Source organism: Desulfovibrio sp. (genome assembly GCF_014803725.1).
Classification (GTDB): Bacteria; Desulfobacterota; Desulfovibrionia; order Desulfovibrionales; family Desulfovibrionaceae; genus Desulfovibrio.
In genome coordinates this window covers 229,782-281,417 of record NZ_JAAVBE010000019.1, presented here as the reverse complement: position 1 = coordinate 281,417, position 51,636 = coordinate 229,782, and the positions used below count along the sequence as shown (strand labels likewise).

The 51,636-nt window shown below is 62.0% G+C and carries 70 protein-coding genes and 1 tRNA gene (2 of these 71 running past the window's edge); 33 read left to right on the top strand and 38 right to left on the bottom strand.

The window, feature by feature from the left end; translation table 11 throughout:
- The 12 genes in view from HDR50_RS06870 to HDR50_RS06815 are tightly spaced (at most 15 nt apart) and all read right to left on the bottom strand, a layout consistent with a single transcriptional unit that may run on beyond the window.
- A protein-coding gene (locus HDR50_RS06870) for a hypothetical protein (RefSeq protein WP_291357183.1) crosses the window boundary here: on the bottom strand, positions 1–423 show its 5' portion. 330 nt of this gene lie to the left of the window's left edge; 423 of the gene's 753 nt are visible here — the first part of the coding sequence; its start codon is at positions 421–423; the stop codon falls past the left edge of the window.
- Positions 420–1,319: a hypothetical protein gene (locus HDR50_RS06865; protein ID WP_291357181.1), complete on the bottom strand. Its 900-nt coding sequence runs from the start codon at positions 1,317–1,319 to the stop codon at positions 420–422. The genes HDR50_RS06870 and HDR50_RS06865 overlap by 4 nt, the downstream gene beginning before the upstream one ends.
- On the bottom strand, positions 1,312–1,665 hold the full coding sequence (locus HDR50_RS06860; RefSeq protein WP_291357179.1) for a hypothetical protein: 354 nt from the start codon (positions 1,663–1,665) through the stop codon (positions 1,312–1,314). Before HDR50_RS06860 ends, HDR50_RS06865 begins: the two co-directional genes overlap by 8 nt.
- Positions 1,665–2,207: a phage baseplate protein gene (locus tag HDR50_RS06855; RefSeq protein ID WP_291357177.1), complete on the bottom strand. Its 543-nt coding sequence runs from the start codon at positions 2,205–2,207 to the stop codon at positions 1,665–1,667. The genes HDR50_RS06860 and HDR50_RS06855 overlap by 1 nt, the downstream gene beginning before the upstream one ends.
- Positions 2,204–3,748, bottom strand: coding sequence for a hypothetical protein (locus tag HDR50_RS06850; RefSeq protein ID WP_291357175.1), 1,545 nt, complete (start codon positions 3,746–3,748; stop codon positions 2,204–2,206). The genes HDR50_RS06855 and HDR50_RS06850 overlap by 4 nt, the downstream gene beginning before the upstream one ends.
- 3 nt (positions 3,749–3,751) lie before the next feature.
- Complete coding sequence (locus HDR50_RS06845) at positions 3,752–3,898, bottom strand: hypothetical protein (protein WP_291357173.1); 147 nt, start codon at positions 3,896–3,898, stop codon at positions 3,752–3,754.
- A complete protein-coding gene (locus HDR50_RS06840; RefSeq protein ID WP_291357171.1) occupies positions 3,898–4,413 on the bottom strand; it encodes a hypothetical protein in 516 nt (171 codons plus the stop codon). The genes HDR50_RS06845 and HDR50_RS06840 overlap by 1 nt, the downstream gene beginning before the upstream one ends.
- Positions 4,414–4,416: 3 nt before the next feature.
- On the bottom strand, positions 4,417–4,857 hold the full coding sequence (locus HDR50_RS06835; RefSeq protein WP_291357169.1) for a hypothetical protein: 441 nt from the start codon (positions 4,855–4,857) through the stop codon (positions 4,417–4,419).
- 15 nt (positions 4,858–4,872) lie between these two features.
- Positions 4,873–6,381, bottom strand: a complete 1,509-nt coding sequence (locus HDR50_RS06830) for a DUF3383 domain-containing protein (RefSeq protein ID WP_291357167.1) — start codon at positions 6,379–6,381, stop codon at positions 4,873–4,875.
- The gene (locus tag HDR50_RS06825) at positions 6,378–6,977 is read right to left on the bottom strand and encodes a hypothetical protein (protein ID WP_291357165.1); all 600 of its coding nucleotides are present in this window, start codon (positions 6,975–6,977) and stop codon (positions 6,378–6,380) included. Before HDR50_RS06825 ends, HDR50_RS06830 begins: the two co-directional genes overlap by 4 nt.
- Positions 6,961–7,419 carry a hypothetical protein gene (locus HDR50_RS06820; RefSeq protein ID WP_291357163.1) on the bottom strand — a complete coding sequence of 153 codons (459 nt, stop codon included), beginning with the start codon at positions 7,417–7,419 and terminating at the stop codon, positions 6,961–6,963. The genes HDR50_RS06825 and HDR50_RS06820 overlap by 17 nt, the downstream gene beginning before the upstream one ends.
- Positions 7,416–7,940: a hypothetical protein gene (locus HDR50_RS06815; protein ID WP_291357161.1), complete on the bottom strand. Its 525-nt coding sequence runs from the start codon at positions 7,938–7,940 to the stop codon at positions 7,416–7,418. Before HDR50_RS06815 ends, HDR50_RS06820 begins: the two co-directional genes overlap by 4 nt.
- Before the next feature lie 421 nt (positions 7,941–8,361).
- Between HDR50_RS06815 and HDR50_RS06810 the strand changes: the two genes are divergently transcribed.
- The 8 genes from HDR50_RS06810 to HDR50_RS06775 all read left to right on the top strand — a co-directional run bounded on the left by HDR50_RS06810 (position 8,362) and on the right by HDR50_RS06775 (position 14,523).
- Positions 8,362–8,583 carry a hypothetical protein gene (locus tag HDR50_RS06810; protein ID WP_291357159.1) on the top strand — a complete coding sequence of 74 codons (222 nt, stop codon included), beginning with the start codon at positions 8,362–8,364 and terminating at the stop codon, positions 8,581–8,583.
- Position 8,584: 1 nt separating this feature from the next.
- Entirely contained in the window at positions 8,585–9,148 is a 564-nt protein-coding gene (locus HDR50_RS06805) for a hypothetical protein (RefSeq protein WP_291357157.1), read from the top strand.
- 243 nt (positions 9,149–9,391) lie between these two features.
- Positions 9,392–10,486 carry a type I restriction endonuclease gene (locus HDR50_RS06800; RefSeq protein ID WP_291357155.1) on the top strand — a complete coding sequence of 365 codons (1,095 nt, stop codon included), beginning with the start codon at positions 9,392–9,394 and terminating at the stop codon, positions 10,484–10,486.
- The gene (locus HDR50_RS06795) at positions 10,486–11,145 is read left to right on the top strand and encodes a hypothetical protein (protein WP_291357153.1); all 660 of its coding nucleotides are present in this window, start codon (positions 10,486–10,488) and stop codon (positions 11,143–11,145) included. The genes HDR50_RS06800 and HDR50_RS06795 overlap by 1 nt, the downstream gene beginning before the upstream one ends.
- A 283-nt stretch (positions 11,146–11,428) precedes the next feature.
- Entirely contained in the window at positions 11,429–11,623 is a 195-nt protein-coding gene (locus HDR50_RS06790) for a hypothetical protein (RefSeq protein WP_291357151.1), read from the top strand.
- 133 nt (positions 11,624–11,756) lie between these two features.
- Entirely contained in the window at positions 11,757–12,011 is a 255-nt protein-coding gene (locus HDR50_RS06785) for an HU family DNA-binding protein (protein WP_291357149.1), read from the top strand.
- 336 nt (positions 12,012–12,347) lie between these two features.
- Complete coding sequence (locus tag HDR50_RS06780) at positions 12,348–13,337, top strand: BRO family protein (RefSeq protein WP_291357147.1); 990 nt, start codon at positions 12,348–12,350, stop codon at positions 13,335–13,337.
- A 661-nt stretch (positions 13,338–13,998) separates the two neighbouring features.
- A complete protein-coding gene (locus tag HDR50_RS06775; RefSeq protein WP_291357145.1) occupies positions 13,999–14,523 on the top strand; it encodes a thermonuclease family protein in 525 nt (174 codons plus the stop codon).
- A gap of 156 nt (positions 14,524–14,679) precedes the next feature.
- Here HDR50_RS06775 and HDR50_RS06770 read toward each other — a convergent pair whose 3' ends face one another.
- The 19 genes from HDR50_RS06770 to HDR50_RS06680 all read right to left on the bottom strand — a co-directional run bounded on the left by HDR50_RS06770 (position 14,680) and on the right by HDR50_RS06680 (position 28,768).
- On the bottom strand, positions 14,680–15,105 hold the full coding sequence (locus HDR50_RS06770; protein ID WP_291357143.1) for a DUF4054 domain-containing protein: 426 nt from the start codon (positions 15,103–15,105) through the stop codon (positions 14,680–14,682).
- Between the two features lie 2 nt (positions 15,106–15,107).
- Positions 15,108–15,602, bottom strand: a complete 495-nt coding sequence (locus tag HDR50_RS06765) for a hypothetical protein (protein WP_291357142.1) — start codon at positions 15,600–15,602, stop codon at positions 15,108–15,110.
- A gap of 73 nt (positions 15,603–15,675) precedes the next feature.
- Positions 15,676–16,698, bottom strand: a complete 1,023-nt coding sequence (locus tag HDR50_RS06760) for a major capsid family protein (protein ID WP_291357139.1) — start codon at positions 16,696–16,698, stop codon at positions 15,676–15,678.
- A 9-nt stretch (positions 16,699–16,707) separates the two neighbouring features.
- Positions 16,708–17,226, bottom strand: coding sequence for a hypothetical protein (locus tag HDR50_RS06755; protein ID WP_291357137.1), 519 nt, complete (start codon positions 17,224–17,226; stop codon positions 16,708–16,710).
- A 12-nt stretch (positions 17,227–17,238) separates the two neighbouring features.
- On the bottom strand, positions 17,239–19,713 hold the full coding sequence (locus tag HDR50_RS06750) for a DUF2213 domain-containing protein (RefSeq protein WP_291357135.1): 2,475 nt from the start codon (positions 19,711–19,713) through the stop codon (positions 17,239–17,241).
- On the bottom strand, positions 19,710–20,573 hold the full coding sequence (locus tag HDR50_RS06745) for a phage minor head protein (RefSeq protein ID WP_291357133.1): 864 nt from the start codon (positions 20,571–20,573) through the stop codon (positions 19,710–19,712). The genes HDR50_RS06750 and HDR50_RS06745 overlap by 4 nt, the downstream gene beginning before the upstream one ends.
- Positions 20,566–22,155: a DUF1073 domain-containing protein gene (locus tag HDR50_RS06740; protein WP_291357131.1), complete on the bottom strand. Its 1,590-nt coding sequence runs from the start codon at positions 22,153–22,155 to the stop codon at positions 20,566–20,568. Before HDR50_RS06740 ends, HDR50_RS06745 begins: the two co-directional genes overlap by 8 nt.
- The gene (gene terL / locus HDR50_RS06735; RefSeq protein ID WP_291357129.1) at positions 22,152–23,642 is read right to left on the bottom strand and encodes a phage terminase large subunit; all 1,491 of its coding nucleotides are present in this window, start codon (positions 23,640–23,642) and stop codon (positions 22,152–22,154) included. The genes HDR50_RS06740 and terL overlap by 4 nt, the downstream gene beginning before the upstream one ends.
- Positions 23,639–24,178, bottom strand: coding sequence for a hypothetical protein (locus tag HDR50_RS06730; RefSeq protein WP_291357127.1), 540 nt, complete (start codon positions 24,176–24,178; stop codon positions 23,639–23,641). Before HDR50_RS06730 ends, terL begins: the two co-directional genes overlap by 4 nt.
- 244 nt (positions 24,179–24,422) lie before the next feature.
- A complete protein-coding gene (locus HDR50_RS06725; protein ID WP_291357125.1) occupies positions 24,423–24,746 on the bottom strand; it encodes a hypothetical protein in 324 nt (107 codons plus the stop codon).
- 1 nt (position 24,747) lies between these two features.
- Positions 24,748–24,999, bottom strand: coding sequence for a hypothetical protein (locus HDR50_RS06720; RefSeq protein WP_291357123.1), 252 nt, complete (start codon positions 24,997–24,999; stop codon positions 24,748–24,750).
- Positions 24,999–25,658, bottom strand: coding sequence for a pesticin C-terminus-like muramidase (locus HDR50_RS06715; protein ID WP_291357121.1), 660 nt, complete (start codon positions 25,656–25,658; stop codon positions 24,999–25,001). Before HDR50_RS06715 ends, HDR50_RS06720 begins: the two co-directional genes overlap by 1 nt.
- A gap of 84 nt (positions 25,659–25,742) precedes the next feature.
- Positions 25,743–25,946 carry a hypothetical protein gene (locus tag HDR50_RS06710; RefSeq protein ID WP_291357119.1) on the bottom strand — a complete coding sequence of 68 codons (204 nt, stop codon included), beginning with the start codon at positions 25,944–25,946 and terminating at the stop codon, positions 25,743–25,745.
- A complete protein-coding gene (locus HDR50_RS06705) occupies positions 25,939–26,253 on the bottom strand; it encodes a hypothetical protein (RefSeq protein WP_291357117.1) in 315 nt (104 codons plus the stop codon). Before HDR50_RS06705 ends, HDR50_RS06710 begins: the two co-directional genes overlap by 8 nt.
- Positions 26,250–26,642: a VRR-NUC domain-containing protein gene (locus tag HDR50_RS06700; RefSeq protein ID WP_291357115.1), complete on the bottom strand. Its 393-nt coding sequence runs from the start codon at positions 26,640–26,642 to the stop codon at positions 26,250–26,252. Before HDR50_RS06700 ends, HDR50_RS06705 begins: the two co-directional genes overlap by 4 nt.
- Before the next feature lie 5 nt (positions 26,643–26,647).
- Positions 26,648–26,851, bottom strand: a complete 204-nt coding sequence (locus HDR50_RS06695; protein WP_291357113.1) for a hypothetical protein — start codon at positions 26,849–26,851, stop codon at positions 26,648–26,650.
- 85 nt (positions 26,852–26,936) lie between these two features.
- A complete protein-coding gene (locus HDR50_RS06690; RefSeq protein WP_291357111.1) occupies positions 26,937–27,485 on the bottom strand; it encodes a hypothetical protein in 549 nt (182 codons plus the stop codon).
- 5 nt (positions 27,486–27,490) lie between these two features.
- Complete coding sequence (locus HDR50_RS06685; RefSeq protein ID WP_291357110.1) at positions 27,491–28,429, bottom strand: hypothetical protein; 939 nt, start codon at positions 28,427–28,429, stop codon at positions 27,491–27,493.
- A gap of 129 nt (positions 28,430–28,558) precedes the next feature.
- Positions 28,559–28,768: a hypothetical protein gene (locus tag HDR50_RS06680; protein ID WP_291357108.1), complete on the bottom strand. Its 210-nt coding sequence runs from the start codon at positions 28,766–28,768 to the stop codon at positions 28,559–28,561.
- Here HDR50_RS06680 and HDR50_RS06675 point away from each other — a divergent pair.
- A complete protein-coding gene (locus HDR50_RS06675; protein ID WP_291357106.1) occupies positions 28,767–29,369 on the top strand; it encodes a DUF4145 domain-containing protein in 603 nt (200 codons plus the stop codon). The two genes, HDR50_RS06680 and HDR50_RS06675, sit on opposite strands and share 2 nt — an antisense overlap.
- Before the next feature lie 270 nt (positions 29,370–29,639).
- Positions 29,640–30,281 carry a BRO family protein gene (locus HDR50_RS06670; RefSeq protein WP_291357104.1) on the top strand — a complete coding sequence of 214 codons (642 nt, stop codon included), beginning with the start codon at positions 29,640–29,642 and terminating at the stop codon, positions 30,279–30,281.
- Between the two features lie 281 nt (positions 30,282–30,562).
- Here HDR50_RS06670 and HDR50_RS06665 read toward each other — a convergent pair whose 3' ends face one another.
- Positions 30,563–31,036 carry a phage regulatory CII family protein gene (locus tag HDR50_RS06665; RefSeq protein ID WP_291357102.1) on the bottom strand — a complete coding sequence of 158 codons (474 nt, stop codon included), beginning with the start codon at positions 31,034–31,036 and terminating at the stop codon, positions 30,563–30,565.
- A gap of 59 nt (positions 31,037–31,095) precedes the next feature.
- Between HDR50_RS06665 and HDR50_RS06660 the strand changes: the two genes are divergently transcribed.
- Positions 31,096–31,494, top strand: coding sequence for a hypothetical protein (locus tag HDR50_RS06660; RefSeq protein WP_291357100.1), 399 nt, complete (start codon positions 31,096–31,098; stop codon positions 31,492–31,494).
- Here the strand turns inward: HDR50_RS06660 and HDR50_RS12460 are convergent.
- Positions 31,412–31,672, bottom strand: a complete 261-nt coding sequence (locus HDR50_RS12460; RefSeq protein WP_365817051.1) for a helix-turn-helix transcriptional regulator — start codon at positions 31,670–31,672, stop codon at positions 31,412–31,414. The two genes, HDR50_RS06660 and HDR50_RS12460, sit on opposite strands and share 83 nt — an antisense overlap.
- Before the next feature lie 93 nt (positions 31,673–31,765).
- Here HDR50_RS12460 and HDR50_RS06655 point away from each other — a divergent pair, with 93 nt between their 5' ends.
- The 19 genes from HDR50_RS06655 to HDR50_RS06570 all read left to right on the top strand — a co-directional run bounded on the left by HDR50_RS06655 (position 31,766) and on the right by HDR50_RS06570 (position 43,469).
- Positions 31,766–32,401: a S24 family peptidase gene (locus HDR50_RS06655; protein ID WP_291357098.1), complete on the top strand. Its 636-nt coding sequence runs from the start codon at positions 31,766–31,768 to the stop codon at positions 32,399–32,401.
- An 11-nt stretch (positions 32,402–32,412) separates the two neighbouring features.
- Positions 32,413–32,793, top strand: a complete 381-nt coding sequence (locus tag HDR50_RS06650; protein ID WP_291357095.1) for a hypothetical protein — start codon at positions 32,413–32,415, stop codon at positions 32,791–32,793.
- A 1,158-nt stretch (positions 32,794–33,951) separates the two neighbouring features.
- Positions 33,952–34,254 (top strand): hypothetical protein, encoded by a 303-nt coding sequence (locus HDR50_RS06645; RefSeq protein ID WP_291357093.1) that lies wholly within the window; start codon positions 33,952–33,954, stop codon positions 34,252–34,254.
- A gap of 32 nt (positions 34,255–34,286) precedes the next feature.
- Positions 34,287–34,436 (top strand): hypothetical protein, encoded by a 150-nt coding sequence (locus HDR50_RS06640; protein WP_291357091.1) that lies wholly within the window; start codon positions 34,287–34,289, stop codon positions 34,434–34,436.
- A gap of 812 nt (positions 34,437–35,248) precedes the next feature.
- Positions 35,249–35,662: a hypothetical protein gene (locus HDR50_RS06635; RefSeq protein ID WP_291357089.1), complete on the top strand. Its 414-nt coding sequence runs from the start codon at positions 35,249–35,251 to the stop codon at positions 35,660–35,662.
- Between the two features lie 90 nt (positions 35,663–35,752).
- A complete protein-coding gene (locus tag HDR50_RS06630; RefSeq protein WP_291357087.1) occupies positions 35,753–36,130 on the top strand; it encodes a hypothetical protein in 378 nt (125 codons plus the stop codon).
- Entirely contained in the window at positions 36,127–36,984 is an 858-nt protein-coding gene (locus HDR50_RS06625; protein WP_291357085.1) for a lambda-exonuclease family protein, read from the top strand. The genes HDR50_RS06630 and HDR50_RS06625 overlap by 4 nt, the downstream gene beginning before the upstream one ends.
- On the top strand, positions 36,977–37,912 hold the full coding sequence (locus HDR50_RS06620; protein ID WP_291357083.1) for a hypothetical protein: 936 nt from the start codon (positions 36,977–36,979) through the stop codon (positions 37,910–37,912). The genes HDR50_RS06625 and HDR50_RS06620 overlap by 8 nt, the downstream gene beginning before the upstream one ends.
- Positions 37,912–38,343 carry a single-stranded DNA-binding protein gene (locus HDR50_RS06615; RefSeq protein ID WP_291357081.1) on the top strand — a complete coding sequence of 144 codons (432 nt, stop codon included), beginning with the start codon at positions 37,912–37,914 and terminating at the stop codon, positions 38,341–38,343. The genes HDR50_RS06620 and HDR50_RS06615 overlap by 1 nt, the downstream gene beginning before the upstream one ends.
- Positions 38,344–38,477: 134 nt before the next feature.
- Complete coding sequence (locus HDR50_RS06610; protein ID WP_291357079.1) at positions 38,478–38,864, top strand: hypothetical protein; 387 nt, start codon at positions 38,478–38,480, stop codon at positions 38,862–38,864.
- Between the two features lie 15 nt (positions 38,865–38,879).
- On the top strand, positions 38,880–39,605 hold the full coding sequence (locus HDR50_RS06605) for a hypothetical protein (RefSeq protein ID WP_291357078.1): 726 nt from the start codon (positions 38,880–38,882) through the stop codon (positions 39,603–39,605).
- Positions 39,606–39,650: 45 nt separating this feature from the next.
- Positions 39,651–39,920 (top strand): DUF5131 family protein, encoded by a 270-nt coding sequence (locus tag HDR50_RS12455; RefSeq protein WP_365817102.1) that lies wholly within the window; start codon positions 39,651–39,653, stop codon positions 39,918–39,920.
- 23 nt (positions 39,921–39,943) lie between these two features.
- Positions 39,944–40,192: a hypothetical protein gene (locus HDR50_RS06600; RefSeq protein ID WP_291357077.1), complete on the top strand. Its 249-nt coding sequence runs from the start codon at positions 39,944–39,946 to the stop codon at positions 40,190–40,192.
- 15 nt (positions 40,193–40,207) lie between these two features.
- Entirely contained in the window at positions 40,208–40,906 is a 699-nt protein-coding gene (locus HDR50_RS06595) for a hypothetical protein (protein ID WP_291357076.1), read from the top strand.
- Positions 40,893–41,267 carry a hypothetical protein gene (locus tag HDR50_RS06590; RefSeq protein WP_291357075.1) on the top strand — a complete coding sequence of 125 codons (375 nt, stop codon included), beginning with the start codon at positions 40,893–40,895 and terminating at the stop codon, positions 41,265–41,267. Before HDR50_RS06595 ends, HDR50_RS06590 begins: the two co-directional genes overlap by 14 nt.
- Entirely contained in the window at positions 41,257–41,604 is a 348-nt protein-coding gene (locus HDR50_RS06585; protein ID WP_291357074.1) for a helix-turn-helix domain-containing protein, read from the top strand. The genes HDR50_RS06590 and HDR50_RS06585 overlap by 11 nt, the downstream gene beginning before the upstream one ends.
- Positions 41,594–42,133, top strand: a complete 540-nt coding sequence (locus tag HDR50_RS06580; RefSeq protein WP_291357073.1) for a hypothetical protein — start codon at positions 41,594–41,596, stop codon at positions 42,131–42,133. The genes HDR50_RS06585 and HDR50_RS06580 overlap by 11 nt, the downstream gene beginning before the upstream one ends.
- Before the next feature lie 70 nt (positions 42,134–42,203).
- A complete protein-coding gene (locus HDR50_RS06575; RefSeq protein WP_291357071.1) occupies positions 42,204–42,401 on the top strand; it encodes a hypothetical protein in 198 nt (65 codons plus the stop codon).
- Positions 42,402–42,410: 9 nt separating this feature from the next.
- Positions 42,411–43,469: a tyrosine-type recombinase/integrase gene (locus tag HDR50_RS06570; RefSeq protein WP_291357069.1), complete on the top strand. Its 1,059-nt coding sequence runs from the start codon at positions 42,411–42,413 to the stop codon at positions 43,467–43,469.
- A gap of 55 nt (positions 43,470–43,524) precedes the next feature.
- Here the strand turns inward: HDR50_RS06570 and HDR50_RS06565 are convergent.
- Positions 43,525–43,611, bottom strand: a tRNA-Leu gene (locus HDR50_RS06565).
- 385 nt (positions 43,612–43,996) lie between these two features.
- Here HDR50_RS06565 and HDR50_RS06560 point away from each other — a divergent pair.
- The 3 genes from HDR50_RS06560 to HDR50_RS06550 all read left to right on the top strand — a co-directional run bounded on the left by HDR50_RS06560 (position 43,997) and on the right by HDR50_RS06550 (position 47,046).
- The gene (locus HDR50_RS06560; RefSeq protein WP_291357067.1) at positions 43,997–45,010 is read left to right on the top strand and encodes a TRAP transporter substrate-binding protein; all 1,014 of its coding nucleotides are present in this window, start codon (positions 43,997–43,999) and stop codon (positions 45,008–45,010) included.
- A gap of 160 nt (positions 45,011–45,170) precedes the next feature.
- Positions 45,171–45,749, top strand: a complete 579-nt coding sequence (locus tag HDR50_RS06555) for a TRAP transporter small permease (RefSeq protein WP_291357064.1) — start codon at positions 45,171–45,173, stop codon at positions 45,747–45,749.
- A gap of 10 nt (positions 45,750–45,759) precedes the next feature.
- The gene (locus HDR50_RS06550; RefSeq protein WP_291357062.1) at positions 45,760–47,046 is read left to right on the top strand and encodes a TRAP transporter large permease; all 1,287 of its coding nucleotides are present in this window, start codon (positions 45,760–45,762) and stop codon (positions 47,044–47,046) included.
- Between the two features lie 390 nt (positions 47,047–47,436).
- Here the strand turns inward: HDR50_RS06550 and HDR50_RS06545 are convergent, their stop codons facing one another.
- The 4 genes from HDR50_RS06545 to HDR50_RS06530 form a co-directional block, all read right to left on the bottom strand.
- Positions 47,437–49,182, bottom strand: a complete 1,746-nt coding sequence (locus tag HDR50_RS06545) for an FAD-binding protein (RefSeq protein ID WP_291357060.1) — start codon at positions 49,180–49,182, stop codon at positions 47,437–47,439.
- Positions 49,179–49,424: a ferredoxin family protein gene (locus HDR50_RS06540; RefSeq protein WP_291357058.1), complete on the bottom strand. Its 246-nt coding sequence runs from the start codon at positions 49,422–49,424 to the stop codon at positions 49,179–49,181. Before HDR50_RS06540 ends, HDR50_RS06545 begins: the two co-directional genes overlap by 4 nt.
- Before the next feature lie 73 nt (positions 49,425–49,497).
- Positions 49,498–51,087 carry an outer membrane homotrimeric porin gene (locus tag HDR50_RS06535; protein ID WP_291357056.1) on the bottom strand — a complete coding sequence of 530 codons (1,590 nt, stop codon included), beginning with the start codon at positions 51,085–51,087 and terminating at the stop codon, positions 49,498–49,500.
- A gap of 163 nt (positions 51,088–51,250) precedes the next feature.
- Positions 51,251–51,636: the 3' end of an FAD-dependent oxidoreductase gene (locus HDR50_RS06530; RefSeq protein ID WP_291357054.1), read on the bottom strand. The gene runs 1,315 nt beyond the window's last position; the window shows 386 of its 1,701 coding nt (coding positions 1,316–1,701); the start codon falls outside the window, past its right edge; its stop codon occupies positions 51,251–51,253.

Genomic DNA, 51,636 nt, shown 5'->3' with positions numbered 1-51,636 from the left:
GCTCGCCACCAGCATCCCGTCGGCCTGATCGAAGGAGCGGAAGCTGCCCGGCCGCTGCGGCTCCGTGGTGCCCGGCTTGACCGTGGACGAATCCGCCTTGCAGAAGGAGGCCACGCCGATGTCACCGGGCACCGGGTCCATGATAATGGCCGCGATGCCCGCCTGAATGCGGTAATGTGGAAGCGACGGCAAGGGGACCATGGGAAGGGCGTTGCCTTCCGCGTCCGTCTGCGCCACGAGCGGCGTGGCAGCAACCGTCCCAGCCGGGCCGTCAGGCCCTTGCGACGTGCAGCCGTCGATGCGCACGAGCGCGGACGTGTTGACCATCTCCGAGACGATACGCCGGACGATGAACTCCAGCTGGTTGTACGGCGTCGCCATGGTGTAGGGGTCGCGCAGGCCTTGGTTTTCCTTGTCGCTCATGCCTTCCCCCCTGCGACCTCGGGGTAGTAGGTCGTCATCTGGCTTTCCCACGGGCCGCCCATGGCATCAAAGGCTGCGAGCTCGTGGGTGAGCTTGATGATGCGCCACACGCCCGAGGCCTTGGGCACGATGCTTTCCACCTTGACAAGCCCCCCGAGGCGGAAGGCCGGGTTGTAGAGCGCCTTGAGCTGCACGCCCTCATTGGTGAGCACGGGATATCCCAAGAGCCCGCTTTCCTTGTTGAGCAGCACGGCATTGCCTCGGCCGCCGCCCGCCTTTTCCCCGGCGCCCCCGGCCGGGCTCAAAATCATGGCCCCGTCGTCGATGATGAGCTCCGCGCCGATCTGCCGCGCGGCCGCGCGCGCCTGCGCCACGGGCGAGCCGTTGAACACGGCGTTCTCAAGCTGCGCGGTCACGCCGTCATTCTGGAAAGTGAAGCCCGCCGCCTTGGCCTGCATGGCGATGAAGTCCGCCGCGGGCTGCGCGCCCTTGACGGCCGTGGGGCTTTGCGGGGTGATGGCCCCGTAGTAGCCCGTCATGGCCTCCATGCGGAACACCACGTCCGGCGCGGCGTTGAAGTCCGCCGCTGCCTGGGTGATGGAGCCGGAAAAGGCCAGCGAGAGCTCCTCATCCAGCTCATCCCCGGCAAATACCTGCACGGTGTTCTTTGCCGATGCCAGCGGCTTGAAGGCGAGGGTGGACATCTGCGCCATGTCCTCATAGCGCAGGCCCCGCGCCTCGATGACGGCCTTGCAGTAGTCCGGCGGTCCTGTCTTTTCGATGCGCACCTTGAGCGGCACCTCGGTGATGACCTTGGTGTTGCCGCCCTCGAATTGCCCGGCCTGAAGCGTGACGCGCACCTCGAGGAGCTTGCGGGTGAAGCTCGTGTCAGCCATTTAGCGCTGCCTTGAGGTTGGCCGCATTTATCTCTTTCACCTCTTCGGGAGAGAGCCAGTAGAGCTTCCAGCGCGTGCCGAGGCCCTGCCATTGCGGCGGCTGCTGCTCCATGGGCTGCGAGCGCTCGTCAAGGAGGTAGAGCTGCCCCGCAAAGGCCATCGTGGCCCGCTGGACAATGCCCATGCCCGGCTGGCAGATGGCCCCCCGGCAAATGATCGCGCCCCCCGCGTTGAGGTCCAGATACATGGAAGCGCCACGCTGGTAGAGCGCGATGGTGCAGTCCTGCTCGCCGAGGGTGACCAAAAATTCCTGGTTGACCATGGCCTCAAGGGGAAGTTCGAGCATCACTTGCCCACCTTGAAAATGCCCTTGCCCACATCTCGCACACCCGCCAGCAGGGTTTTCTTCTGCTGTCCCTGCACTTCCTTCGGTTGCACCTTGCCCCGGTTCTTGCGCTCGCCCAACTTTTCATTGGTGTATTGCGCCTTGACCTGCCTAACCTCCACGAGCTTGAGGTCGAGCCAGAGCACGCCCAGGCCGTCCTCGCGCTTGCGGCGGTAGCTCAGGCTTTTGAGGTTCAGGTTGTAGTATTCGGTCTCGGGCGTGACGAGGCTCACGATTTCCGTACTGGCGGCCAGTTCGTTGAGCTGGTCCAGCGCAATGTTGAGCGTGGTTTCGTCCCCCTCGATGCCGAGGGAGCAGTCGATTTCGAGCGGCGTGGCAACCTTGTTGTAGGAGGCGAAGCTGCCTTCCTCCACCGGGCTCGTGACGACGTTGTACTCGTCGCGCAGTTCCATACTGATGAAGGAAGTGAACTCCACCACCCGCTCGCCCGAGGCGTTGTTGATGGACCACTTGCCGAGTGATTGCTGCGGAAGAAGGCTCATGACAGGCGTACTCCTCCATCGGCGGCCATTGCTCCCAGCTGGGCATTCTGCTGCCGCATCTGGTTGTCAAAAGCTCCCGCCATTGCTTGCGGGTCCGCGCCCGGCGCATAGATATTGGTGGTGTAGCGGGCGTCGATTTGTTGGTTCTTGGTGTTGTTCACCGTGGCAGAAGGGGGAACAGCCGCCCGCGTGGCTTCTGTATTGGTGGGGACGACGCCGGACTGGGGCGCGGCTGCCTTGTCGGCATCGTCCCCGATACCAAAGAGCCCCTTGCCAAACTCCTTGGCCGCGTCCCACGCCTTGGATGCGCCCTTCTTGATGGAGTCCATGGAAGGAATCATGTCCAGAAGTTCAGCAATGGCGGCTTTTATGGTTTTGAAGATACCCATGAAGATGCCCTCGATGTAGTCAAGAGCGCTCTTGAACGCCTCGCGCAGGGCTTGCCCGGCCTCCTTGAAATTGCCGGAAAACAGAGACTTGATGACCTTGATGGTGTTCTCCACCATCCCCTTGAGGCCATCAATGGCCCCGGAAAAATTGCTGATGAAGGCCTGCCCGGCGCTGAGGAGGCCGTCGAACAGCGCCTGCCCGACGCTCTTGAGCCATTCCCATGCCTCCCCGAGCGCCCGCGAGATTTCCTCGGCCGTCCCGAACTGCGACCACAGCCCCGCAAGGGCAGAGTCGCCTCCCTGCACATAGCCGATGAAATCTTCAATGACAGCGGTGACAAGCAGAATGCCGGCGATGATCTTCGCCAGCGGGTTTGCCATCATGGCCTTGGTGAGGGCATAGACGGCCGGGATGAGCTTGACGGCGATGACCCCCGCCAGCACCGTGAAGAAGCGGATGATGTTCGGCTCATTCCTCCTCACCCAGTCCGCCAGCGAGTTGAGCAGGTCGATGCCGAAGCGGATGGCCGGGGAGAGCGCCCGCATGATGGTGGCGGAAAGCCCGGCCATGGCGTTGTTGAAGTCCAGCAGGGCCAGCTTGCCCTTGCGGTAGAGCTCGATGTCCTCCTTGTTGATGCGCGCGAGCAGGGCCTTTTTCTTGGCGGCGTCCTCCAGCTGCTTGGTGTAGCGCCCGGTCTGCTCGGCCATTTGCGCCACGTCTGAGAAGTAGCTCCCCATGATGGCCCCGGCCGAGAGCGCCCCGGCGAGCGGCGCGGCCACGGTGGTGATGATGCCCCGAAGGAAGCCGCCGATGCGGCGGCCCATGGCCCGCACTTCGCTGCCGGCCTGCCTGGCCTTGTTGGCCGCGTCCTGCGACTTCTTGCCGAGCCTGTCCACGCCGTCCGAAAAACGGTTCACCGCCTCCTCGAAGCGCTGCACCATCTCCCCGGAGGCGTCGCCCACGGCCTCGACGCCCGCGGCGCTCCCGGCGGCCGCTTCCTCGACGGCCTCCTTGAGGCCCGCCTGGATGCCCTCCACAAAGTCCGCGAGGGTGATTTCCCCCTGCTTGAGAGCCTGCTCGACCTGCGCAAGGCCCTCGCGCAGCTTGGCCGGGTCCAGCCCCAGGGAGATGACAAGGGAGTCGATTTCCATCACTCACGCCTTTTGCGCGGCCTTGGCCGTCACGTATTCGTTATGGCCCTTCACCTGGATGACCTCGGCCAGGTTCAGCGCATCCTCATAGCTGTAATACTCCTCGAGCTCACGCAGGCTCGCCAGCCGCTCGCCCAATATCAGCGCCATCAATGGACTGATATTTCGCGTTTGCGCGAGTACGGGGCCGGGTTCGCGGACTCCTGTGAGCCGGACTGCCCGGCGAGTGCGAAAAAACCGAGGTTCAGGACCAGCGCCTCCTTGCGCAGCGTGAACAGCGTGCGCACATCCTCGATGACCGCGTCGGCCGTCTCCTCGGAGAGCGGGGCCACGGAGCCTTCGAGGGTGCAGCAGCCGAGCAGGTCATTCAGCAGCGGCCGCGCCTTGTCGTAGTCGAGGGCTCCCAGCGCCCGGATGAGGCCCGCGCCCTTATCCTGCCCGAGCATCCGGCCGGCGGCCTCCATGACGTGGGCAACGTCCGGCGCTTCGGCTTCCTGGCCTTCGCCGTGCGCCCCGCCGAGCAGGCCGTCCGCAAGGCCCGATGCGGCCAGCAGCAGGCCCGCGCGCACGATGAAGGATTCCAGCTTCGTGGCGGGCATTTCCCGCACCGTGAAGGCCAGCTCCCGGCCGCGGTCATTGACGGTGATTTTCTTTTCCTTGCGCATGATTTACCCCTGCACTTCCAGTTTGCCGAAGTCGAATTTCCATGTGGTCGGGTCCAGCACCTTCTTGCCAGCGGGCACGGGCGTCCCGCTCTTGAGCACGCCCTGCGACCAGATGAAGGTCTTGCCGATGCTGGGCACCGCCGCCACCAGCCCGCAGCGGTAGAAGCCGCGCTTCTGCTCGCAGGCGCGGTAGAGCTGTGTGAGCGCGAAATAGCTGGGGCTCGACGCCTCAAGCATGATGGTCACGGGCTTGATGCTGGGAACCCACCCGGCCACGAGGTTGCCGTCCACGCCCATGCGGTCCTCGGCGATGGTGAGCTCGTCCATGCTGTAGCTCTGGTCCGTGGCGAACTGCTCAAGCTGGATGCCCGCGGGGAAGAGGAAGTCCACAGTCAGGACGAGCGTGGCGTTGGCGCTGGTGATGTCGCCTACAAGTTGGCTCATGGTTCAATCTCCTTTTTAAACGACCGCGGTGGAGGCGATGTCGAGGCGGTGAACGCTCCCGCCATAGGTGTAGTAAATCGAGCATTCCGGGCTCTCGCGCTTCTGGCGCACGGCCGGGGCCGGGTCGTTGACCTCGATCACATAGCCGTCGGTGAAGAGCTCGCCCGAGATGTCGCGCCCGGCCTCGCGCTGAAGCTCGGCCTTCTGCGATTCGGAGAGCGTCACCCCGGTGTCGATGATGCCGGAATACAGGGCGCGGTTGACCGGGTCCTGCAACCACGCGCGCACGAGCGCGTAGCCCGCGTCCGTGTAGGGCACGCGCGGCGTCTGCTCGAAGCCGGACATGCAGGCTACCTGAAGGGCGTTGTTGAGCCACACGGCGTTCAAGTAGGTGTCAATCCACGTCCAGCTGCCGAACATGGAGCCCGGATACAGGAAGATGAACTGGTCGTTTCGCGTGGCGTAGTCGCCCATGAAGTTCATGTTTTGGGCCTTGAGGTTGGTGGCGTCCGTGCCCGTGACCACGTTGGCGGCGAGCCCGTCCTGCGCCTTGAAGGCGAAGGTGATGGTGCCGTTGCGGCGCTCCCAGTCGATGGAGGCGGCCGTGCCCATGATCATGGCGGCGTAGTCGAGGCTGTTCCACACGCCGCAGGTGGCGCCCACATTGGCCTCCGTGAGGGCGGCCGCGATGGTCGCCGTGTTGTTGGGCTGGAGGAGCTTCGGATCATTGTCCCAATAGATGTAGAGGTAGGCCACGCCCTTGCCGGAGGCCCACAGCGCCAGCGCCAGCGCGTCGGCTTCGGTGGGCTGGTCCACCGTGGTGAAGCAGACGAAGTTCTCGGTGAGGTCGAGGATGGCTTCCATGTTGTCCGCGTGGCTCATGGCGTCCATGCCGGGCGAGAGCACGGCCCCGGCCTCTTCGGTGAGGGCCAGCAGCGTGGCGAAGTCCGCGCCCGTTTCCGGGGCGCTCGCAAAGCTCAGGGAGCTCGCCGCGCCGGTGGTGGGGCTCTGGATGGTCCACGCCTTGGTCAGGCTGGAAAAGGCCACGGTCACGCCCGCGCCGCCCTCGGCCGCATTGATGGCCGTTTGCAGCAGTTCGGCCACGTCGCTCGGGCTCGTGGCCGTGGCGAGGGACAGGTTTTCCACGGTGACGGCCTCGCCGTTGACCGTGAGCGAGAGCCCGCCAGTTCCCGCGCCCTTGAGCTCCGCCAGCGTGCCCGTCCACGCGGCCCCGCGCAGCCACGCGGCCCGCGCCTCGGCGACGCGGCTGGCCACATAGAGCGCCCGCGGCTTCTTGAAGGAATTGTTGTAGCCGAGGAAATAGACCACCGCCGCCTGGTATTCGGGCGAAGTGAGCCCGAAATACTCGCCCACGCTCTCCGCGTCCGGGAAGGGCAGTACGAGCTGCGAGGCCGGGATGAGCGGCGAGACGGAGAGGAGGAGGCCGTTGAACTCGAGGTCCGTGCCGCCCGCCGTGAGCAGGCGCGGGTTGACCTGGACGATTTGACTTGCCGGGATGCTCACGAGGCGATCTCCTTTTTCTGGTTGTCCGGCCCTGCGCTCGCGGGGTGATGCACGTCCACGTCCTCGAGCCGCAGGTCCACATCCGTAAAGGCCGCGCGGGCGATGTCCGCGCCGAGCCATGCCGAGAGGTGCAGGGTCACGGAATAGCGCACCTCCCACTGGTCCACATCGTTACTGAAAGGCAGCGAGCGCGGGTCATCCGCATACTGGCAGGAAAGCCCCAGCGCCCGGAAAAAGTCCACGGCCACGGCGTCGCGGCAAAGCATGACCAGCCGCGCGGCCTGCGCGCCCACCACGGCCTCGTCCTGCCCACACACATCCACCTGCACTTCGTAGCAGACGAGCATCCGCACGTTCTCGACGAGGCCGTCGGCTGCGGCGGGGTCATGCTCCCAGACGTGGACATTGGTGCCACGGCGCGGCGCGTTGATGAGCGTCAGCACCGCATAGGAGGACATGGGGGGCAGATCCGCGCGATTCTGCCAGCCGCGGATGATGGCCTCGGGCGCGATACCGATATGCGCCATGAGGAAGTCATGCACGGCGCCGAGCACGTCCAGAGGGGCGTTGGCCTGAGCGTCACGCCTTGGCAGCATCCGCAGCCTCCTCATCCTCCCCTTCCGGCTCCGAAGCGCTCAGGTCCGGGCCGTCCACCTGCTGCGTGATACCCACGCATACCCAGCCGGACGCCGTGAAATCCTCGATCATGGCCGTGACGAGCCACCAGGTGCCGTCAGCGCGCTGGATCATGTCGCCGGTGCGGCCCAGCGGCCGCACGATGCCTTGCGGCGGCAGGGCGGCATCCGGCGCGAACAGATAGGCCTTGCGGTCGATGCGCGTGTTGCTCGTTGCTTCCTTCTGCGCGAGGTCGTCCTGCTTGAGGCTCTGGATCTGCGCCTGTACCGCCTGCGCCGGGCCATAGACGGGCGTCACGCGCCCGCGCTCATTGCGCTGGCCGATGGATTGCCGCAGGGTCACGGTCTCGTCCGGGTGGAGGGCAGTGATGGCCTGGCGCACGAGCCCGTGGAGGTTGGTCACTTCACGACCTCGGAGGTGATTGCGCCGATGAGCGCGCCAGTATTCATAAGCGTCCCTGCACGCCCTGACTCCTGCGCGTTCTTAATCATCAGCGTAAGCGGCTTGTTCTTGGGCTTCATGTTGCTTTTGATTTGCGCTTGGATGTCAGCCGCCATGACGTTGCCAATCAAGTCCAGCACATCCTCGGGCGTCCGTCCGGCTTTGAGTGCCGCCGCGACCTTGTTGACCCACTCCTGGCGATGATTTCTCAATGTCCGGCGCATGAAGGGGCGCCCAGGAATGACTAGCTTCTGTTTTTTCAGGTTGATGCCGAAGCGATGCCGGAAAAATGCCTTCATCTTCGGGGTCACGCGCACCACGGCTCCGAACTCGTTATAGGCGGCATACTGCGCGATGAGCTTGCCATCCGTAGTCTTGGCGTCTTCCAGCACCCCGGCGCGGACCTTGATGACCTTGTCCTGCGCGAGCTTGCTGAGCGCCTTGCGCCACTTGTCGCCGCCCTTGATGGAAATGTTCGCCATGCCGGTCTCCGCACGTTTGCGGCCAATCCTACCAGATAACGCCTCGAAGAATTGCTTTTCCCATGTGGGTATTTTAGGACATTTGCGGGCAATTCAGGCCGCGCCGTTTGGGAACCACCATAGCACAGGCGCCCGCGCCCCGGCGCGATGGTGGAGTGAATATCTGCGGACATACGCGGGTATCTGTTGCCCGGCGGGGAAAATTGAAGCGTGGAAAGGGGAAAGGCGTAGGCACACTTGCAATCCTCATGTGGATATTTTAGGCTATTTCTGGCTTTTTAATTCCGCGCCATGGCCTGCCAGGGTGAACTCACGCCCCTGATGCCTGGCTGTGGACTCTCCCAGCATTGAATGTTTGCGTGTCAATCGGCGCACCATCCACAACCACCCCACCGCTCACAGGAGCAAGCAGGAGCCCAGTATGGCACCACTGCCCAACGGTCTTACACCGGAGTTGGAGGCAGAATACCAGGAGAGCTTGAGAAAGATTGACGCCCTATGCGCCAATAAGGAAGTCATGGAGACGATCAGCGGGCGCCTCCCCAATTCCGGGGAAGAGGACGATGAGGAAAGCTACATGCAAAATATCAAAGACACTCTCAACGCATGGGCACAGTACCCTCGGAAAACGTGGAGATTGTGACATGGCTTTGCAAGCGCCCAAGGAGGAGGGGCTGGACACGATTAAGGCCAGCCCCGCATACTTAAAACAGCTCAGGGCGTGCCGTAAGGCGTTACCTAAAGAAGCGCAACGTTGCGGCCGTGAGCTGGCAGAACGGCTGAGCAAGGTTTTTTACCAGATGAAGGGGGCCCTTTTTCAAGGGCATGGTATCGTCTTGAATGAGGCGACCTTGGTGAGGGCATCAATTTCATTCTGGGAAGACATCCTCAGGGTCAAAGCATATCATCCCATCGACAGGGCAGAGAAGCACAAAAAGGCGGCCTACATATTCAAATGGATTGCCAGAATGCGGCCCGTGAAGCCTCTTGTTGACAACCCAGATCGCCTGACAAGCGCTGAGATGAACGCGAATGCCATGTTCGCTTTTCTCTGTGCTTGTGGATATTTGAATTGCCGGAGAAACCTCGACGAAGAGGAGATTCGCCGCATACTCTACTCGGCGACCTACAGAGATGTGAGTGCGGATGAATGGGCCATTATTTTTGGCTATGTAGAACTCGTTCATCCTGATGATAATCCCGCATGACCGCTTTCAGCGTATGAGTCCTAAAGGACGACCTTCGCACGCGTGACCTAAGTCCTTGGGGCTCGTCCCCGGGGCCGCTACGCCGGGGAGATTGCACTCCCCGACAGCCCCCTGAGCCCCTCCCCACGGAGGGGCTTTTTTCTTGACTTCCCCCCGGTTTTCGGCCCTGATAGAGCATCCGATATACGCGGCCCCGGGGTGGGCTGCGGTCGCTCAGGGGAAATTTCAGGGTGGAGGGTACACATGGACTTTGAGGAAAAAATCTTCGAACTGGCAAAGCGCGTCCGGCTGCACAGGGACAGGCTGGAGAACGAGCAGATGACCAAGAACACGCTGGTCATGCCGTTCATCCAGGCGCTCGGGTACGATGTGTTCAACCCGGCGGAAGTTGTGGCGGAATTTTCCGCGCCCATCGGCGAATACAAGGACGCGCGCGTGGACTATGCCATCCTTGCCGATGGAAAGCCCATCCTCATCATCGAGTGCAAGACGCTTGGCACGCCGCTGGAGTTCAAACACTGCAACCAGTTGCAGATCTATTTCCACGGCACCGAGGCACCCATCGCCATCCTGACCGATGGCAACCGCTACCGCTTCTTCTCCGACCTCGAAGCGCCCAACCGCATGGACAGCAAGCCCTACATGGAGTTCACGCTGGACGACATGGAGGAGTCGCTCATCCCGGAGCTGCGCAAGCTCGCCAAGGGCCGCTTTGACCGGGACGCCTGCGTGGTGTCGGCCAATGAGCTCAAATACAACCGCGAGTTTAAGCAGGTCATGGCCAGGCAAATGGAGGAGCCGGACGAGGACTTCGTGCGCTTCTTCATCGGCAAGGTCTATGACGGCAAGATCACCCAGAACGTGCGCGAGCGCTTCACGCCCGTGCTCAAGACAGCCATGGCGCAGTTCCTCAACGACCGCATCAACGAGCGCCTGAAAAACGCCATGACCCAGCAGAAGCCGGAGCCCGAGCCGGCGGAAGACGCCGAAGCGCAGGAAGAGGCGAAGAGCGGCCCCAACATCGTGACCACGCCCGAGGAATTGCAGGCCTTCTACCTCGTCAAATCCCTGCTTATCGGCACGGTGGAGCCGGAGCGCGTGGCAATCAGGGACGCCGTGAACTTCTGCAATATCCTTCTGGACGACAAAATCACGAAGCCGCTTTTCCGGCTGCACTTCAACAAGCGCCCGTGGAAGGTCGGCCTCTTTGACGGCGATACCAAGGACGACCGGGTGGAAATCGAGAAACTGGACGACATCTTGCCGCTGGCAGACCGCATCCGCGCCACGGCGAAAAAATACGATACGGCCCAAAAGGCCAAGGAGGGGGGTGAATAATGGCGGCCTATCTCCAATTCATCGCTGGGGACTTCGGCAAGACGAAATACTATTACACGGGCAAGGATTCATTTTCAGGCAGCGGCCTGTTCGGCAAGTCGCTCTCCCTGTCAGATATTGCCTCCTGTGAAGTGCAAGGCGCCGGGGAGAACGTCAAGAAGGCCGGGGGAGCCGTAGGGGGCGCCATCATCGGCGGCGTCCTCACGGGCGGCGTGGGTGCCATCGTCGGCAGCGTGGCCGGCGGCAACCAGGTTGAAACCACGGTCGTCATCACCACACGCGATGGCAAGCAGGGGCTTGCGCGTGCCAATGGCCCCATGATGGACGCCATCCGGGGCCATTTGTTTGAATTGCAGCGCGCGCAGGCGCAAGGTGGCCTGCCCCCGGTAAAAAAGAAGCGGCCACTCTGGCAAAAGGTGGCGATTGCCATTCTGGTCATGGCGGCTATCGGGGCTGTGCTGCCAGATACCAAGAAGCAGGACGCTCAAAAAGAACCTGTGACCACGCAGCAACAGGCCGCGCCCGAAGCTGCGCCCCCGGCGCCCACATCGCAAAAGGCCAAAAAAGACCCCTGCGAGGGCATAACCCCCAAGACGTGGGACGAGGCAAGCGCCTTGTGGAAGACAAATCACCCGGAATGCAGGCCGAAAGGCAGATAGAACGAAAGGCCCCGCGCAAGCGGGGCCACTCCACAAGGGAGGTGACTGTGGCTACCGTGATAGTTGAAATCTTTTTTAAAGACGGTACCTGCACTGACCGTTTGTATGAATCTGAGGCGGAAAACCCGGAAACGGATGCCTTGGAACAGGCAAAAAAGGAATGGGGAGCGAGTGCGCGTGTCATAAGGGTCATATCAGTACAAGAGATGTGGTGCTCAAATTAAGGAATTGTTCCCCTCACCAAACTCAATACCACATGAATTAACTTCACAGGAGGGTGGAGATGAAAAAATATAGAGTGATGAATGGAGTTCGTCCACTAAATGGAGTACCGGATTTTGATAACTTTGAGGATGCCTGTGCCGCTGCGGCCAAAGCCCAAGCAGACGGCGCTACGCCAATAAGTATTTGGGGGTATGACGGGCAGGATTGGTATGATCTTGATGATAAGGGTGACATCTACGACCCCACAAGATAATATTCCCTTGACATCCCACAGATTTTATGGCGTCCTCACCTTACGGAGCCTCAGAACTCCCCAAACGACGGTCGCCATTCCGTTTGTCAATGGCTTTTTTCGTGTTCATAATTTGGCATACTGCCTTATTTGTATGAAGAATTATACATTGCTAGAAATAATCCAAGAAAAAACTGGATTATCTTTTCAGGAATCATCAGAGTTGTGGGATGCCCTCTGCGCTCAAATGTCAAATATTCTAGCTGATGCTCATGCCGTTAATATCCCCCATGTTGGAAGATTTTATATAAAACCGTCGAATGTCGAAGGCGAAGAAAATTTCAAATATCTTGGATTTACCCCGAGAAGAAAATTATTAAAACGCCTTAATGGGCTTCCGCTTGATTAAGTTCCATGTTGTAAGGTATCCCTGCTTCATCTTCGTCAACCCCTTTTAAAACTTCCTCTTGACTTTTTCAGAAATCTGTGTCTCTCTATCCCTACGGGCTTCACACCCCGTAGGCGGTATTGACGCCACCCGTAAGTTTGGCGCTTTTTTATGCCCTTTTTCCAAAGTCAAGATATATTTTGACAGTATTTAGGGCTATAATCATTGCACTAACGCCGGGTGTGCCAGATATGTCCAGGGCTTTGTCCTAAAGGCTGGCAGCGGTCCTACGCCGTGTGAACACCCGGCGCTTTCTTTTTTCAGAAAGCGCAATTCACAAACGTAGGAGTTGACATTATGGAAATGGCCCTGACCTTCAACGACGTCACCATTACTCCCATCCATTACCAAAATAGCCTGTGGATTCGTGCGGCCGAGCTTGCCCGAGCCCTCGGGTACGCCCGCGAGGACAAAGTTTCGCGCCTGTACCAGCGCAATGCGGACGAATTCACCCCGGACATGACACAAGTCATTGAAATCACCGCAGACCCCCAAAATGGGGTTCTGGCAAATGGGCGTTGCCGCATCTTCTCCCTGCGCGGCTGCCATCTTCTCGCCATGCTCGCCCGCACCGCTATTGCCAAGGCGTTCAGGAAGTGGGTTCTGGACATCCTTGACAAGCTCGCGGAGGAAGAGCGCGCGGCGCTTTGCGGGAATGTCAAGGAAATTCCCGACGGCCTCTCCACAGCCGCCAGCCGCGCCCCGCTGCGCAGTCTCGTCCATGCCTGGGCGCAGGTGTCCGGCATTTCGCATTCCGCGTTGTGGCCGCAGGTGCGGGCGCACTTCCAGCTTTCGCGCATCGACGACCTGCCGGAAAGCTGGTTGCCGGATGCGCTCGCCTTCGTGCAGGAGAAGATCGACCAGTGCGTGCAGGGGCTGCCGAATGCTGCGCCGGCTGCCGAGCTTCCCCCGGCCCCGGAGGAGCGCCCCCTCGTGTACCGGGACGGCAAGTATTATCCCATGCGCAGGAACCACAAGCACGTCGTGGGGCCGCGCGAGAAGGCCATGGTGGACTTCTGGTCTTACGAATACCCGCGCCGGGAAGCGGAAATCGAGGAGCGCTTCAAGAAGCTCATGGAGGGCATTGACACGGCCATGGGCGACACCATCCACCAGGCCGTGGCGGCAATCGGCCGGGACGCCGACACCATGTTCAGCATCTCGTGCATGTTGGAAGGCCTCTACTCCGCCGAGGACAGGGCGCGCGAATCCTTCAAGGAGGCCCTGCGCCTCGCGCGGCTGCACATGCGGATGGCGACCAGCATGGCGACGGCGCTGAACAGGTAAGGGGCGAGAAGGTAGAGGAAAAACGAGGGCCGGGAGAAATCTCGGCCCTTTTCCCGTGCCCCCCAATGGCCGCTTGACTTCCCCCGATTATGCCGTACCCTGTACAGCGGAAACGGCATCTTTATCAGAAAAAAAGAAATACCTCGTCACAAATAATATGCCGTTTCCCCTGTACTATTTGCACTATGCTGAATGCAATTTTTGTGAGCCGGCGATTCGCCTGCCACAAAAATGGACGGGAAGCCCGCTCGTCCTTCCGGATGGTCGGATGAGTCGGGCGCCGGGTGTGTCCGCACCCGGCGCCCTCGGCATGCCCTCTGGTTTTAAGGGTGAATCAGGCCTTTGCCCCAGTGCCGCCGGGAGCCTCCACTCCCGGCGGCGTCCTTATTGTTTTTTCCGCAAATAGCTGCAAATCAAGGCCACCACTACGCCCGAAACAATTTGAATGATCGCGCTCCAGAGGTAGTCCATCTGCGTGTCCTCCCTGAAGAAGGCTGCCGTATTCCCAAGTATCACGGGCGAAGCTAAACACAACCCAAAAGTCAAATGGCACGAAAAAATTTTTTGTGAGTACGGTGTCTCCCGCCCCTATGCTTTCACTTACGGAGAGCAAATCTTCTGTTCGGCTTGTGAACTTCCGTCGCATAGTATAGACTAGCCTATGCGGCATCTTCCTTTTCCCCTCATTTTCCTCTGCGCCGTGGGCTTCGCCCTCTTCACGGCGCGTATCGCCCACGCCTTCCCGGCGGAGGTGCTCTCCGTCCATGACGGGGACAGCATCACGGCCCGACGCGTGGGCCCGGTGCGGCACAAGTCGGACAAGGTGCGGGTGTACGGCATCGACTGCCCGGAACTGGACCAGCCCTATGGCGAGGAGGCGCGGGAGCTTACGGCCCGCATCCTCGACGGCAAGACTGTGGAGATCGTGCCAGCGCAGAAGGGCAAAAGCTACCGGCGGGAGGTCGGCGGCATCGTCCTTTTGGGGGATATGCTGGTCATCCAGGATACTCTCGTGAGCGCGGGCCTGGCCTGGGTGGACGACCGCTTTTGCAAGTTGCCGGTCTGCGACCTCTGGCGGCTGCACCAGCGCGAGGCCAAAGCCGCCCGGCGCGGCCTGTGGGCCGATGACGCGCCGGTGCCCCCGTGGACGTGGCGGAAGATGAAGCGCCCGCAGCGCGTGAAATAGCCCCCCCCTGCCCGACCACGCCAGGACGCCCGCACATGCCGTTTCAGCACATGCGGGCGTCCTGCACTACCTTCACTGAACCTGTCAGGATTTCAGACAAGTTCCCCGGCTGCATTTTTGAGCTCTTCGGAATTTCCGAACAGTTGCCCCTCTCCCTCACCCCCACGGGTGGTAATGCTTCACGGCGAAATACCGCCCACCGGCGAGGTAAGGCTGGATGGCCTGCCAGTAAGTCTGGCCGCAGGGCGTGGCGTTCCAGAACGCCTTGCCCGTGGTGGTGGGCACGCTGAAACTCGTACTCACGCTCCCTTCGGTGGCGCTTGCCACCGGCCCGCTCTGGCCCGTGGGCCACAGGGCGAGCGTGGCGAGGTGGCAGACGATGAGCCACAGCAGGGTCCGCCGCTTCAATATGCCCTTTTCCGGGTCGTAGGGCACGGGCGAGGCGTCCGTGTTGTCCAGCAGCAGGCAGGCCACCTCAAAGGCCTGTTCGAGCTGGCCGTCCGTGAGCAGCGGCTTGCCGCCCGGCGCGAACTTTGGGTAGGCCTCGAGGAAGCCCTTGGCATCAAAGACGACAACGGCCATGCCTACGCCCCTACCGCCGCCCCTGCTTCATCCGGCTTGGTGGTGGTGTTCTCCGGGTCGATGGGTTCGATGCCGTGGCGAAGCTCCGCCTTTTCGGCCGCCTCGTCCACGGCGTCGGCCTTGCGCTCCGCCGCGAAGATGAGGCCGTGCTGGAAGATCTCCATGCCGCCGTAGGTCTTCTTGATGTACTCCCAGTCCGTTGCGGGCACCATGGTGAGCCCGAAGGCGCCCACGGGCAGGACGCCCTTTTCCTTGCCGCGCAGGTGGGCGGCGTTGCCGTTGATGACGACCTTGCGGCCGTCCGGCATGGAGAACTGGATGCCCGTGGCGCGGTTGAGGGCCACGGCCACCATGGCCGTGCCACTGGCCTTGGCGGCCTGCGCTTCGGTTTTGGCGGCTTCGGCAGCCGTGGTGTTGACGGCCGGGGCCTGCGGGGTGTTCTGGGTTGCGCCTGTATTCTGCGCGGCTTGGGCTTCGGTCTTGGCGGCTCGTGCCATAGGTTTTCCCTCCATTTTCCGGCCCCCCGCGCTCCTGCATGATTCTGGGCGCGAGGGGCCCGGTCAGTTGTTGTTACATGCCCGTCATGGTCGCCACGGCCCACGGCTGGCGGATAAGGCCGCCGTAGGTTGAGGCGCTGAACTTCTGCCGGAAGCTGGAGAGCTCCGGCACGATGCGCCCGGCGCGCAGCTTGTCGCCGTAGGGCAGCGCCCCGGTCTCCTGGCCGCCGGCCTCGGGCGCGACCAGCATCACCGTTTCGCCCGCCGTGGCGCTGTGCATCTCGGGGAGCGTCACGATGGTGAGGCTGCTGAAATACTTGGTCAGCATGTCCAGCACGCTTACGTTGAAGTCCGTAGCGGCGCCCAGCTTGACCGCCATCTCGGGCGAGAGCACCAGCTTGAGCGGCGTGTCCTTGTCGATGATGCCGCTGGACTGCTCGGAGAGCTGCGCGAACAGAGCCAGCACGTCGTTGTAGATCTGCGTGGTGGTCTTGTCCGCCCACTTGGTGGACGTGGCGCCCCCTGCGGTGTCAACCGCCGCCGCCGTGATGGAGGCCGGCAGGTTCGGGTCGTTGAGGATGCCGTAGATTTCCTTGCCGAGCACGCCGCGCAGGGCGAAGCGGTTGGCGTCGATGTCGATGACGCGCGCCGCCGCCCGCTGCTTGGCCGCCGCGAGGTTCACCTTGGCCGCCGAGCTCATGGCCGCTTCCAGGTCGCCATAGGTGATGGAGGTCTGGAAGATGTACTGCTGGCGCGTCTGCCACTCGGAGTTCACGCCGCTGGTGGTGCCGTCGGCATAGTCCGAATAGGGCTGCGTCGTGCCCGTGATCTCGTCCACGCGCCACTTCATGTAGGGCGTGGTCCAGTCGCCCTTTTTCTGCTCGGCGAAGATTTCGCGTGCCCGGCGCGGGGCGGTCAAAATCTCGATGACCGTGGGGTCGATGTAGGCCATGAGCTCGGCCGGAACCGTGGTGTTGGGCGTGGTCACGAGGGCCGCGTCCTGGGCGATGCGGGCCATGTTCTCCCGGCTCGCCCACATGCGCGCCCCCGGGAAGATGAAGCCGAGCTCGGCGACCTGTTCAAAGGTGGGGTTCATGCTGCCTCCTTATGCGCTCGGCGGCGTGGCCGCGGGCTTGGTCATGGGGTTCCAGTTGCTGATGAGGATGAGGTCGCCGGCGCCCCCGGCCGTCTTGACCACCCAGCCGGTGTCGAGGTGCGTGGCGTCCGCCGTGCCCGTGGAAACGGAGCCGTCCTCGGTGGAGGCGAGCACGGCCTGCCCCACGGTGGCCGCTGTGGAGGACACGGCCCAGTAGTCGCCGCGCACGGCCACGGTGAGGGCCGAGCCCTCGGGCACGGTGAGCGTGCCGCTCTCCGTGAGGTCGTAGTTCACATAGTTGATGACGCGCTCCACGAAGCCGAGCACCTCGGTGGCATCTTCGGCCACGTTGGTGGCGCGGGAATCGTCGCGCACGCCGTCCTCGACCACCGGGAACACGAAGGCGCCCACGGGCAGGTCCACGGCCGCCAGCGGGTTCTGCGGGGTATAGACGCTCTGGCCGGGCGTGGCCTTGTCCCCGGCAACGCCGGGCGCCACGTCAAGGCTCACCTTGTTCTGCAAGGGCATGATGGCCTCCTTTTAGCCGATGTTGATATTGTTCAGGCCCTTGAAGGGGCCGTCATACTTGGCCGGGGCGTGGTCCTGCGCGAGCCGGGCCTGGGTGGAGGCGAGGCCCTGCTTCTGACGCAGGAGCATCTCCACCATGCCGCGCCACGCGCTGCGGCTGTAGGCGCGGGCGTCCACGCCGCTCTGCGTGAGCGCATAGCCATAGACATTGGCCGCCGAGTCGAAGGTGAGCATGTCGAGCTCGCCCACCAGCGGGCGCACATCGCGCACGGCCCTGGCGATGGCGCGCATGTTGTCCTGCGCCTGGGCCACGGCGCGCGCCTGGATGAGCGCGGCGTCGGAGGCCATGAGCGGCTTCGGGCCACGGCCGCGGGCACGGCCAAAGCGCCGCAGGGCGGCATCCTGCGCGGTGAGGTCCTCGTCCCCGGTGGCCGGATCATAGGCGAGGTCGGAAAGGCTGCTCTCCAGCTTGGCACGCTGCTCGGGCGTGAGGCCGGGCACCTCGTCGAGGATGCGGCGGATGGCGGCCGCCTTGTCCTCGTCCTTGCCCATGGCCTTTTTCGCGCCCTCGGCCTCGTGCTCGGCGTCGAGCTTCTTGCGCTCCTCGGGGTTGCGCTCCAGCTTTTCACCGTACTTGACGCCTTCGGCGAAGGCGCGGCTCTCCTGCGGGTTCTCGGCGTCCAGCCCGCAGGAATCCATGGCCTTCTTCATGCCTTCGGATTCATGCTCGCGGTCGAGCTTTTCCCGCTCGGCCGGGTCGCGCATCAGGGCCTCGCCGTACTTGACGCCCTCGGCAAAGGCCTCCTGCGCGTCCTCGTCGTCGGAATCGAGGCCGCACTTGTCCATGGCCTGCCTGATGTCCTCGTCCACGGCGCCCTTTTCCGGGGCCGGGTCGGCGTCGCCCGTGGCCTTGGAATAGGCGAGGCCATTGAGCGCATCGGTGAGCTTCTTCACCTCGTCCGGCTCGAGCTTGGCGGAAAGCTCGCCCATGAGCTTGCGGATTTCGGCCGCCTTGTCCTCGTCCTCGGTGATGTCCACGATTTCCCCGGTCTGGGGGTCTACCTTGTGCAGGTCGATGATGGCCTGCGCAAGGTCCACTTCCTGCCGCTCGATGTCCGGGTTGGCGTCGCGCGCGCCCCGGAACCAGTTTTTCACCCTCATGACAGCTCCTTTGATGAGGTTGGGTTTGTGGGTTTGGGCAGTGGCATGGTCGCCCGCGGGGGCCTTGGCAGGCCGTTCCGCAGGGCGCACATTGACAACTTCCATTTGCGGGATTATTTTTTCTTCGTCACAGCCGATTTTGTCCCGCATGATGCGGTTCCGCCCGTAAGGCAGGGGGACAGAATCGGCTGCGTTTTTGTTTTTTCCCGTCCTCTCCTCATAATTCTTTGTTCCCTCACGGCTGAGGTTATAGACGTTGTGCCGCGGTGTAGCTGCATGACGCTCTGCCACATCGACAATGGCCTCCCTGGGACCCTCTGTCGTGTCCACAGTCTTGCGGTAGGTGTGGAACCTCGAAATCTCTGAATGCCCGTGAGCCGGCGCCTCCGGGCGGTAGTCTCCCGACTTGATGATTTCAGGCATATGAGGCACGAGCGCTGCCTTCACCGGGTCTGCTGTCATATCCTTCTTCAGTTCACGCCACCCGCGGCCCGTGAAGGCGGCTTCTATCGGCCCTGCGTCCGTCCGCGCCTCAACGTGTCTGCCCTGCAATTTCTCCTTATAGTACTCATGGGCGGCTTTCTTGTGGTTGCCGCCATGCTTCTGCACCAGAGCGTCAAAATGCGCGGTATCCGGCGCCGTGGACTCGATCGGGCGCGACTGGTAGGGCTCCCCTTTGGGCTTCTGCCCCACATTCCCCTTGTCGATTTGACCGTCCTTGAAATGGATGCGCTTGCCGTTCTCGGTTGTGGCCCAGCCGTCGCCTTCTTTTGCATCCAGCGCCGCATCGGCCACCACCACGTCCGGCCCGGCGCGGCCCTCCTCCACCAGGGCCACATGGTTGCCCCGGATGTGGCGCATGATGAAGTCGTACTCGACGCCCTCGTGTGTACCCGGCGTGAATTCCGGCTCGTAGCGGTAGGCGCAGGAAAGCTCGCGGAAGGAGCCGTCGCGGATGGCGTCGATGGCCTCGCGGTCCCAGACAGTGAGCGGCGCGTCGATGTAGGGCGCGTTCCACACGGCCTTGCCCACGGCGCCCACGCGGGTGAGCTTTTCGGGCTCGTCCGCGCTGTCCGGGTGGTGCTCGATGTGCAGGGGCAGGCCCTCCCAGGTGGGCAGCGAGGCCTTGAGCTCGTCCGGCGCCCGGAAGCCGTAATAGATGCGCTCCGGGTCCAGCCCCAGCCGCTCCCAGCCGGGGATTTCCCGGCCATAGTACGGGTTCACCGTGGCCTTGGTGATGTGCGAGCTTGCCACGTGCAGAAAGCCGTTGGCGTCCACGCTGCGGGCGCTGGGGGCCGCGTCGAAGGTGAGCTTTGCGTCCCTCATGCCGATGCCCTCCTGAGCAGCTTCGCGATTTCGGGCGTCACCTCGTCCCCGAACTCGGGCACGAAATCCCGATAGGTGCACTGGCAGGCCACAAGCTCGCCGGGAAGCACCTTGCGCTTCACCTCGCTGTCCCACATGCCTTCGGAGAGCAGGAAGGGCTTGCCGTTCATGGCCTTGTGCGTGGCGCGGCTGGTATATTTGCCGGGGATGTGCACCCAGATGCCCACCTTGACGCCCAGGCGCTCGCTCTCCACGCGCTTGATGGCCTCGGTTGCCTTGTTGGCCTGGTCGCGGGCGATGAGGTCGGCGCGGCGGCGCGTGAGCTTATAGCGCTTCTCAAGCTCGTCGGTGAGGAAGGCGAGGTCGCGCCCCATGCTGATGGAGCGCTGCACAAGGCCCGTGACGTCGGAGTAATACTGCTTCGGGATGGAGGTGATGAGGCTGACATTTTCCGCGATGAGCGCCTGCACCACGTCGTTTTTTGCGCGGCTCGGGTCCATCTTCACGGTGAAGCCCGCATCCTTGAAGGCCTGCTCGTAGCTGCTGGTGGTATGCCGGGCCGACTTGCGGACGAAGTCCTCGGCGATCTTCCGGGCCTTCTCGCTCCAGCGGCGCATCCAGTAGCGGAAGAGGCGGCTGAGCACCTTCTGCATCATGCGCGCGGGGGAGGCGTCCTGCGCGAAGGCCAGCGCGGAGTCGATGACGCTGTCGGCCACGATGCGGGCCTCGTCCTTGCGGTAGGCCGCGCGCAGCCACCAGACTGTCGAGCGCTGCATCTCGTCGATGAGGCGGTGCAACTGGCGGCGGTAGGCGGCGCGGACGCCCGCATTGGGGTGCACGAGGCGCAGGACCTTAGCCATACACTGCCCCCGCCTTGTCCACGTCGTCCACGTCCCCCGGCTCGTCCTCCATGCCCGGCGGCACGGCCCCGACTTCGCCCACGCCCTCGGGAACCGCCTCGGGGTCGATGTCCGCAAAGGGGCTGTCGCTGTCCTTGACGAGCGCCGCACGCGCTTCCTCGGCGCTGATAACGCCGCGGTCGAGATAGACGGCCACGGTGTCCGCACGGGTTTTCTGCTGTGTGGCCAGCGCCGCGCGGTCCTCCTCGCCGAGCGGGGCGAAGTCGAAGTCGAGGCCACGGTCGATGGCCCGAAACTCGTGCAGCTGGATGCACTCGAGCGCCCGCCTGATACCGGGACGGAGCACCTTTTCCTGCTGGCTCGTGATGTGGTCGTAGTAGTTGCGGATGTCGCTCTCGCCCGTGGCGTTGAAGCCCGAGGGCGAGATGCCGAGCAGCTTCACGGCCGGGGTGCGGTTGAGCGCCGCGAGAAATTCCAGCGCCTGGCGCACGATGTCCGTCACCCCGGAAAGCGGGGTCTCCAGCTTGATGACGTCCTCGCTGTCCTTGTCCACGGCCAGAACGCCGTCGTTGCTCATGGTCTGCACCATGTAACGCACGCGCCGGTCGAGGTTCGCCGTGCCCTGCGCCGAGAGCAGGATTTCCTGCAGGTTCGTCTTGAGCACGGTCATGGAGAACTTCTTGAGCAGGCGCGCCTCGGCGGTGCGGCACTCCTGAAAGTGGAGGATGTAGTCCCAGAGGATCTGCGCCTGCGGGAGGCCCATGAAGTTGTATGCCGGCCGGAGCAGGATGGGCAGCTCATTGGCCACCAGACGGATGAGGCGGCTCTTGTGGACGCGCTCGCCGAGCACCCACCACCAGCGCGGCCGGAAATAGTCAGCCCGGAGCGGGGAAATGGAATTGTACTCGCCGGGAAAGACGTTCACCGGGTCAATCACCGTGAAGCGCAGCGGGCGGCCGGGGGCCAGTTCCCCGCTTGAGGGGCCGAGGTGGAGCGGGTCAATGAGTTGGTCGCCGTCCGCGCCCGTGTCGATGAACACAAAGGCCCCGCCCTCATAGCCCACGAGCTCGGCCGCCTCGTGGAACACGCTCTGGAGGTCGTAGCGCGCGAGCGCCGCTTCCAGCTCCTTGAGGCGGTCACTGGCGTCACCCGCGTCCTCCGTGTCCGATGATCCACCGCGCAGGGTGATCCATTCGCGGGTCATGTCGTCGGCAACGGTCTCGATGCAGGCCCGCAAAAGGCCGTTCTGCGCCATGTTTTGCAACGCCCCGTAGCCCATGAACTGCGGCGCCGCAGCCTGCCCGAGCTGGAAGGTGTGCTGGAGCAGGGTATAGACGCCGCCATCTGCGAGCTGGCTGTCCAGCGCGAGGCGCACCTTTTCGCTGGCCCCGAGGGTGCGCGGCGGCCCGTAGAGCCGGCGCACCTCGTCCGGGGTGAGCGGCACGCCGCCGGGCATCCCGCCGCCCACGTCCGGGTGGAGTGACAGACGGGGCGACGGGACGGGCCGGCCCTGCGGGGAGGGCGCGCAGGGCGCGGCCTGCGGCGTGGCGGGGAGGGAAAGGCGGCGCTTGCGGCGGCTCATGCGAGGCCCCCGAAGCGCGAGAGGTTGGGCGGCATGGCCGGGCGCAAAATGGCGGGATTGATGTTGAGCCCCCGCTTGCGCTCCATGTCGCGCAGGGCCTGCGTGGTGGCGTCCACCTGGTCGTCGTGGGCAGCGCCTGGGAACTGCGTGAGCTCGGCCACATAGTCGGACGCCCATTCGCAATGCTGCGGATGCGGGATGTGGACGTTCCCGGCCTCAAAGAGGGCGGTCACGGCATGGGCGCGGGCGGTCTTGCTGCCGTCCGGCTCCACCGGGATGATGCCGGGCACATGGTGCTTGAGACTGTCGATGACAGCCGGACCGTTGGCCTTGTCCTCCACCAGCTTGCGCGTGGCGCGGGGCCACTTGTCGGCAAGGGCGCGGAAGGCCGCCAGCGTGTCCGTGAAGCCCATGCGGGCGCGCACCTGATCGAGCAGGTAGCGGTCCGCCCCCTTGCGGCCCCACACCTGCCCGACAACGTAGTCGGTGTCGTCGCCGTCTTTGAAGGTCATGTCCCACGAGATGAGCAGCTGGTCGAACTTCGCGGGCAGATCCTTGGGGAGCCAGTAGCGCAGCCACTCGGCCTTGAAGATGTTGCCGCCGTCGGGCGTGGGGTGCTGCTGGTACAGCGCCTCCCAGTCGCGCGAGCCGATGGCCTTCCTGATGGCCGCGAGCTGCGCGAGCGGGTAGCGCTCCGGGTGCAGGGCCTCGCCGCGCATGCGGTACTTCTCGTCCTCTTCGGCGATGGCCGGAAAGTTGACCACGCGCCACGCATCGCCCTCGCCCGTGCGCGCGGCCTCGAGGAGCCGCCCGGAGAGGTCGTCCATGTGCCAGCGCGTGTTGATGACGAGGATGCCCCCGCCGGGCGCCAGGCGCGTGTAGAGCGTGGAGGTGTACCACTCCCACACCTTGCGGCGGATGGTGGGGCTGTCGGCCTCGGCGCGGTCCTTGAAGGGGTCGTCCACGATGAGGATGTCGCCGCCCATGCCGGTGATGCCGCCGCCCACGCCGGCGGAGCGGTAGCTGCCCCGGTGGTCCACTATCTCGAACAGGTCGGAATTGCGCAGGTAGTTGCCGGATGCCACGGTGCGGATGTTCTTGGCGGAAAGGCGCGTCTCCGGGAAGATGGCCTGGTATTCCGGCTGCTCCATGACGCGCTGCACGTCGCGGTTGAGGCGGGAGGACAGGTCGGCGCTGTAGGACGTACCGATGATGGACATATCCGGGAAGCGCCCGAACACATAGGCCGGGAAGCGGCGGCTGGCGAGCTCGCTCTTGCCGTGGCGCGGCGGCATACAGAGCATGAGGCGCGGGGATTCGCCCGCGTGCACGGCGCGCAGGAAGGCGTCGAGCTCTTCGCATATCTCACGGTGCACCCAGCCCATGACATAGCCGGGCGTGGTCTCGTGGATGAAGGCCCGGAAGTTGAGGGCCGCCAGCTCGCGCCGGAGCGCGAGGCCAAGCTTGCGCGGGGAAATGCCGTTCATTGCCGTACCCTCGTGCCCAGGCCCTCGCCATAGGCGGCATCCACGAGGGACGAAATTTTCTCCGGCGACGCGGCGCCCAAGTCCACCTTGACGGAGACATCCGCGGCGCGGGCCTCCTCGGCGCTGTCCTTGATGCCCCATGCCCGGCGCTCGCCCTCCTGCCGTATCTTCAGGGTCTCGGCGGTGATTTTCGCGAGCTTGGCCTTGTCGAAATCGCCTGCGGCCAAAGCCTCGTCGATGAGCTGCTGGTGCCGCTCCCATTCCTCTTTATGGCGGCGCATGACGGCGGCCTTGGCGTCGGCCGCGCGGTCAAGTGCCTCGGCCTTTTTTTGGGGGTTAACGGTGTTAACGATGCCGTTAACCTTCGCTTCGGCCAGCCGGTTCACCGCCCCGGAAATATCCTGAACCCATCCTTCCCGCTTGGCGCGTTGGGAAATGGCGGCCTTGGTGACGCCATGGCGCCGAGAAAGGGCACCCATGGTGCTTCCCGTCTCGTACTCCGCCCGGATGGTTTCCCAGTCAAAACGCGCTGCCATACCTACTCCAACAAGCCCCCCGAAGGGGCGAAATCACGGCGGCCATTCTCAGCCGCCCGGGGGCTTTCCCTTGCGCGAATTATCGGGCCTGCGGAGCTCTCCCGACCGCTTCCCCGCGAGGGGCGCCGGCTTCCCGTCGTCGAAGTGCCAGCCTTTCAGGACCGCGCCCGTTTATCCGTTACGCCCGCCCAGGGGCCGATCGGCGCCCGGGGGGTGTGGCGCCGCGCAAGTTGAAAAATGCCGGTTATTGTTTTGCGCCACGCAACAGGATTTTGAGGTCGCTCTTCATGTCCGCGAGCGTTTCCTGGATGACGCCAAAATTCGCTTCCAGGCGGATGATGCGCTTTTCGTGCTCTTCCGCCTTGGTGGTGTTGCTTCTGATTTGTTCGCCCTTTTCCATCTCGTGCCGGGCGGCATCCCGCTGGAGGATGGCGATTTTCTCCTCGGTGCGGGCTGTCTGGATTTTGTCATTCACCAGCCCCCCGCCGATGGTGATGCCCGCGGAGAGCAACACGCAGAGCAGGGGTATCCCCCCTTTCGCCAGCGTTTCCTTGACCTTCTGCTCCATCCTAGAGCCCCAAGAAGATTCCCGAGAGCCAGCCACCGTCGAGCGACGGGAACTGGTAGTGCGGGAAGTGGTAGGACAGGATGGGATAGGCGAGGAAGTGCCAGACCACGAGAAAGCCCATGATCCAGCCGAGGCCCTTGGTGCCCTCGCGAGCCTGGGTTTTGGTAATTTCCTCCCCGTCCGGGGCCACGGTGGTGACCTTCTTGACAAAGAGCCCGGCGAGCGCGCCGCCAATCGTCTTGAGAATGCCCATCAGCACAACTCCTTGAGCAGGCGGCCTTCGATGGCGCGGCGCTGCGCGTATTGGCGGAAGCCGTGGAGGAGTTCGTCCGCGGCCTTGCACCAGTTTTGGGTGGTGAGATACTGCCACGTCTTGGGCCAGTCGCGGCGCACGCCCGTGCAGCCCTTCTGGAAGCAGCAGGAAAAGATCACGGCCTGCGCCTGCTTCGGCAGGTCGTCGAAGGGCACGGAAGAATCCCGGTCATAGGCGGGGCGGACGTAGCGGTTGAGGTAGCCGTTGTGGACGCAATGATCAGTGATCGTGGCATCAGCCTCGGAAATGGCGAGGGGTGCCACAAAGAGCTTGTTGAGGGCGGCGGATGTCTTGAGGCCCAGGTAGGGCGTGAAGATGCGGATGATGTCCTCGGGAAGGCCGTAGCCGCGCAGAGTGGCCGCGTCTGTCTGTCCGAGGTCGCAGCCGGTGGCGATGGTCACGCCGGATGCGCCCATGGCCGTGAAGGCCGCCGGGGCACCCGTGGCGGGGAACTGCACGCCAAGCGGCTCGGTGCCCACGGGGCCGATATAGTTGCGCCCCTTGCCGTCGGAACGGCGATTGGACGGCACATAGCCGCGGCGCTGGCGCGGGCCTTCGACGCGGGTCAGGAAGTCGGAGATATAGTCGATGTCTGCCACTGGCTTGCTCCCTTGATTTGAGAGCAAGCGTAGCCTGTCACGCCGTCAGGGTGTTATGGGCATTTGTGGACAATTCAGGGCATTTCAGGCCGCCCCGTCGATGAAGAAGCGAGCGCCCCTGCGGGCATGGTCCAGAAGCTCCTTGCGGATGGCGTAAATGTTCCGGCGCGTGACGCCATCGCCACCCTCGCAGCGGATGGGATAGCCCGCGCGCAGGATGGCCTTGCGGCCCATGCCCAAATAGCGCTCGATCTCCTTCCAGCCGCGCAAAATATCCGGTTCAGTCATGTTTTCCTCCTTTCATCCGGTATTCGCGGTTGACGAACCGCATGCAGGTGCAGGCCACGTCAAGCGCCTCATCAAGCTGGCGGTCGGGGCTTTCATGGGTCACGGCATAGCAGAGCTCATGGAACTCGCAACTTACGACGCGCAGGGCATGGAACCTGTCGTCGGCGAAGTGCCGATGCTTTTTCCGGGCTTCCTCCAGCCGCCGCGCCAGCATGAAAAGATTTTGCTGCCCGCGGCCGAGGTCGCCATTGCCGAAGGCCAAAAGCGCCCGGCGGTAGCTCATGGACTGCTCAGGCTGTGCGCTCATTTCGCCCCCAGATAGCTTTGAATTTTCTCCCGCGCCTCGTCCCAGCCACGGCACACGGCGCAGTCGTAGCCCGCCTTCCTGAATACGCCGAGCATGAATTTCTGCTCCGGCGTGGCGTAGCCGTGGGCGCGGCGCTTGAGCTCGATCCACAGGCCGTGGTAGCCGCCGGCGGGATACGCGAGGAAGATGTCCGGCACGCCGCGGCGCACGCCCTCCGCCTTGAGCATGGCCCCGGTGATGAGGTTGCGCGCGCCGCCGTTGGGGATGGCGATGAGCAAAGGCTCCATGTGCCGGTACTGCGTACGCCACCAGGCAAAGAGCGCCTTCTGCTCCGCGTGTTCCGTGGGGATGTTGCCGTTTTTGTATTTTCCCGCCGGCTTTCCACTCATGCCCGTTACTCTGATTCTTGAAATGTTTCGATTGGCCCGAGCAATCCACATCGACCATATCCATCTTGTACATCTTTTTCACTGTCATACTCAATAATCCACGCCATACATTTTTTCCCATAACAATGGCCTTCTTTGGTGATTGGGCATATTTTTTGATATGCTTTTTCTTCTAATACAACATTATATTCTTCGTAAGTATAATGCATATACTTTCCCTCCTCATGTTTTTCACAGCCAACGCAGCACAAATCGCCCCAGATGGCGTCGGCGCAATCCCGGCACGGGGCGCCCCTACCAGCCCCCGGCATTGCTGTACTCCCTCTGCGCCACATGGTCCCGGCGCGGCGGCTCCGTATGGCCAAGGGCCTTGCGCGCCGGTGGGGGCAGGGTGCGGGGCGCGGGCTCCACTCCCGGGTCGGTGAGCAAGAGCCCGGCCTCCTGCGCTTGCCGTCGTGTCCATGCCTGCATGTTCTCCAGGCGCCTGTCCTGATTGCAGGCGCACTTGCAAAGCATCCTGTAGCCCGTAGCATCCCAGACCCAGAAAAATCCCGGAATGGCCGGGTCACAGTCCCGGCAGGCCGTGGCCTTGGCGCGCCGCTGCGGGTGGTCGGCGAGCCAGTTCTCGAACTCGGCCAGGATGGCCTTGCCGAGATTGAGCGGCAGGCTGTCCCGGTCAGTGAGGGCGTAGGCTATGGCCTTGGCCGCCTCATTGGGCACGGCCCGCTCCTCACACACGCGCCGCCACAGGCTGCGATAGGCGGGCGTGCCGCGCGTGGGCCGCTGCCGCTGAAAGGCGCTGTAGATCTCGTCCAGCATGCTGTCGAAAAAACGCTCGTCCATCTTGCTCACCAGCCTTCGGGATAGTCCATGACCGGGGCCTGCTCGGGCGCAAGCTCGTCCTGCCAGCGGCCCTGATTGAGCCACGTCGCCGGGTGCGGGATGTACTGCCCGCCATCGCGCTGCCATTGCTCGCAGTGGCATTGCCTGGCGAGGATGGCCGCAAGCTCGGCAGGCGGCGGCAGCTCGTGCTCCTTGCGCTTCCAGACCTTGAAGGCCGCGTCCTTGCCCACCTTGCGGGGATAGGCCTGCCAGAAGGCCTCAAAGTCCGCCGTGTAGGGCGGCGAGGCACGGGCCTTACGGGGATTGGTGCCCTGAACGCGGGGATTTTCTCCCAGGGCGCGAGGGTTTTCTCCCTGCGCTCTCGGGTTCGTGCCTTGCGCCCGTGGCTTGGCGCCGGCTTCCCTGCTCACGGGGAAAGGGGGAGGAAGCGCGTCGTTCTCCCCCTCGCTTGCGAGGGGTAAGGGGTGTGTATTTAATATTTCTTCTCTTCTCTTATCTTCTCTTCTCTGGGGCGTCACACCTGCGTTACCCTGCGTCACATGTGCGTCACCGTGCGTCACATCGGCGTCACAAGGCGTCACACCTGCGTTACCCTGCGTCTCTTGGCGTTTCCGTTCCCGGCACCTGCGCATCCGCTCGGCGTTGTCGTCCTCGCGTTTAGGCTGGCGCTTGTCCCACGCGCAGATGCGGCCGTCACAGATGAGCCCCTTTTCCAGCAGGGCAGTGAAAACCGCCTCGCTGGTGCCGTCCTCGAAGCCGTAGAGGGCGTCCACGGTCTCGGCATCGAAGTTTGCCACGCTGCCGCGCTCTTCCGCCTGACTGGCCGATTCAAGGAGCGCGATCCACACGGACACCACCACGCCGATGGAGACCTTGGCCTTGCGGGCGACAATGGGCCACTTGGGGTCGGATGTTATGCCATGATAGGCGCGGAACCAGTCCATCACGCCACCCCGCTCTGACCTTGCATGGCCGAAAGTTGACAATCCACGGGATTTTTCTGCATACTATCCTCGCTTTGATTGTTTGGGCGGTTGCCCACTGGCCCCGGACTTCCCCAGCCGGGGCTTTTTTTATTCCCCTGTCTTCCCCTGCGCCGCTTGCCATTGCCGGTGCCGCAAAAGTAAAGTACCGGCGAGGGCGAGCACAAAGGCGTCCTTGTCTTCTGCGGCATCGTAATGGCGCACGATGCCTTCAATCGGGTCTGCGTCGTTCATGAGGGCCATGAGAATGAGCCCTGAAAAATGCGATAATTGGCACCTATCATTGGAGAGGTCATCCATGTCGGGACAAATCATAGGATTTCCTTTGTGTCCACATTGTGGTCAGCATGATGTAGCATTTTATTATGTGCATTCTTATTACAGAAATGAGTATACCTATATGTTATTAATGTGTGGCCATTGTCAATCTCCAGTAGTTGCTGCATTTCGTGGTCCACTATTAGAGGGACGAAGAATTAAATTTTCTGATATATCTGGTTATTTCCCTCATCCTGATAGGGATAAAGCGCCAGAATATACACCAGAACCTGTCGCAAAGGATTTTGAGGAAGCAAAATTTAATTTGATACATGGTAAGTATAAATCTGCCTGCATCATGGCCGGAAGTTCGATAGAAACTGCTTGCGTCCAGTTCGGGGCGGTAGATGGCGGTCTGAAGGGAAAGATCAGGAAGCTGCATGATGACGGAATCATTACCCAGAGTCTTGCCGACTGGGCGCAGGAACTCAGGGAAATACGAGTGGACGCCGCGCACCAGGCTGAGCGCGAATCTGTGATTACAAAAGAAGACGCCGAGCAGGCTGTCTATTTCGCGGAGATGCTTTTCACCTACTTGTACAAACTGCCCAAAATGATTGAGGAGCGCCGCAAAAAGTCTTGACATTTCCGTGAGGGCGCGGGTAGCGTGGCCTTGACGGTGCTCATCACACCTCCATCGGCGGCCACGCCAACCCGAAAGCATTGGCTTTTTTTGCGCCCTTTTTCCGTTGTCAGCCGGAAATTTGGGGTAAAAGTGCTTCTGTATTTCCGGGTGTGGCCGATATGTCCAGGCGCAAGCTAAAGGCGGCCAGCAGTCCGATGGCTGTGATGAACACCCGGATTTTTTTGCGCCCTTCATCAGGCGTTCATCATCAATCCATCGGAGGTTCCCATGTCCCAGGTTTTCGCCTTCAATTCCCGCCAGATTCGCACCGTCGCCGAAAACAACGAAATTTGGTTCGCAGCCGTTGATGTGTGCCGAGCCCTTGGCTTGGCGTGGCGTATTAACCGCTTGGACGTTCTGCCGGAGCAGTGGAAGCGTTCCATGCAGAAATTCTGCATGGAAGGATTCCCCACCCGTGACTTGGTGTTCATCTCCGAGCCCGCCGTCTACAAGCTGGCCTTCCGCTCCAACAAGCCCGAGGCCGACGCCTTCACCAACTGGGTCGCCTCCGAGGTGCTTCCGGCCATCCGCAAGGGCGGTGAGTACAAGGCCATGCCCCAGCAGAAGGCCATCGAGGCCGCAGCGGAATCGACGCTGAACGCCATCACGCTTGATGCCAAAACCTATGCCACCGGCAAGCAGTTTTTCGATGATGTGGACAAGCTCCGGCGCAATGCTGAGGGCATCCGTGAAGCTCTGCACTTTTTTGCCCGCCCCGGCGGACGTGCTGCGGTACTCTCCAGTGAAAAGCAGATGCTGTATGACAACGCCAATGAGGCGGCCAATGTGGCTGTCACCTCGCTCAATCAGGCCATTTACGCCTTGCGCATGATTTACAACATCAGGGCGCATGTGAGCTTCTGCCGATAGATTAGAGCTTCGCACCTTCGCCTCTTGAACTGCCCCGCTTCTGCGGGGCTTTTTCGTTGGCTGTTTCCCCTACCGCGTCCGGGCACTTCCGGCACGTCTCGCGGTAGATCCAGTTCCACGTTCCCCGGCTGCCCTTCTGCCGCGGGCAGGGCCGCAAATCCGGCGAGCGCGTGGCGGCTTTGCTCAAGCCTTCCCAGGTGGTATAGCCGGCCAGTTTCGGGCTCGGGAGCCGGTGGCGGCAGCGTAAGCGCGGGGCATCTTCCGCGGGCATTCCCACGTCCCTACTGCGCCTTGCGCCGGGTAATCACGCCCGCGTCATAGTCGCGCCCGTACTGCACCAGCGTCTCCTCGATGTTTTTGATGAGGCGGCATCCGGCGCTCTGCACCTCGGCAGGTGTGGCGCCCTCGTCCATGAGGCGGGCCATTGCGCCCATGTCGCAACTGTCCTGCGCGTGCTCGGCCGCCCATGTGGAACGATCCGGCGTCACCGTGCGCTTGTCCAGCAGCGCATAGCCGAGCAGCCGGGCCATGACCTCCAGCGGAGCCACGTCGCCAGTGGCCTGCATGAGGAGGAACAGGTCCACGGCCCCGAGCTTGCCCGAGCTGTCATTGGGGTTGAGCTCCTTGTAGAGCGTCCAGTGGCTCTTGCGCGGGCTGCCATTCTCGTCCACGCCGAAGGCGCGCTCCACGATCTCTTCCACGCCCAGGCTGGAGCGCTTGAGGATGCCGTGCGCGGATTCCAGTATTTCCCTCATGGCAAACAATCCTCTTGAATTGTCGTATTCCTGCGGCCTACAGCATGGGAGGATGGCCCATGCCATTTCCCCACACCGTGCCCGTCCTTCTTCGTCTCACCCGGCGCCCGGCTTACTGGCGCGTGGCCGTCATCACGCCCGGGCGCATCCGCTGGCGCACCTACAGGCGCGAGGCGTACCCGGACGCGGAGCAGGTGCTGCGGCGTTGCCTCGCTGGTCTAGTCCAGCATCAGGAGCGCCACACCCAGCACCAGAACCACGCCGAGAACGGAGGTGGTGAAGGCCATTCAGTGCCTCCTCCTGGGTTACCAACGCCGGAAGCCGACGATGCACAGCGCGAGAACCGCCACAGCCACGCCGAAGTTCAGGAGCGCGTCAGGCATCCTGCGCCTCCTGCGGGGCGGGTTCAGATTCAGCCCCGGCGTCTCCGGGTGGCGTGGTGGGGGTGGCTGGCGTGACAACGAGCGAAAACCCGGCTGCCCGCAGGAGCTTCTCCAGCGTGTCAATACGCGGCGCGTTCTTACTGCTGAGGAATTTGTAGAGAGCAGCCCGCGAAACACCTGCCCGCGCGGCAAACTCGCACCACGTTTCGGGCGAGTCGTCCAGGTAGCCACGGATATATGGCGTGTACTTCATGGAGGCTATTTTCTCTATAAAGATACAAAAAAGCAAGAGTAAAAAATCTTTTTAGCAAGTTTACTTTTGGAGACAATGAGGTATGAAAAATCTATGAAAAGTTACGAAAATCTCAAGAATCAGGTTGAGGATCTCCTCGCCCGGCGTGGCGGGAACAAGGCTGACCTCCTGCGCATAGCCACCACCGACCCGGATGCCGAGAAGTCAAAATTTTATAAGTTCCTCAGCGGCCAGAGCGTCCCGCAGGGGGACACCCTTCTCGAATGGCTCGACCGGCTTGGCTTCACCATCACTCCCCCCGATGAAAAAATGGAGGGCTTCACCCTCGTCCGCATGGTGGAGGCCAAGGCCGGAGCCGGGGCAAGTCTGGAAACATCCGGGCGAACTGTCGGCCAGTATGCCTTCCGGGAATCCTTCATGGAGCGAGAAGGCCTCCACCCCGAGAAATGTGTACTCATGCGTGTGGTGGGGGATTCCATGGAACCGCTGATCCGTGACGGGGACACCATCCTTGTCGATGAATCCGAGGCCGGGCGAGTCCCCAGGGATAACCAGATTACCGTCATAGGCGTGGACGATGAGCTGATGGTCAAGCGGCTTATCAAGATACCCAACGGCTGGCGGCTGCACTCCGAGAACAAGGAAAAGGGCGACGTCGATATTACTGGCGAGGACTTGAACAGCCTGCGTGTGTATGGCCGCGTCCGCTGGTTCGGGCGGGTGGTGTAGGGGGGGAATAGATGCTTGATAGGGTATGGCAATGGATAAAAGATATTTTTGGTCAAGCAGCTCGTGATAGGCTCCATCTGTGCGAAGATCGTTTAAAATATTGCAAGGAAGAACGGGATGAGTATAAAATACGCTGTAAATCTTTAGAGGAGGAGCTTGCAAAGACATCTGCCAAGCTGCAAGAATATGAAGATAGGGATAAATATGTAAATCTTGAGTTCTGCCTCCTTCCCAAAAATTATATAGTCTCCCCTGCGCCACGATGTCCAAACTGTACCAAGGTCATGACAAAATTTGGAGTTTGGTACAAGTGTGCATCATGTGGGTATGATGCAGAAGCAAATCTCGTTCATAAAGCTATGAAGGAGTATTTCGCTTTAAAAAAATGTTAAAAGTAGCCCGCTCTTTTTCCCATTCGATTTTTTTTCTCATTTCCTCTCGTTCTTTTCTAATTATCTCCAACGCTTCTCTAAAAATCTTTGCTGCAAATCTGTCATAGTAATATGCCGAATGAATTATGCCAATGAAGTAGCACACCACTCCACATAGTATATATGTCCACATAGTCTGCTTCCAAAGATTGAAGTTTATCCGTTCAGTCTGATCCTCGGTTGCGGCGGACGCGGTGGCGGCCCGTCATGGTGCACTGTCTTCTGCGCCTCATAGAGCAGCCACGCGCACCGCTCCTCCATTTCCCGCTTCTTCCTCTCCTGCCACTCGCTTCTCCGCAACGCCAGCCATTCACGCAAGGCCCATCCGAGGATGAATCCCACGCTGCCGCAGGATATGCCGAGCGATAGCTTCTCCATTTAATTCCCCCCGCCCCTCCCCGTGAGGGGCTTTTTTGTGCCTGCGGGATAAAAATTTTCTCTCAGGCGCGATTCCTTTTTAAGTGGTATGTATAAAATAATCAACTTTTATCTTGACGGCTAGTTTCTTATTTGAGACACTGACCTTGCCAACGGGGAATGGCGGCGAACAGCGCCCACGGGCCGGAGTAGCCGAAAGCCAGGAACCAGCGGCAACCCGCCTGCGCGGCAGGGAGGCCGGGACTGAGAGCCCGGTGGGGCCGGAAAAGAGCCGCCCCCGCAAGCTGGAACGAGGCGCGAGAAGGGCGGAGGTTCAAGAGATAATGGAAAGCGTGCGACGGCTTCACGGTCGCGGGACGGAAAAGCGGCTGGAAAGAAGGCCGCAGCGCAAACGCGCACCGGGGCGACGGGGGCCGAACCGACCAACAGGGCCTGAACATCAAAGGAATTTTGTTTCTTACTTCCCGCGTCCCCGTGACGTGGGAAGGAATGAAGCGGAGTTTCGCGCCCTGGTCTTTATGCCGTCCAAGCGCGTTTCCCTCATCATCCTCACAGCTAGGGCGGGAGCAACCCGTGGCCGCGCCGGCTTGGATGGATCGCTGGGTTCGGTTGTCAATGAGCGGGGCAACTCAAGGAGGTGCCGGGCCTGATATTGAGGAAATTTTACACCGTTGTCAATGAGTAAATTTTATTGTAATCCCCTTTGCGTAAAATTTATGCTAAAAGGAGGGCAAAAAAGGAGTGGCGGAAGTGCTTACCAAAGAAGACATGGACGTTTTCGAGCGCTCCATCCGGGAGCAGCTTATCGCGCAAAAAGACCTTCTCGGCTTCTCGGATGAAAAGCTCGGCAAGGCAGCCTTTCCTTTTATGCCCTATCCGCGTGGCAAGGTGCAGGCCCTTTTGGTGGGGCAGGGTGCGCCCGGCAAGCGCAAGCCTCAGAATATGCGCTTCCCTGATGTGATTACGCTCTGCGATGCCTTGGGGCTATCCTGGGTGGATGTTGGCCGTGAGGCCCTCAAGGCCGTGAAGGCAGCGAGCAAATAAAAAGCCCCCCCGAAGTGGGGCGAGGAGGAAAGATGGATGAAAAAATAGAGAATCTAAAAAAGCTCAAAGAATTTTTTGTTATTGAGTGGAATGTAACGGAGGACAAAGCAAAACTCCTTGCCCTCCGCTGCATTTTCGGATGTGATTTATCCGTCAACTCTGATTGGTTTCAGCCTTTCTGACTTCCATCACTCTCTGATGTAAGTTTTCATAGAGCAAACATAATGTTTTTATGCTCGCATCCTTCTCGGAGGAAGCATACGCGCTCACCACTTCGAGTACCGCCTTTTCGAGATCAGTAATACTTCCATCTGTCATACCATTTTCTCCTGGTTAGAGGTTGTCAGACACCTCTCTTTATCAGGGGGGACGGCCCTGGGGCAATCCGGGGCCGCTTTTAATTTGAGTAAAAAAAACTCATATTTTTTATTGACAGTGAGTAAAAATAACTCTATTTATACTCCACCGGGCGACGCAAAAAGCCCGCGTGGTTCCGCAAGGCCGTGGGCGCGAGTCCGGCGGTAGGTTCCGGGGGAGATAACTAACCCCGCAGGGTGACAACCTGCACAAGAGAGCAGCGAATTTCGTTTCTCACAGCCCGCGAGCCATTCCCTCGCGGGCTGGACTGGAGCGGAATTTATGGCTATGAAGAAGACGAGGTGAACATGCCAAAGAAACTCGTACACAGGCGGCTTGATGCCCTTTTGGCAATCATGACAAATTATGCGGCTATCGCCTTTGGCATCGGTGTTTTTGAACACAGCCGAACAGGGTTCATATCTGGAATCGTAACTGTGGCTTGCTGCTTGTATGTTACAAGCCTCTACGGAGATTGAAATGCTGTACTGGATCCTCGCTACCGGCATCATGATTGGCCTAACCGTGTATGCTCGGTATTTGAGCCGCAACGCAAAGTAAACCTGTACATCCACAACATCCACGGCCCTTCGGTTTCCCGGAGGGCCTTTTTTATTGCCCGAAAAAGGAGTCCACCATGACCATGACCGCAAACGATACCGACCTCACGACCATCCCCGGCTGGAAGACCCACATGGACACCGCGCAGCGCATCCTCGAGCTAGAACAGCAGCTCAAGGAAGCGCAGGCCGAGAACGCCCGGCTGCGCGCCGGCTTCGACGACCTCGAGACCGTGGTCAACCACCTCACGCCCGGCTGGTATGTGCTCACGCCCGGCAACTACGAGGCATGCAGGACGCGAACCGACGCCCTCAGGCTGGCGGCGGAATACGAGGGGGAAAACGTCGCCCTCGTCATCAGGGTGGAGGAGCGCTTCGGCGCCGAGGAAACGGTGGTCACGCCGGAAGACATGGACGCCTACGACGGCGTGCGGCGCGGCGTGGACTATCCCGCAACGCACTCTCACGGTGTGGCCGCCCGTGTGGCGTGAACTTTCGCCCCGTTCCAACCCGCGGGGCTGGCTCTGGGCCGTCGGCGTGATCCTTGCGCTGGCGGCCTTCAACTTTCTGGAGGTGGCCGCATGGCCGTGATTCGTGAATACCACCCGCCGCGCGCCAAACAGCCCCGCGTCATCGGCGCCTTCCCCATGCCTGACGGCAGCCGCAGGCCCTTCAAGGGGCACACCGTGGCCGAGGTGACGCAGAAGTGGAAGCTCGCCTGCGACGCCATGGAGGTCATGCTGCAGCGCAAGGCGGCGCGGCGCCTCCAGATGGCGGACTATTCCCGCCGGCGCCGCGAAGCGCTCAAGGCGCACGGCGTCTGCCAGGACTGCGGCCGCGAGGACGCCGAGCCGGGGCGCACGCTCTGCTGGTCGTGCCGCCTTTTCCACAATCAGGTCCGCTCCGGCGCACGGCCGGCCCCGCCTTCGCCCTACAGGGACGGGCGGCGCGCATCATGAACCGCAAAGAATGGCTTGAACTTCGCCGCTCCGGCCTTGGCGGTTCTGATATGCCCTCAATCCTCGGCATCTGCCCCTTCGGCGGAACACCGTATGGAGTCTGGCAGGCAAAGGTTTATGGCGCGGCGGACAAAGAGCCAACAGTGGATATGCAGCGCGGAAACTTCCTGGAACCCATTATCCGCGACCTGTATATGCGCCAGACGGGCAACAGCGTCACCGTGCCGGAACTTCAGCGGCACAGAACGGAAACCTGGGCCATCGCCAATGTGGACGGTGTGATAACCGCCGAAGGGGGACAGCCGGGCATCCTTGAAATCAAGGCCCCACGCGCCGGGAAATTCTACGCGCTGGAGGATGGGGGCGTACCCGCTCACTATCAGGCGCAGATGCAGCATTATCTCGGCGTGACGGGGCTTGAATGGGCGCATTTCTGCGCGTGGAACGCGGATGCCTTCAGACTCCTTGTCGTCCGCATGGAACGGGACGATGAACTCATCCGCCTGATGTGGGACGTTGCCCGCGAGTTTTGGGAGAGGCACGTCCTGACGGGCATTCCGCCCGAAACAGCGCCCGCAGCCCCGCTCGTCAACCTGCCCCCGCTCGGGCGGAAAGTGGTCTCCATCGACACGCCGGAATGGAATGAAGCCGCCCGGATATGGCGGGAGTCCCGGCATATCCTGAAACAGGCGGAAGACTACGAGGCCCAGTGCCGCAAAAGGCTGGTCAGCGTGGGCATTGCCACGGGCAGCGCGAAGGTCAGGGGCGCGGATATATTGGTCAGCATCGACAAAAAGGGCATCGCAAGGGTGCGAGACAACAGCAAGCAAGAGGGGGAAGGCATCCATGAGTGAAGTGGAAATTATGGAAAGCGGCAGCGCGGCGAATATTTCGGCGCCGGCAATGCCCGCGCAGGTTGACCCCGTGGCCGTGGCCGCGGCGGAAGAAGCCAAGGCGCTTGTGCAGGCGGCCTATACCGTGGCCCTGCATCGGCCCCGGAACTATATGCAGGCCCGGCAGCGCATCCTGGACGCCTGCAAGCGCCCGTCCTTCGCCACCACGGTGGAATATTCCAAGCCCGTGGGCGGCGGCTCCGTCAACGGGCCGAGCATCCGCTTTGCCGAACTGGCGATCCAGCAGTGGGGCAATATCCGGGTGGACACGACGACCACCTTTGAAAATGACGAAATTCGCAAAATCAGGGTGCAGGTTCTCGACCTTGAAACCAACGCCTGCTTCGGGCGCGTCATCACCATCAACAAGACCGTGGAGCGCTCCAATGACCGGGGCCGCGAAATCCTGCGCGAGCGCATCAATACCTCCGGCAGGACCGTCTATATCGTCCGCGCCACAGAGGACGAGCTTGCCACGAAGGAAGCAGCGGCAATCTCCAAGGTCGTCCGCAATGAGGGGCTCCGGCTTATCCCGCAAGACATCATTGACGAGGCGCTGGAAACGGCCCGCAAGGCCCGTCAGGGCAACGTTAGCGACCCGCAGGAACGCATCCGCAAGGTGTGTGACGCCTTCGCGCAGATTCGCATCACGCCGGAAGACCTTTCGCAGTATCTTGGCTGCCCCATTGACAAGGCAAGCCCGGGGCAGATTGACAACCTGCAAACGGTCTATACAGCCATCAAGTCCGGCGAGGCCAAGTGGAGCGACTACGTCCAGCAGGACGAGGGCAAGAACGCCAGCGCGGCCACAACCGAAACCGCGTCTCTGCTCAAGGCGAACTTGAATCAGGCGCAGCAGAAGAACGGCAACGGTAAGGAGTCCGCATAATGGCCTCGCTCAACATGGTGCAACTCATTGGCCGTCTCGGGCGTGACGTGGAATTGCGCTACACGCAGTCGGGCAATCCCGTGGCGAATTTCAACCTTGCCACGGACGAAAGCTATACCGACCGGGACGGCAACCGGGTGCAGCGCACCGAATGGCACCGCGTGGTCGCCTACGGCAAGACGGCGGAAAACTGCGCCAGCTACCTTCACAAGGGCAGCCTCGTCTATGTGGAGGGCAGCCTCCAGACGCGCAAGTGGACAGACCAGAACGGCGCGGAACGCTACACAACGGAAATCAAGGCGCAGCGCGTCCAGTTCCTTGACCGTAAGGGCGAAGGCGGCGAACAGCAGCCACAGAACCAGCGCCGGGACGCGGGAAGGCAGCAAACGCCGCCCGCAGGCGGGGATTATATGGACGACGTGCCCTTCTAACGCCCGCACAATCCTCCCCTCCCTCCACTTCAACCCGCGCCAGCCCGGCTCATAGGCTGGCAACGAAGCGACCGACCGCTCTGGTTCCCGGGGCGGTTTTTCTTTTCCCTCAACCCTGAAAAGGAGCGGATTCCATGATTGAACTCAACGCGGCCACACTCGCTTCTGGCGGCATGGTCGAGCGCCTCAACGAGGAGCTCCAGAAGGCGGTGGTGAACTGCCTGGACGTGAACACCGAGGCCACCAAGCTGCGCACCGTCACCCTCAAGCTCAAGATCAAGCCGGACAAGAGCCGCTGCTTCGCCGAGGTCGGCGTGGAGACATCGGCATCCCTCGCCCCCGCGGCGCCGCTGTCCACGTCCATCTCCATGTCCACGGACCTCAAGACCGGCGAGGTCTCGGCCGCGGAAGTCGGCCAGGGCGAGAACCCGGGGCAGGAGATCCTTCCCGGCGTGGAAGGCGCCATGCCCGGCAAAATCACCAACTTCGCGGACGGCAAAAGCACCGCCGCGGGGAAATAACAAGGAGGACACACCATGCTTGAAGCCCTGTACAACGCCATCCGCAAGGACGCCGCGCCCACCCTCGTCAAGGTCGGCGGCCGCGACTATGTGGACAAAGACCTCGAGCCCATTCATGCGCCGTGCCCGCAGCCGCTCATGGTCTCCACGCTCACGGCACTGGCCGACTACCTCAACACCAACGTGGACGAGCTTGAGCGCGGCAAGCTCATCTGCCATGTGGAGAGCCCCGAAAAGGTCTCCATCCGCTCCGCGCTCCTGGGCAACTTCGCTGACCGCGCCTGCTACATCCTTGCCAAACTGGACCAGCTGGAAATCCCCTTCAACCAGTGGAAGGACGCCGAGACCTTCAACATCATCCTGCAATCCAGCTTCGCCGAGCCGGAAGGGTTGGCCGCCACACACAAGGGGCTGGTGCTGAAGTACATCGGCAGCATCGTCGCCATCAACGAGTCCGCCACGGCGGACGACGGCATCACGCAGGCCGTGGCCGTGAAAACGGGCATCAGCAGCAAGGCCGTCAAGGCGCTGCCCAATCCCGTCACCCTGCGCCCCTACCGCACCTTTGTGGAGGTCGAACAGCCCGCCAGCAGCTTCATCTTCCGCTGCCGCCAGAACGGCGAGAACGGCGTCCAGTTCTCCCTTGTGGAGGCGGACGGCGGCGCGTGGAGAGCCGAGGCCATGAAGAACATCAAGGCCTTCATCGCCCATGCCGTGCCGGGGCTCTCCGTCATCGCGTAACAGCAGGGAGCCCCGCCGGGCGGCGTTGTAGCCCGGCCCTTCCTTATCATTACCCAAGCGGCAAAGCACTTTTTGAGCGTGGAGCCGATGCTTGGCCCTGTGGATTTGAGCCGCTTTCTTCCGTGGCTCAACTGGGTGATCTGCGGCGGCGAGTCTGGCCCCGGCGCGCGCCCCATGCACCCGGACTGGGTACGCCTCCTGCGTGATCAGTGCGCGAATGCTGGCGTCCCGTTCTATTTCAAGGGGTGGGGCGGGACGAAGAAGGTTCCTCCCCTGCTGGACGGCAGGGAGTGGCGGGAGTTTCCCAAGCAATAGCAGAATAATCAAGGGAGCGGCGTATGCCCTACGTCTTTTGTCTTCTTGTGGATATTGCCTCCATAGCTTGCACCGCATGGATTGGCTGGCTCGTGTATTGCGGGGCAACGAAATGGCTGATTCTTATCATGGCCTTCTTGGCCCTTTCCGTAACAATTCCAGGCCGTGATATTTTCAAATGCCCAAATTGCGGGTGGGTCGATGAAATCAAAGTTTACAAAAATTTTGGCACTATTGGCGTCCAGAAAGACAAAAACGATCCTGACGACTGAAGGCCGGAGAATCCAATGAACGACATCGCCCTGACGCCGGAATATCTGGAACATCTCTTGGCCCTGGGAAAAGCTGTGCCCGCCGGGCCGTGGGGGACGAGCCTCAACGCCTTTGAGCTTTTCGGCAAGGACTTCACCGACTGGGGTGAGGTCTATGCCAACTTGACGCTGGATAACGGCCACGTTTTCAAAGGCTCCGTCATTGCCCACGCCAACACCAACCTTGTCACGGAAGAAGAAAAGCTCGCGGCCCGAGAGGCGTATCTCAAGGGTGAAAAGGTTGATCCGGGCTTATCTGGGAAACTCGCCGCCTACATCGCAGAATACCACCCCGGCGTGACCACGGCCTTGATCATGGAAATCCTGCGTCTGCGGGGCGAGGTGGAACGGCTGGATGCGATTGTCACAGGCTATCAGGTCTCAACCGAGGAAGCGCAAGAAATCATGGGGGAATTGAGGGCAGAAAATGAGCGGCTGGAGAAAGATTTTGATGCAGCCGCCAGAAACGCAGCAGACGAATCCGTGAAGGCTGTGAGTCTGGAAGAAGAAGCAGACTGGCTGGCGGCATTGCTCGCAAATATATGCAAAAGTGGCAAAGGGTGCCCCGCGCGAGGCTCTCATCAATGCGACCCTCTTGAGTGCGGATGGATGGAGGCGTGCCATTGGCGCAGCAAGGCGCGCGAAGCAGTGGAGAAAGTCCATGAGTATGAGTGATCCATCCCTCAAGCCCTGCCCTTCTTGCGGTTATCAGTATCCTGAAACGGCCAACAGGAAGAACCGCTACGGCTGCCGCCACTATTTCATCATCTGCTCCAAGTGCGGGATGCGCGGGCCGCGTCGCCGGAACTTGACTGTCGAGGAGGCCGGGGCAGCGTGGAACTCCCTTCCGCGCCGTCTGCGGTGGACCCAAGAGCCGCCGAAGGTGGCAGGACTCTATTTGTGCCGCGAGCATGAGCGCAAAGAAATACGCCTTTACAGATTGCATCAAGAAGATGTGGATTTTTATGCAGAGTATAGCAGCGGCGAATGGGCCGGACCTATCCCGGAGCCACAGGAGGCAGCCGATGCCCGCTAAAAACTATGCCTTCGTGGATAGGGTATGCCCCGTCTGTAATGGGGAAGGTGGGCACCCTTCTATCAGCCGGGAAGTGTGCCCCGAATGTCATGGAAGCGGCCTGGTGGGCGGGTATGAGGAAGTTCCCGACATCCACCTCAAATTCAACCCCACGCCCTTCTCCGAATCCCTGCGCGCCACCAGAGAGCGCCGGAAGGTCTCCATGCGGACGCTTGCCTTGCACATTGGCGTCTCTGTGTGCCGCCTGAGCGAGATTGAACGGGGCTTTGGCGATGCGCCCACGCCCGAGGAAGAAAAGAAAATCCGCGAATGGATAGGAGGCGGCAATGCCGAATGACATCGACCTTTCCAATGAAGCCCTTCTCAAGCACCGGGCCATTGCCGAAAAGGCCACACCATCTTTTATACAAGAGGGGTTATCCATCTATGGGCCTCTCCATCCGGAGAGCAAACATCCAAATGGCCGCATCTTTGTTGCCAAGGTAGCAGAGGGGTCGAATAGGCGGGATCCCCATCTTTTCGATGGTGCTGGTGTCGGGTCTGGGCCGGCCGACGCCGCCCACATTGCCGCCAACTCCCCGGATGTCGTCAAGGCGCACGTTGACGAAATCCTGCGCCTGCGGGCCGAGGTGCAACGGTTGGGAACGATTGTCACTGGCTACCAGGTCTCCGCCGAAGAAGCGCAAGAAATCATGGGGGAATTGCAGGCAGAAAATGAGCGGCTGAACAAAGAGGTGGACTGGCTCGCCGCGGCTGCCTTATCCCTGGGCGGTTGCCCATCTGTCATGAAAAGGCCGGATTGCACGGGAAACTGCCCCAACTGCTGGCGCGAGACAGCGCGCAATGTCACGGAGAACCCCGCATGAAAGAGCACCCCATCCTCATGAACGGCGATATGGTTCGCTTCCCACGGCTCCTCATAAACAAGGAGATCGCATGATTGAGCAACTTGCATCCGAGCGCCTTGCCGAGCTTTGCGCCGCGCACCTTGAACTCGCAGAAGCGCAACGAAAGGTGGCAGCAATACAAAAGCGCATCAATGAACTGACTGGAGTCGCGCAGACATCACAGACGCACAAGCCTGCGCAAAAAACACTTTCCCCCAAAGACTTCGCAAGGGGGTGCGGCTTCTAGGGGGAAACAATGAGCATCCACAAGGCCAGCAAGCGCGCACTTTTTTTCTGCAAGTGGCGCGACGAAAACGGCAAGGAGAAACGCCGCTACTTCAAGACTGAGCAGGAGGCGCGGGCTTTCGAGGCCGAACGCCTCCAGGCCAAGACGCAAGAGGAGGAGCGCCTTACCCTTGGCGAGCTCACCATTCTCTATTTCCGCTCAAATCCTGATAAGCATATCAAGACCAAGAAGAACATTGTCTACTTCTTGGCCGGGCATGACAGGGCTGGTGTGCATATCCCCGGGGTAGGGGAGTTTTTGCGGGACAAGTACGCGGAAAGCCTGACGCGCCAAGACTTGGAACGGGTGCGCGAGGGGCTGCGAGCAGGCGGCGCCGGTAACAACACCATCAACAAGTATCAGGCTTACATTCGCGCGATTCTCGCATGGGGAGTGGATCAGGAGCACATACGCTTCAACCCGTGGCGGGACTTCAAAAAGCTGAAGATCGTGCGCCCGGTGTTCCAACCGAAAATTGAGGACCTAAAGCGGCTCTTCCCTGAGCTTCCGGCATACCTGCAATGGGCGGTGAAAACCGCCTTTTTTCTTGCTCTGCGACCGGGACAGGTGGAGCTATTCGGCCTGACGTGGGATGCCTTTAACTGGCGCCGCGGGGTGGTTATAGTCCGGCAAGGCAAGAGCGGTAGATTGAAAACTGTAGTCCCTCATCCCGCCTACATGGAGGAAGCGAGAGAGCGGTATGAGACTGACATGGCGGCGGGCATCCCCCTCGTATGCCACCGGGGCGACGGGCGGCGCGTCCTGAATTTCAGGACGGCGTGGACCCTGGCATGCAAGCGGGCCTGCGTTGAGCTGAGGTCCTACGACATCCGCCATATCGCGGCTACGGAAATGCTCGCGCGCGGCGCTGACTTGGCCTCAGTGGCCGCGCAGCTCGGGCACAGCAATGTCGCCACGACAGGGGGCACATACGCCCATGTCACAGCGGGAGGACAGGCGCGGGCGGCGGCGTTGATGCCCGGACTGGAGGGGGCAGGGGACAGCCCCAAAAATGGTGATACATGGTGATACAAATCAGGCCCGCAAAAAAAGGGACTGCTGTCCGCAATCCCTTATATTCCGCTGGTACCGGGAGCGAGACTTGAACTCGCAAGGTGTTGCCACCGGCGGATTTTGAGTCCGCTGCGTCTACCAATTCCACCATCCCGGCACAGCGGTTTTTCTAGTCCGCTGCGCGGGATTCGTCAAGATGTCTTCGCCCGGGTGGTGCTGCACGCTGCGGCCGTGTGGGGAGCCGACATGCACGCGGGCGTGCCGGGTGACGCCACGCGGCTCTCCTTCAGCGAAGCTGGGCGGGCGCGGGAGTCCGCGTCAAAAAATTTTCTCAAAAAAAGCATTGAATTTTATCCGCCACGTCAAGTAAAATTGGCTGCAAGCGATAGCTCCACGGATCTTCGATCCGTCCCGGCGCGGCATGGGCGCAACCGGCGCATCCGGTGGCCCGTGGCCTCGTCCCGCCCATCGCATCCCCCGGTTGGTGCGTGGCGGTTTCGGGGCTCGGAAGCCGGGTTCACCATCAAAGGAGGATTTCTGTGATGAAACGGATTGTCGCCATGTGCGTGGCGCTGGGCCTTTTCTGCGGTCTCGCGCTCTCCATCGCCCCCACGGCCGAGGCCAAGACGGTCATCAAGATCGCCGGCATGAAGCCCGAGGGCGAGCCGGAAACCGTGGGTATGCACAAGTTCGGTGAATACCTGGAGAAACTTTCCAACGGCAAGTACGAGGTGCAGGTCTATCCCAACAGCATGCTCGGCAAGGAAGACTCGTACATCGACCAGACCAAGCGCGGCACCATCCAGATGTGCGCCACGGGCACCCAGATGTCCAAGTTCCATCCGGCCATGGCCATGCTGGAAACGCCCATGCTCTATGAAGACCTTGACCATGCCCACCGCGCCATGAAGGGTGACACCTTCAAGCTCATCACCGACGGCTTCACCGAGAAGTCCGGCATGCGCACCATGAACGTGTTCCCCCTGGGCTTCCGCCACTTCTACACCAAGAACCCGGTGAAGAGCATCGATGACATCAAGGGCCTCAAGATGCGCGTGCCCAACATCCCGCTCTACACCAACTTCGCCAAGGAAGCCGGCATCTCCGGCCAGCCCATGCCCTTCGCGGAAGTGATGACCTCCATCGAGTCCGGCGCCATTGACGGCGGCGACAGCCCGCTGAGCGACATCGCCTCCACCGGCGTGTACGAATACGCCCCCGAAGTGACCAAGACCGGCCACATCCTCGTGCTCCACTCCCTGTTTATCAATGACAAGTTCTACAAGAACCTGCCCGAGCAGGACCGCAAGTGGTTCGACGAAGCCGCCGAAATGGCCGCCGAGGACGTGTGGAAGCTGATGGTCCAGGCCGACCAGGACGCGGAGAAGAAGATCACCGCCGGCAAGGGCAAGATCACCGAGCCCACGCCTGAACTCAAGAAGTACATGACCGAAGCCGGCGAGCGCAGCTGGACCCTGTTCACCGACCCGAACAGCAAGCAGCATGTGCCCAACGCCAAGGAAATCCTCGAGAGCGCCAAGCGCTACGCGAAGTAGTTCCTCGTGCCGGGGCTCCGTGCAGGACGCGCGGGGCCCCGCTTTGCGGCGTTTGGCAGGCGCCGGCGGCAAGGCTGGTGCCGCCGAGATGTCCTGGCGGAGAGTTCCGCTTCATCCACCAATCCCGGTCATCCCCCGGTCATCCGTTGATGAGGTCATTATGCCAACACAGCCCGACAAGGAACATCTGGACAATTCCAGAGACCCGGCCGAATACGCACAGGTGCTGGACACCGTGCCGGAAGCGGAGCCAACTCCCCACCAGGATACCGTTGGGGAATTTCTCTTTCAGATCTTTTGCGCCGTTATCTTTCTTGGCATGATCGGCCTCGTGTTTTACAATGCCATGCTTCGCTACCTGTTCTCCTCCAGCTATCCCCCGAGCGAGGAGTGGGCCAGGTTCCTCTTCATCTATATCACCTTCTTCGGCTCCATCGAAGCGTTCTACCGCAGGAAGCACATCGCGGTGGACATGTTCGTGGACATGCTCCATGGCGCTTCGCGGAAGACCGTCGAAGTCATCGCGAGCATCATCGGCATCATCGTCATGGCCATCCTGCTCTGGGGCGGCGTCGAGTATGTCATGAGCACCTATGACCAGGAATCGGTCTCCACGGGCGTGAACATGACCTTCATTTACGGCACCCTGCCCATCATGGCGGCCGCCGCGCTCGTCATCCTGATCCGGGACTTCATCGCGCTTTTGAAGCGCCCCGCTTCCGAATTCAAGAAGGCGTAGGGGGGAAGATATGGAACTTTTCATCTTTCTTTTGACGCTCTTCCTCTTCCTCGCCTTCGGCATCCCCATCTGTCTCGTGCTCGTCATCTGCGCTTTGGTGCTCATGGCGTATTCGGGCTTTTTCGACCCCATCGTCATCGCCACCTCCATGCTGGACGGCGCCAACAACTACCCGCTCATGGCCATCCCCTTCTTCGTCTTCGCCGGCGAGATCATGGCGGCGGGCGGCCTTTCGCAGCGCGTTGTCCGGCTGGCTCAGTTGATGATGGGCCGGGTGCGAGGCGGCCTGGGCTACGCGGCCGTGGTTTCGAGCATCATCTTTGCCGGCCTCATGGGCAGCTCCGTGGGTGAGGCCGCGGCGCTCGGCTCGCTGCTTCTCCCGATGATGAAGGAAGTGGGCTACAAGCCGGGCCGCGCGGGCGCCATCATTTCCTCGGGCGCCATCCTCGGGCCCATCATCCCGCCCTCCACCAACTTCATCCTTCTCGGCGCGACGGTGGGCGGCCTGTCTATCACCAAGCTGTTCATGATTGGCCTGTTCCCGGGCATCTTCATCGGTCTCGCGCTCATGGCGGTGTGGTTCTTCATCGTGCGCATCGACGGCTATAACGAGACCATCAGCTTCTCGCGCCAGGAAAAGCTCAAGATCATCCTCGATTCCACCCCGGCCTTCCTCATGCCGGTGCTGCTCTTGGGCGGCATCCGCTTCGGTATCTTCACCCCCACCGAGGGCGGCGCCTTTGCCTCGGTGTACGCCATCGTGGTCTGCCTGCTTTACTACCGCGAGCTGACCATCAAGCAGCTTCTGCGGGTGAGCGCCGCGGCGGCGCGCACGACCTCCGTGGTCATGCTCATCGTGGCGACGGCCTCGGCCGTGGGCTACTTCATCACCATGGCGCAGATCCCGCAGCAGATGGGCGCGCTCTTCCAGCCGCTGATGGATTCGCCCATCCTGCTCTTGCTGTGCATCAATGTGTTCCTGTTCCTCATCGGCATGGTCATGGACCTCACGCCCAACATCCTGATCTTCGCGCCGGTGTTCTTCCCCATGATCCAGCAGGCCGGCATCGACCCCTATTACTTCGGCCTGCTCTTCATCCTCAACCTGGGCATCGGCGTCATCACGCCGCCCGTGGGCACGGTGCTCTATGTGGTCTGCGGCGTGGGCAACATCAAGATCGTGGAGCTGGTCAAGCATCTCATCCCCTTCCTCCTGGTGGAGATCGCGATGCTTTTCCTGCTCCTTTTCTTCCCCAAGCTGTCCATCGCGCCGATGAACTGGCTCATGGGCAACTGACGAGCCGCACACGCGGCAAAGCATGTGAGACCCCGGTCGTGCAGCGGCCGGGGTCTTTTGCGTAAGGCGCTGCGATGGCGCGAGGCCATGGCGCACAGGGCCGGCCACCGGTTCAGGGACAAGCCGGGAAGGGGGCCTGCCGGATGGTGAGGAGGGGCAGGAAAACGAAGAAGATGCAGAAGCGCATCAAGGTTTGAAAACCGGCAAGAACCAAGGGCAATCCCGCAGCCGGTAAGCGTCTGTCATATGCAGGGAAAGGTGATACCGCCCTGTGCCCGCCCGGTATCTCCCGGTGGACGCAGCCTGGCAGGAGTCCTGGAGCCCATAACGGGAACCCCCGGCGGATGCCGGGGGTTCCCTGTGTCTTGTGGTGCAGTGGGAGCCGCGGGCTCACGCCTTGGGCGCGTCCCTGGCCTCAACAAAGTTGAAGTTGTCCTGATAGCAGCGGGTGAGCGGCACCTTCCACTTTTCCAGCGGCACGCGTTCGCGCACGAACTCCGGCTTGCCGTCCGAGCCGTGGCGGATGAAGAACCAGGCCGGCCCGGCCGGGTCCATGTGCGGATAATCCTCGCGGAAGTGGCCCGCGCGGGTCTCCTTGCGTTCCAGCGAGGCGCGCACGTAGAGCTCGCTCACAAAGGCGATGGCGTTGACCTCGTGCAGCTTGAGCAGGTAGTGCGAATCGGCCGCGGCCATGCGCGGCAGTTCCTCGGCCTGGATGCGCCTGATTTCGGCAAGGGCTTTTTCCAGCGCGGGGCCGTTCTTGACGATGGAGACATCGTAGGGGAAGACGGCGGCCTGGAGCTTGGTGAGCACTTCCTTGGGCGTGAGCGTGTCCGCGCCGGTGCGGGCCAGCGGCGCATAGGCCCGGTCAAGGCGCGCCATGGCTTCGCTCTCATCCAGCGCCGGGGCCCCCTCCGCGTCCTTGAGCCACGCGGCGGCGGTCTCGCCGACCATGTGGCCCGTGACTGCCGTGGTCATGAGGGCGAAGCCGCCCGCATAGACACCCGGCTCGAGGCTGCGCGCCGTGCCCGCGGCAAAGAGGCCGGCCACGGCCGTCGAGCCGTCGATGCCCGCGCGGATGCCGCCGTGCGAGACGGTCATCTGCGGCACCCATTCGGTATTGTCCTTGAAGAGGTCGAGCCCCAGCTTGCAGAGCTTGTCGTAGTTGAGCTTCTGCCAGCCGGTCTGCGGCTTGAGCAGGATCATGTCCTCGCCGCGCAGCGGGCTCACGTCAAAGATGATGGGCCCGCGCCCGGCGCGGATCTCCAGCGCCATGCCGATGGTGGTGAAGTGCGGGTCGGTGTTGGGGCCGAGGATGGGCGAGTAGCGGCTCATGAAGTTTTCGCCAAGACGGTTCACGAAGCGCGCGCCCAGCGGGAAGAGGTGGGTCTGCCCTTCCCAGGCGAAAAGGCGCGGCATGTTCCACACGCGGCAGAATTCCAGGTCCTGGAGCTCGGCCCCGGCCTCGAAGGCCATCTGCATGCCTTCGCCGGTGGGCGTGTTCTTACCGTAGGAGGTCTTCCAGCCGCCCATGCCCGTGGCCGCGATGACGGCGCCGGCCTTGAAGATGTACGCCTCACCCGTCCTGCAGTGGAAGCCGACCGCGCCCACCACCCGGCCGTCGCGCACGAGGTAGTCCGTGAGCATGATGCGCCCCATGCGCGTGACGCCTGCATCCTTGAGCCGGGCCACCAGGCTCTTGGCCATGAGCTCGCCGCCGCGGCCTTTTTGCTGCGCGGGGTAGAGCTTTACATGCGGCAGCCCCCGCTGCGGCACGCTCTTGAGCCTGCCGTCCGGGGTGTGGAAAAATTCGCAGCCGAAGCGCTCGTAGTCTCGCATGCGGTCGGCCGAGCGGGCGAGCAGGGCCTCCATGAGCGGCTGGTCGCAGAGGCCGTCGAAGTAATAGACCAGATCCTCCAGCCATTCGTCCACCGTGTCCGGCGGCAGCACGGCCTCGAAGTCGCCGCCGGCCATGGTCATGAGGCCGCCCCAGTCCTGCGGGCCCTTGTCCACGATGGTGACCTTGCGGCCGGGCATGAGCTCGGAAAAGCGGTGCGCGGCCCACAGGCCGGCCGAGCCGCCGCCGAGGATGAGCAGGTCGGTCTCCACGCGGTTGATCTTCACGTCGCTTTTCATGCGCGGCCTCCTCCAAGTTCCACGGGCACGTCAGGGAAGGTGGGCGGCAGGACCTCGCGCAGCGGGTCCACGTCAACGGCCCCGGAGGGGCAGGCCCGCTCGCAGAGGAAGCAGGTCATGCAGTCGTCCGGGTAGGCGATATAGGCCTTGTCGTCCTCACCCATGCGCAGGGTGTCCAGCGGGCAGATGCGCACGCAGGCGCCGCAGCCGATACAGGTGTCGCGGTCGATGCTTTTGATCATGGCGTGTCTTCTCCCCTTGCCGGGGCTCCCCTGCGGGAGCCCCGGCAAGGTCAGGCAGGAGGGATGGGTTGGTTCAGAAGGCGTAGATGAAGAGCGCGCTCACGTTCCAAGCGTCGCGGATGCCGCGCTTGCCGCCGCCCGTGGTGGCGAGGCCCCACGTATCGTCGGACTTGTCCAGCATCAGGTGGACGTAGCTCGCCTCAAGATTGACCGAGAGGTTCTCGTAGATCTTGTACTGGTTGAGCAGGCCCATCTCGAGGGCGTAGTCCTTGTCCGTGAGATAGATGTTGTCGCGGCCCACGGGGACGACGAAGTTGGTGGAGTCGTTGACGTTGGGCGACATCCACTGACCTGTGCGGTCGTGGATCTTCTCAAGGATGCCTGAGCTGTTGGTGCCGCCCCACAGGCTGACGTGCAGGGTGTGGCGCAGCTTCGGGAGGAAGCTCACGTCCTTGAGGCGCGCGCCCACGCCCCAGGTGCCGATGAGGGTGTTGGCCATGACGCGGTCGCGCTCGAGGCCGTTGATGTCCGGGCCGGCGAAGGTGTCCGAGAAGCCGGAGACGCCGAAGTCGTTGACGATGTACGGCATGCGCTCGGAGCCGTTGCCGAGGTCGTCGTCGTCGCCCGAGGAGTACCAGCCGTAGAGGCCGGGGATGCCCCAGTCGAGCTTGTACTCGAAGAGCAGGGCGCCCATCCAGCCCTTGCGGTTCATGGCCGCGTCGTCCATCCAGTCAACGCCGCCGTAGGTGAATTCCCAGGCGATGCGGAAGGGGTCCCACAGGGTGAGCTCGCCGGTGAGGCCGGCCCACCAGGCATTGCCGTATTCACTGGGCGTTTTGCGGTTGATGGCCGTCTTGTTGGCCATGAGCGGGAACATGCCGCTCATGAAATAGTTGCCGTCCACACCGTTGATGCGCTGGCCGAAGAAGCGGTTTTCGCCGGCCTTGGGTTCAGCGGCCGTGCGGAAGGTGTTGGGGCCGATGGCGCCGTAGATGCCCCAGGGCGTCATGGCGATGCCGTCAAAACGCAGGGGTACGAAGAGGCCGCCGAAGTCCGTATTGTCGAGAAAGCCATTCTGGCGGCCGCTTGCGGAAATGTAATTGTCGTTGTAGGGCCGCATCCAGAAGCCGGTGACGCTGGCATTGTCGTTGATTTTATAGTTGGCCGTGATGCCCGCGCCGTCGGCCGTGAGTACGGTCGGGCCGTCAAGGGCGAAATAGGGCGAGCGGAAGGCCTGGATGCCCATGCGCACGGAAAGGTCGGTCTGGGGCACCATCCAGTCGATATAGGCGCGCTTGAGCTTGACGATGGCGGCATCCGCGCCGAGGGCGCCGCCGCCCTGCGGGTCGTTGGCCTTGCCCCAGATGAACTTGCCGATTTCAAAATAGACCTGGCCGCTGAGGTTCTCGGAGGCCACGGCGTCCAACTGGAGGCGCACGCGCGAGCGGGCCTCGAAGTCGTCCTCAAGGTTGTCGTAGCCGGTGTGGCCCTTGTTGCTGAAGTTGCCGTTCTGGCCGTACTGGGCGCCGAACAGCCACCAGCCGTGGGCCTTGAAGTCGATGGCCTCGGCCTTGAGCGGCGCCCCCAACAGCGCCGCGCCGGCCAGGGCCGCCGCCAGGAAGCTCACCACGCGTTTGCGCGATTTGCAGAAACAGGAAAGCATGTCGATCCCCCTTTCATGCCGTCCGGGCGTTCCTGTCGGCCCCGCGCCGGCACGCCCGTACTGCCGGCGCGGGGTTTCCCCTCTATTCTTGGCAAATGGTATAGATCATCCACAGGACAGTGTCTGTTGCGGCTGCAACGCACTTCCCCTTTTTTGCGTGCGGTTACACCTGCATCCTGAGCGGGAAGGTGAAGGCAATGGCGCCCGTGGGGCAGCTCGTGCGGCAATTGGCGCAATGCCAGCACTCGTCGCCGTGCTCCACCTGCGGGCGCTCGATGCCGGCAAAAGGCACCATTTCGAGCACATAGCCCGGGCAGTCGTCCACACAGGTGCCGCAGGCCTTGCAGTGGCCGCAGTGCATGCAGCGCGCGGCCTCGGCCTCGGCCTGCTCGCGGGTGAGGCCCAGGTTGAGCTCGGCGAAGGCCTTGGCGCAGTCGTTGACGGCCTCCATTTCGGGCTGCGCCTCCGCGTACTGGGAGACGCCGTAGATCTCCGCGAAGGGCACCACATAGGGGTCGGCCGTGCCTGCCATGTCGTCGCGCGGCTCGA

Excerpts from the sequence above, each read along its gene's own strand:
- HDR50_RS06695 (WP_291357113.1), bottom strand. The coding sequence starts at position 26,851 with ATGCATTATACTTACGAAGAATATAATGTTGTATTAGAAGAAAAAGCA.
- HDR50_RS06665 (WP_291357102.1), bottom strand. The coding sequence starts at position 31,036 with ATGAGGGAAATACTGGAATCCGCGCACGGCATCCTCAAGCGCTCCAGC.
- HDR50_RS06560 (WP_291357067.1), top strand. The coding sequence starts at position 43,997 with ATGAAACGGATTGTCGCCATGTGCGTGGCGCTGGGCCTTTTCTGCGGT.
- HDR50_RS06675 (WP_291357106.1), top strand. The coding sequence starts at position 28,767 with ATGTCGGGACAAATCATAGGATTTCCTTTGTGTCCACATTGTGGTCAG.
- HDR50_RS06545 (WP_291357060.1), bottom strand. The coding sequence starts at position 49,182 with ATGAAAAGCGACGTGAAGATCAACCGCGTGGAGACCGACCTGCTCATC.
- HDR50_RS06705 (WP_291357117.1), bottom strand. The coding sequence starts at position 26,253 with ATGAGCGCACAGCCTGAGCAGTCCATGAGCTACCGCCGGGCGCTTTTG.
- HDR50_RS06855 (WP_291357177.1), bottom strand. The coding sequence starts at position 2,207 with ATGAGCCTTCTTCCGCAGCAATCACTCGGCAAGTGGTCCATCAACAAC.
- HDR50_RS06620 (WP_291357083.1), top strand. The coding sequence starts at position 36,977 with ATGAGTGAAGTGGAAATTATGGAAAGCGGCAGCGCGGCGAATATTTCG.
- HDR50_RS06825 (WP_291357165.1), bottom strand. The coding sequence starts at position 6,977 with ATGCTGCCAAGGCGTGACGCTCAGGCCAACGCCCCTCTGGACGTGCTC.
- HDR50_RS06595 (WP_291357076.1), top strand. The coding sequence starts at position 40,208 with ATGAACGACATCGCCCTGACGCCGGAATATCTGGAACATCTCTTGGCC.
- HDR50_RS06865 (WP_291357181.1), bottom strand. The coding sequence starts at position 1,319 with ATGGCTGACACGAGCTTCACCCGCAAGCTCCTCGAGGTGCGCGTCACG.
- HDR50_RS06725 (WP_291357125.1), bottom strand. The coding sequence starts at position 24,746 with ATGGAGCAGAAGGTCAAGGAAACGCTGGCGAAAGGGGGGATACCCCTG.
- HDR50_RS06610 (WP_291357079.1), top strand. The coding sequence starts at position 38,478 with ATGATTGAACTCAACGCGGCCACACTCGCTTCTGGCGGCATGGTCGAG.
- HDR50_RS06800 (WP_291357155.1), top strand. The coding sequence starts at position 9,392 with ATGGACTTTGAGGAAAAAATCTTCGAACTGGCAAAGCGCGTCCGGCTG.
- HDR50_RS06805 (WP_291357157.1), top strand. The coding sequence starts at position 8,585 with ATGGCTTTGCAAGCGCCCAAGGAGGAGGGGCTGGACACGATTAAGGCC.
- HDR50_RS06775 (WP_291357145.1), top strand. The coding sequence starts at position 13,999 with ATGCGGCATCTTCCTTTTCCCCTCATTTTCCTCTGCGCCGTGGGCTTC.
- HDR50_RS06600 (WP_291357077.1), top strand. The coding sequence starts at position 39,944 with ATGCCCTACGTCTTTTGTCTTCTTGTGGATATTGCCTCCATAGCTTGC.
- HDR50_RS06710 (WP_291357119.1), bottom strand. The coding sequence starts at position 25,946 with ATGACTGAACCGGATATTTTGCGCGGCTGGAAGGAGATCGAGCGCTAT.
- HDR50_RS06750 (WP_291357135.1), bottom strand. The coding sequence starts at position 19,713 with ATGAGGGACGCAAAGCTCACCTTCGACGCGGCCCCCAGCGCCCGCAGC.
- HDR50_RS06740 (WP_291357131.1), bottom strand. The coding sequence starts at position 22,155 with ATGAGCCGCCGCAAGCGCCGCCTTTCCCTCCCCGCCACGCCGCAGGCC.
- HDR50_RS06635 (WP_291357089.1), top strand. The coding sequence starts at position 35,249 with ATGACCATGACCGCAAACGATACCGACCTCACGACCATCCCCGGCTGG.
- HDR50_RS06540 (WP_291357058.1), bottom strand. The coding sequence starts at position 49,424 with ATGATCAAAAGCATCGACCGCGACACCTGTATCGGCTGCGGCGCCTGC.
- HDR50_RS06835 (WP_291357169.1), bottom strand. The coding sequence starts at position 4,857 with ATGAGCCAACTTGTAGGCGACATCACCAGCGCCAACGCCACGCTCGTC.
- HDR50_RS06605 (WP_291357078.1), top strand. The coding sequence starts at position 38,880 with ATGCTTGAAGCCCTGTACAACGCCATCCGCAAGGACGCCGCGCCCACC.
- HDR50_RS06590 (WP_291357075.1), top strand. The coding sequence starts at position 40,893 with ATGAGTATGAGTGATCCATCCCTCAAGCCCTGCCCTTCTTGCGGTTAT.
- terL (WP_291357129.1), bottom strand. The coding sequence starts at position 23,642 with ATGAACGGCATTTCCCCGCGCAAGCTTGGCCTCGCGCTCCGGCGCGAG.
- HDR50_RS06625 (WP_291357085.1), top strand. The coding sequence starts at position 36,127 with ATGAACCGCAAAGAATGGCTTGAACTTCGCCGCTCCGGCCTTGGCGGT.
- HDR50_RS06810 (WP_291357159.1), top strand. The coding sequence starts at position 8,362 with ATGGCACCACTGCCCAACGGTCTTACACCGGAGTTGGAGGCAGAATAC.
- HDR50_RS06640 (WP_291357091.1), top strand. The coding sequence starts at position 34,287 with ATGGATGAAAAAATAGAGAATCTAAAAAAGCTCAAAGAATTTTTTGTT.
- HDR50_RS06670 (WP_291357104.1), top strand. The coding sequence starts at position 29,640 with ATGTCCCAGGTTTTCGCCTTCAATTCCCGCCAGATTCGCACCGTCGCC.
- HDR50_RS06580 (WP_291357073.1), top strand. The coding sequence starts at position 41,594 with ATGCCGAATGACATCGACCTTTCCAATGAAGCCCTTCTCAAGCACCGG.
- HDR50_RS06765 (WP_291357142.1), bottom strand. The coding sequence starts at position 15,602 with ATGGCACGAGCCGCCAAGACCGAAGCCCAAGCCGCGCAGAATACAGGC.
- HDR50_RS06755 (WP_291357137.1), bottom strand. The coding sequence starts at position 17,226 with ATGCCCTTGCAGAACAAGGTGAGCCTTGACGTGGCGCCCGGCGTTGCC.
- HDR50_RS06860 (WP_291357179.1), bottom strand. The coding sequence starts at position 1,665 with ATGCTCGAACTTCCCCTTGAGGCCATGGTCAACCAGGAATTTTTGGTC.
- HDR50_RS06745 (WP_291357133.1), bottom strand. The coding sequence starts at position 20,573 with ATGGCTAAGGTCCTGCGCCTCGTGCACCCCAATGCGGGCGTCCGCGCC.
- HDR50_RS06660 (WP_291357100.1), top strand. The coding sequence starts at position 31,096 with ATGCCATTTCCCCACACCGTGCCCGTCCTTCTTCGTCTCACCCGGCGC.
- HDR50_RS06850 (WP_291357175.1), bottom strand. The coding sequence starts at position 3,748 with ATGGAAATCGACTCCCTTGTCATCTCCCTGGGGCTGGACCCGGCCAAG.
- HDR50_RS06535 (WP_291357056.1), bottom strand. The coding sequence starts at position 51,087 with ATGCTTTCCTGTTTCTGCAAATCGCGCAAACGCGTGGTGAGCTTCCTG.
- HDR50_RS06650 (WP_291357095.1), top strand. The coding sequence starts at position 32,413 with ATGCTTGATAGGGTATGGCAATGGATAAAAGATATTTTTGGTCAAGCA.
- HDR50_RS06575 (WP_291357071.1), top strand. The coding sequence starts at position 42,204 with ATGATTGAGCAACTTGCATCCGAGCGCCTTGCCGAGCTTTGCGCCGCG.
- HDR50_RS06815 (WP_291357161.1), bottom strand. The coding sequence starts at position 7,940 with ATGGCGAACATTTCCATCAAGGGCGGCGACAAGTGGCGCAAGGCGCTC.
- HDR50_RS06760 (WP_291357139.1), bottom strand. The coding sequence starts at position 16,698 with ATGAACCCCACCTTTGAACAGGTCGCCGAGCTCGGCTTCATCTTCCCG.
- HDR50_RS06790 (WP_291357151.1), top strand. The coding sequence starts at position 11,429 with ATGAAAAAATATAGAGTGATGAATGGAGTTCGTCCACTAAATGGAGTA.
- HDR50_RS06700 (WP_291357115.1), bottom strand. The coding sequence starts at position 26,642 with ATGAGTGGAAAGCCGGCGGGAAAATACAAAAACGGCAACATCCCCACG.
- HDR50_RS06570 (WP_291357069.1), top strand. The coding sequence starts at position 42,411 with ATGAGCATCCACAAGGCCAGCAAGCGCGCACTTTTTTTCTGCAAGTGG.
- HDR50_RS06550 (WP_291357062.1), top strand. The coding sequence starts at position 45,760 with ATGGAACTTTTCATCTTTCTTTTGACGCTCTTCCTCTTCCTCGCCTTC.
- HDR50_RS06730 (WP_291357127.1), bottom strand. The coding sequence starts at position 24,178 with ATGGCAGCGCGTTTTGACTGGGAAACCATCCGGGCGGAGTACGAGACG.
- HDR50_RS06690 (WP_291357111.1), bottom strand. The coding sequence starts at position 27,485 with ATGGACGAGCGTTTTTTCGACAGCATGCTGGACGAGATCTACAGCGCC.
- HDR50_RS06630 (WP_291357087.1), top strand. The coding sequence starts at position 35,753 with ATGGCCGTGATTCGTGAATACCACCCGCCGCGCGCCAAACAGCCCCGC.
- HDR50_RS06795 (WP_291357153.1), top strand. The coding sequence starts at position 10,486 with ATGGCGGCCTATCTCCAATTCATCGCTGGGGACTTCGGCAAGACGAAA.
- HDR50_RS06655 (WP_291357098.1), top strand. The coding sequence starts at position 31,766 with ATGAAAAGTTACGAAAATCTCAAGAATCAGGTTGAGGATCTCCTCGCC.
- HDR50_RS06680 (WP_291357108.1), bottom strand. The coding sequence starts at position 28,768 with ATGGATGACCTCTCCAATGATAGGTGCCAATTATCGCATTTTTCAGGG.
- HDR50_RS06770 (WP_291357143.1), bottom strand. The coding sequence starts at position 15,105 with ATGGCCGTTGTCGTCTTTGATGCCAAGGGCTTCCTCGAGGCCTACCCA.
- HDR50_RS06685 (WP_291357110.1), bottom strand. The coding sequence starts at position 28,429 with ATGGACTGGTTCCGCGCCTATCATGGCATAACATCCGACCCCAAGTGG.
- HDR50_RS06780 (WP_291357147.1), top strand. The coding sequence starts at position 12,348 with ATGGAAATGGCCCTGACCTTCAACGACGTCACCATTACTCCCATCCAT.
- HDR50_RS06585 (WP_291357074.1), top strand. The coding sequence starts at position 41,257 with ATGCCCGCTAAAAACTATGCCTTCGTGGATAGGGTATGCCCCGTCTGT.
- HDR50_RS06555 (WP_291357064.1), top strand. The coding sequence starts at position 45,171 with ATGCCAACACAGCCCGACAAGGAACATCTGGACAATTCCAGAGACCCG.
- HDR50_RS06720 (WP_291357123.1), bottom strand. The coding sequence starts at position 24,999 with ATGGGCATTCTCAAGACGATTGGCGGCGCGCTCGCCGGGCTCTTTGTC.
- HDR50_RS06785 (WP_291357149.1), top strand. The coding sequence starts at position 11,757 with ATGAAGAATTATACATTGCTAGAAATAATCCAAGAAAAAACTGGATTA.
- HDR50_RS06615 (WP_291357081.1), top strand. The coding sequence starts at position 37,912 with ATGGCCTCGCTCAACATGGTGCAACTCATTGGCCGTCTCGGGCGTGAC.
- HDR50_RS12460 (WP_365817051.1), bottom strand. The coding sequence starts at position 31,672 with ATGAAGTACACGCCATATATCCGTGGCTACCTGGACGACTCGCCCGAA.
- HDR50_RS06845 (WP_291357173.1), bottom strand. The coding sequence starts at position 3,898 with ATGGCGCTGATATTGGGCGAGCGGCTGGCGAGCCTGCGTGAGCTCGAG.
- HDR50_RS06840 (WP_291357171.1), bottom strand. The coding sequence starts at position 4,413 with ATGCGCAAGGAAAAGAAAATCACCGTCAATGACCGCGGCCGGGAGCTG.